The sequence below is a fragment of the Microlunatus ginsengisoli genome (assembly GCF_039537205.1).
GTDB lineage: Bacteria > Actinomycetota > Actinomycetes > Propionibacteriales > Propionibacteriaceae > Microlunatus > Microlunatus ginsengisoli.
In genome coordinates this window covers 1-57671 of sequence record NZ_BAABAB010000031.1, presented here as the reverse complement: position 1 = coordinate 57671, position 57671 = coordinate 1, and the positions used below count along the sequence as shown (strand labels likewise).

The 57671-nt window shown below is 68.1% G+C and carries 37 protein-coding genes (1 of these 37 running past the window's edge); 15 read left to right on the top strand and 22 right to left on the bottom strand.

Annotated features, from left to right (window positions below; genetic code table 11):
* Nucleotides 1–300, top strand: partial view of an ABC transporter ATP-binding protein gene (locus tag ABD747_RS19755; RefSeq protein WP_344807817.1) — the final stretch only. The gene continues 492 nt to the left of window position 1, outside the view; only the last 300 of its 792 coding nucleotides appear in the window; its start codon lies off the left edge, out of view; its stop codon occupies nt 298–300.
* A 66-nt stretch (nt 301–366) separates the two neighbouring features.
* On the opposite strand, the gene ABD747_RS19750 is transcribed toward ABD747_RS19755, so the two are convergent.
* A complete protein-coding gene (locus ABD747_RS19750; protein ID WP_344807815.1) occupies nt 367–1890 on the bottom strand; it encodes an APC family permease in 1524 nt (507 codons plus the stop codon).
* Nucleotides 1891–2236: 346 nt separating this feature from the next.
* Between ABD747_RS19750 and ABD747_RS19745 the strand changes: the two genes are divergently transcribed.
* Entirely contained in the window at nt 2237–2578 is a 342-nt protein-coding gene (locus tag ABD747_RS19745; RefSeq protein ID WP_344807813.1) for a cupin domain-containing protein, read from the top strand.
* 53 nt (nt 2579–2631) lie between these two features.
* Here ABD747_RS19745 and ABD747_RS19740 read toward each other — a convergent pair whose 3' ends face one another.
* On the bottom strand, nt 2632–3489 hold the full coding sequence (locus tag ABD747_RS19740) for a potassium channel family protein (protein ID WP_344807811.1): 858 nt from the start codon (nt 3487–3489) through the stop codon (nt 2632–2634).
* Nucleotides 3490–3656: 167 nt separating this feature from the next.
* Between ABD747_RS19740 and ABD747_RS19735 the strand changes: the two genes are divergently transcribed.
* The 5 genes from ABD747_RS19735 to ABD747_RS19715 all read left to right on the top strand — a co-directional run bounded on the left by ABD747_RS19735 (nt 3657) and on the right by ABD747_RS19715 (nt 17385).
* A complete protein-coding gene (locus tag ABD747_RS19735; protein ID WP_344807809.1) occupies nt 3657–4415 on the top strand; it encodes a CPBP family intramembrane glutamic endopeptidase in 759 nt (252 codons plus the stop codon).
* A gap of 550 nt (nt 4416–4965) precedes the next feature.
* Complete coding sequence (locus ABD747_RS19730) at nt 4966–5910, top strand: hypothetical protein (protein WP_344807807.1); 945 nt, start codon at nt 4966–4968, stop codon at nt 5908–5910.
* A 33-nt stretch (nt 5911–5943) separates the two neighbouring features.
* A complete protein-coding gene (locus tag ABD747_RS19725) occupies nt 5944–11349 on the top strand; it encodes an RHS repeat protein (protein ID WP_344807805.1) in 5406 nt (1801 codons plus the stop codon).
* A gap of 2 nt (nt 11350–11351) precedes the next feature.
* Nucleotides 11352–14477: a hypothetical protein gene (locus tag ABD747_RS19720; RefSeq protein WP_344807803.1), complete on the top strand. Its 3126-nt coding sequence runs from the start codon at nt 11352–11354 to the stop codon at nt 14475–14477.
* A 175-nt stretch (nt 14478–14652) separates the two neighbouring features.
* On the top strand, nt 14653–17385 hold the full coding sequence (locus tag ABD747_RS19715) for a LuxR C-terminal-related transcriptional regulator (protein WP_344807801.1): 2733 nt from the start codon (nt 14653–14655) through the stop codon (nt 17383–17385).
* Nucleotides 17386–17916: 531 nt separating this feature from the next.
* On the opposite strand, the gene ABD747_RS19710 is transcribed toward ABD747_RS19715, so the two are convergent.
* The 3 genes from ABD747_RS19710 to ABD747_RS19700 form a co-directional block, all read right to left on the bottom strand.
* Nucleotides 17917–18102: a hypothetical protein gene (locus ABD747_RS19710; RefSeq protein ID WP_344807799.1), complete on the bottom strand. Its 186-nt coding sequence runs from the start codon at nt 18100–18102 to the stop codon at nt 17917–17919.
* A complete protein-coding gene (locus ABD747_RS19705) occupies nt 18099–18674 on the bottom strand; it encodes a hypothetical protein (protein WP_344807797.1) in 576 nt (191 codons plus the stop codon). The genes ABD747_RS19710 and ABD747_RS19705 overlap by 4 nt, the downstream gene beginning before the upstream one ends.
* Before the next feature lie 280 nt (nt 18675–18954).
* Nucleotides 18955–20217, bottom strand: coding sequence for a cation:proton antiporter (locus ABD747_RS19700; protein WP_344807795.1), 1263 nt, complete (start codon nt 20215–20217; stop codon nt 18955–18957).
* Nucleotides 20218–20533: 316 nt separating this feature from the next.
* On the opposite strand from ABD747_RS19700, the gene ABD747_RS19695 reads away from it, so the two are divergent.
* From ABD747_RS19695 to ABD747_RS19685, 3 genes are all read left to right on the top strand, one after another.
* Complete coding sequence (locus tag ABD747_RS19695; protein WP_344807793.1) at nt 20534–23299, top strand: cation-translocating P-type ATPase; 2766 nt, start codon at nt 20534–20536, stop codon at nt 23297–23299.
* Nucleotides 23300–23345: 46 nt separating this feature from the next.
* A complete protein-coding gene (locus ABD747_RS19690; protein ID WP_344807791.1) occupies nt 23346–23834 on the top strand; it encodes a DUF1269 domain-containing protein in 489 nt (162 codons plus the stop codon).
* 105 nt (nt 23835–23939) lie between these two features.
* Nucleotides 23940–24356, top strand: a complete 417-nt coding sequence (locus tag ABD747_RS19685; protein WP_344807788.1) for a universal stress protein — start codon at nt 23940–23942, stop codon at nt 24354–24356.
* 138 nt (nt 24357–24494) lie between these two features.
* Here the strand turns inward: ABD747_RS19685 and ABD747_RS19680 are convergent, their stop codons facing one another.
* The 9 genes from ABD747_RS19680 to ABD747_RS19640 form a co-directional block, all read right to left on the bottom strand.
* Nucleotides 24495–26015, bottom strand: coding sequence for an MFS transporter (locus ABD747_RS19680; protein WP_344807893.1), 1521 nt, complete (start codon nt 26013–26015; stop codon nt 24495–24497).
* A 549-nt stretch (nt 26016–26564) separates the two neighbouring features.
* Nucleotides 26565–28319, bottom strand: coding sequence for a SulP family inorganic anion transporter (locus ABD747_RS19675; RefSeq protein WP_344807786.1), 1755 nt, complete (start codon nt 28317–28319; stop codon nt 26565–26567).
* Nucleotides 28320–28707: 388 nt separating this feature from the next.
* The gene (locus ABD747_RS19670) at nt 28708–29034 is read right to left on the bottom strand and encodes a histone-like nucleoid-structuring protein Lsr2 (protein WP_344807784.1); all 327 of its coding nucleotides are present in this window, start codon (nt 29032–29034) and stop codon (nt 28708–28710) included.
* 643 nt (nt 29035–29677) lie between these two features.
* Nucleotides 29678–30007: a hypothetical protein gene (locus tag ABD747_RS19665; RefSeq protein ID WP_344807783.1), complete on the bottom strand. Its 330-nt coding sequence runs from the start codon at nt 30005–30007 to the stop codon at nt 29678–29680.
* A 269-nt stretch (nt 30008–30276) separates the two neighbouring features.
* Entirely contained in the window at nt 30277–31542 is a 1266-nt protein-coding gene (locus ABD747_RS19660; protein ID WP_344807781.1) for a hypothetical protein, read from the bottom strand.
* Between the two features lie 44 nt (nt 31543–31586).
* The gene (locus ABD747_RS19655) at nt 31587–34706 is read right to left on the bottom strand and encodes a type I restriction endonuclease subunit R (RefSeq protein ID WP_344807779.1); all 3120 of its coding nucleotides are present in this window, start codon (nt 34704–34706) and stop codon (nt 31587–31589) included.
* A complete protein-coding gene (locus ABD747_RS19650; protein WP_344807891.1) occupies nt 34706–35209 on the bottom strand; it encodes a restriction endonuclease subunit S in 504 nt (167 codons plus the stop codon). Before ABD747_RS19650 ends, ABD747_RS19655 begins: the two co-directional genes overlap by 1 nt.
* A 16-nt stretch (nt 35210–35225) precedes the next feature.
* The gene (locus ABD747_RS19645; RefSeq protein ID WP_344807777.1) at nt 35226–35897 is read right to left on the bottom strand and encodes a restriction endonuclease subunit S; all 672 of its coding nucleotides are present in this window, start codon (nt 35895–35897) and stop codon (nt 35226–35228) included.
* Between the two features lie 11 nt (nt 35898–35908).
* Nucleotides 35909–37666 (bottom strand): type I restriction-modification system subunit M, encoded by a 1758-nt coding sequence (locus ABD747_RS19640; RefSeq protein WP_344807775.1) that lies wholly within the window; start codon nt 37664–37666, stop codon nt 35909–35911.
* Nucleotides 37667–37800: 134 nt separating this feature from the next.
* Between ABD747_RS19640 and ABD747_RS19635 the strand changes: the two genes are divergently transcribed.
* Nucleotides 37801–39288, top strand: coding sequence for a hypothetical protein (locus ABD747_RS19635; protein WP_344807773.1), 1488 nt, complete (start codon nt 37801–37803; stop codon nt 39286–39288).
* Entirely contained in the window at nt 39285–41975 is a 2691-nt protein-coding gene (locus ABD747_RS19630) for a hypothetical protein (RefSeq protein WP_344807771.1), read from the top strand. Before ABD747_RS19635 ends, ABD747_RS19630 begins: the two co-directional genes overlap by 4 nt.
* An 89-nt stretch (nt 41976–42064) precedes the next feature.
* On the opposite strand, the gene ABD747_RS19625 is transcribed toward ABD747_RS19630, so the two are convergent.
* Both ABD747_RS19625 and ABD747_RS19620 read right to left on the bottom strand, forming a co-directional pair.
* Nucleotides 42065–42766, bottom strand: coding sequence for a DUF6308 family protein (locus tag ABD747_RS19625; RefSeq protein WP_344807769.1), 702 nt, complete (start codon nt 42764–42766; stop codon nt 42065–42067).
* Between the two features lie 5 nt (nt 42767–42771).
* Nucleotides 42772–44127 (bottom strand): Fic family protein, encoded by a 1356-nt coding sequence (locus ABD747_RS19620; RefSeq protein ID WP_344807767.1) that lies wholly within the window; start codon nt 44125–44127, stop codon nt 42772–42774.
* A gap of 1136 nt (nt 44128–45263) precedes the next feature.
* On the opposite strand from ABD747_RS19620, the gene ABD747_RS19615 reads away from it, so the two are divergent.
* Nucleotides 45264–46100, top strand: a complete 837-nt coding sequence (locus ABD747_RS19615; RefSeq protein WP_344807765.1) for a hypothetical protein — start codon at nt 45264–45266, stop codon at nt 46098–46100.
* 194 nt (nt 46101–46294) lie between these two features.
* Here ABD747_RS19615 and ABD747_RS19610 read toward each other — a convergent pair whose 3' ends face one another.
* The 3 genes from ABD747_RS19610 to ABD747_RS19600 form a co-directional block, all read right to left on the bottom strand.
* Nucleotides 46295–47491 carry a GmrSD restriction endonuclease domain-containing protein gene (locus ABD747_RS19610; protein ID WP_344807763.1) on the bottom strand — a complete coding sequence of 399 codons (1197 nt, stop codon included), beginning with the start codon at nt 47489–47491 and terminating at the stop codon, nt 46295–46297.
* 499 nt (nt 47492–47990) lie between these two features.
* Nucleotides 47991–48443 (bottom strand): lamin tail domain-containing protein, encoded by a 453-nt coding sequence (locus tag ABD747_RS19605; RefSeq protein WP_344807761.1) that lies wholly within the window; start codon nt 48441–48443, stop codon nt 47991–47993.
* 319 nt (nt 48444–48762) lie between these two features.
* Nucleotides 48763–49512: a hypothetical protein gene (locus ABD747_RS19600; RefSeq protein WP_344807760.1), complete on the bottom strand. Its 750-nt coding sequence runs from the start codon at nt 49510–49512 to the stop codon at nt 48763–48765.
* A 976-nt stretch (nt 49513–50488) separates the two neighbouring features.
* Here ABD747_RS19600 and ABD747_RS19595 point away from each other — a divergent pair.
* Entirely contained in the window at nt 50489–51520 is a 1032-nt protein-coding gene (locus tag ABD747_RS19595) for an NAD-dependent epimerase/dehydratase family protein (protein WP_344807758.1), read from the top strand.
* On the opposite strand, the gene ABD747_RS19590 is transcribed toward ABD747_RS19595, so the two are convergent.
* Nucleotides 51494–52681, bottom strand: coding sequence for a helix-turn-helix domain-containing protein (locus ABD747_RS19590; protein WP_344807756.1), 1188 nt, complete (start codon nt 52679–52681; stop codon nt 51494–51496). The genes ABD747_RS19595 and ABD747_RS19590 overlap by 27 nt on opposite strands.
* Nucleotides 52682–52891: 210 nt before the next feature.
* Nucleotides 52892–54733: a hypothetical protein gene (locus tag ABD747_RS19585; protein ID WP_344807753.1), complete on the bottom strand. Its 1842-nt coding sequence runs from the start codon at nt 54731–54733 to the stop codon at nt 52892–52894.
* A gap of 466 nt (nt 54734–55199) precedes the next feature.
* Here ABD747_RS19585 and ABD747_RS19580 point away from each other — a divergent pair, with 466 nt between their 5' ends.
* Nucleotides 55200–55616, top strand: coding sequence for a PPOX class F420-dependent oxidoreductase (locus ABD747_RS19580; protein ID WP_344807752.1), 417 nt, complete (start codon nt 55200–55202; stop codon nt 55614–55616).
* A gap of 293 nt (nt 55617–55909) precedes the next feature.
* Here the strand turns inward: ABD747_RS19580 and ABD747_RS19575 are convergent.
* Nucleotides 55910–57671 (bottom strand): D-alanyl-D-alanine carboxypeptidase family protein (locus ABD747_RS19575; protein WP_344807748.1); only part of this gene is annotated, 1762 nt, incomplete at its 5' end.

The following is a 57671-nucleotide window of genomic DNA, read 5'->3' as shown; positions in this document are numbered from 1 at the left end:
CCGGAGCCGGAGGTGATCGTGCTCGACGAGGCGGTCTCGGCCCTGGACGTGTCCGTGCAGGCCCAGGTGATCAACCTGCTGAACCGGATCCAACGCGAGACCGGGACGGCGTACCTGTTCATCACCCACGACCTCGCCGTCGTCCGCCAGATCGCCGACGACGTGATGGTGCTTCGCGCCGGCCGGATCGAGGAGACCGGCTCGGTCGACTCGATCTTCGGCCGGCCCCGCAGCAGCTACACCCGGGCCCTGCTCGACGCCACGCCGCGACCGGGCTGGCAGCCCGCACAGAGCGGCTGACGCCCTCCACGCCGTCGTGATGGGCAGCGCGGCCGCGACGTCGTCACGGTGAGGTGAGCGGTCCGATCAGTCCCGTGGGATCGCTGCTTCGTCTCTGAAGCGCTGATCAAACGCGACCGGGTCTGCCAGCCGTGCGTGGCGCCGGCTGTATCCGAAGTAGATGACCAGACCGATCGCGAGCCAGATCAGGAAACGCAGCCAGGTTTCGGTCGCGAGGTTGGCCATCAGTCCGATGCAGCACAGTCCGGAGAGGACTGGCACGACCGGGCTGAAGGGCGTCCTGAAGGGTCGCTGCATCTCTGGCCGGGTGACCCGCAGCACCGGGACGGCGATCGAGACGACGAGGAACGCGAACAGCGTTCCGATGCTGACCATCTCGGCCAACGTCCCGAGTGGCACGAAGGCCGCGAGGACCATGACGACACCAATGGTCAGGGACGTCATCAGAACCGGTGTGTTCCAGGTCGGATGCACCTTCCGGAACGCCGGCGGAAGCAGGCCGTCTCTGGCCAGGGCGAACCCGATCCGGCCCATGGTCACGATGTCGACCAGGATCACGGAGGTCAGGCCGGCGATCGCTGCCAGTCCGATCAGCACGCCGGCCCAGCCGAGACCGACGTCGCGGAACACTTGCGCCACCGCGTCACCCTCGCTCAGATCGGTGTATTTGACCATGCCGGTCAGCACGAAGCAGACACCGACATAGAGCAGGGTGCAGATGCCGAGTGTTCCCAGCAGACCGAGCGGCATGTCGCGTTTCGGATTCTTCGTCTCCTCGCCGAGGTTCGCGACGGCCTCGAAGCCGCTGTAGGCGAAGAACACGACAGCGGCGGCGATGAAGACCCCGACCATGCCGTACGAGGTCGGTGCGGCGCCGGTGAGGAACTGCCACATCGGCGCCGTCAGGCCGCCGAGCTGTTCACTGGCCGGAAGCGGTTTCGACGGCGGGACGAACGGGACGAGATTCGCCTTCTGGACGAAGAACAGGCCGACGACGATGACGAAGATGCAGACGGAGACCTTGATGACGACCAGGGTGTTGGTCACCCAGGCCGACTCCTTGATTCCCTTGATGGCCACCGCTCCCAGCACCGCAACGATCAGCACGGCGCCGAGGTTGATCACCGAGTGCTCGCCGAAGAGTGCCGTCGGAAGGAAGGGGAAGACGCCGAGAAGATAGCCCGACCAGCCTCTGGCGACGACCGCGGCGCCGAGGGCGAACTCCAAGATCAAGTCCCAGGCGATGATCCAGGCAAAGATCTCGCCGATTGTCGTGTAGGCGTAGGTATACGAACTACCGGCTGCGGGCACGGCCGAGGCGAGTTCGGCATAGCACAGGGCGGCCAGCAGGCTGACCACGCCGGCTACGACGAAGGAGACGACGATCGCGGGTCCGGCATTGTTCTTGGCCTGCAGCCCCGTCAGAGTGAAGATGCCCGTGCCGATGACGATGCCGATGCCGAACCCGATCAGGTCCCATACCGTCAGCCGCCTGGCCAGCTGACCCGACGCAGCTCCAGCAGCACCGTGCTCGTCGCTGTCTCCCTGGGCCAGGACGTCCTCGACGCTCTTTCGACGAAGAATGCTCATCGGTGGACCATATTCCCTACTGGGACCATATGGATACTGAGCGGCTGAATTTCGGACGCATGGCGAGCAGGTCGCGACACCTCAGCCGAAACAGCTGCCGCGACCGGGCCGGCACCAACCGCGATGTCGCGATCACTGGACGAGCGTCCTACCCTGACCAACAGCGTCAGGATCGGCAACATGCGTTCCCGGAGGTTTGATCGTGACAACCGAGCCCATCGACTGGTTCCACCGGCAGCTTCATCACATCCCGCCGGGTCGGCTCGTTTCGGCCACAGCTCAGACGCCGGGGATGCGACGTCTGGAGGCGATCAGTGGAAAGACGGTGGGCGCCGAGAATCTGTGGATGGGTGAAACCCACGTGCCGCCGGACACGTCCTCGGCGAACCATCATCACGGGCACAGCGAGACGGCGATCTACGTGGTCAGCGGGCATCCGAGCTTCGTCTTCCTGGAGCCTGGCCGAGACGGCCTCGCGGACCGCGAGATCCGCATCGACACCGGGCCGGGCGACTACGTCTTCGTGCCGCCGTGGGTTCCGCACCGCGAGGAGAATCCCGACCCGGACGAGGCGGCAGTGGTGGTGATCGCCCGCACCACGCAGGAGGCCATCGTGGTCAACGTGCCTGACCTCACCTGGGTCGGCCCGGCCCGGACCACCGCCAGGGTGCCGGACCAATCGGGCTGACCGACCCAGCGCATGATCACCGAGCAAGATCCGCGCCCGGAGACTTCGGTGCGCTAGTCGCCGGTCTCGTCACCCCCCGGCGTCGGGGTAGCCGGAGCCGGCTGCGTACCGGCCAGCCGTGCGGCCAGGCTGTCCACCTGGTGGCGCAGAGCTGACACCTCGGTGGTGAGAGCCTCGAGAGCAGCATCGCCGGATGTGACCGCACGTGGTTCGGTGCCGGTCGGCGGTTCCGCTGGTGGGATAGCGCTGTCGAGCCGGAAGAAGCTGGCCAGGGACCCTGCGAGCAGACCGAGAACGGCGATCCCGGTCACCATGATGGTCACCGCCGCCCACCGACCGGCCGTGGTCTTCGGGACGATGTCCCCGTAGCCGACCGTGGTGAGAGTGACAAGGCCCCACCACAAGGCGTCGCCGACGGTCGCGAACTCGGGGTTGACGGAATGCTCGGCGTGGTAGGCCACCAGGGAGCCGACCACCACGACTCCGCCGGCTGTCAGGGCGACCCGGCCGAGTCGCTCGAACAGGCGCCGCGCGTCCCGCGTCGCCATCACCAGTCTCGCCAGGCGGGCCAGCCGGAGCAGGACCACGAACTGGCCGGCCTGCGCGCCGGGAATCAGGAACCACGGGGCCGTAGCGATCACCACGAAGAGGTCGAAGCGGCCGAATCCGGTGCGCGTGTAGTGGTCGCGGTAGCGCGCTTGAACCACGAAGTCGATCAGGAACACCAGCCAGGTGAGCACGCCGACCGCCACGCCGACCCAGCCGGTGGAGCCCGGGATGATCACCAACGGCAGGATGGCCGACACGACGATCGGCAGTCGCATCCTGGCGTTGAAGCGGTCCAGGAATGCGGCGTCACGGGCCGACCGGGGCCTGCCCGGCTGCGTGCTTGATTCAGCGGCGATGTCCACGGCCCCGATCGTGCCAGAGCGGGACCCCGCACGCCGTCAAACGCACATGGCCGAAATCCCGTCGCCCCGAACGTCCTCGGCACGCGGCTGGCCACGGCGCGGGTGCCGAGGCCACCGGCGCCAGGGTGCGCACCGGCCACGTGGTCGGCCTGTCAGGATGTGCGGGCATGAGAATTTCACCCCGTCCGTGGCTCGGCCTGGCGGCCTTCGTCGGCTACATCGCGGTCATCCTCGGCGTTCAAGGCACCTCCGGCATCCCGTATCCGGAGCTTGCGGACACCGCCCACAACATCTGGCGGAGCGGCGTACTTTCCATCGTGCTCGCGAGCCTGCTGATGGCCGTGCTGGCGACGTGGTGGGGCTGGTGGCGTCCGGCGCTGTTCGAACGTCCGCCGACCACTCGACGATGGACGATCATCGCACCTGTCCTGATGGCGCTGCTGGCATCCACGAACCTGCTGCTGACCGACTGGGGCGGGGTCGGATGGGGCTTCGTCCTAGCCGGAATCGCTCTCGGACTAGCGGTCGGATTCGGCGAGGAATTCACCGCTCGGGGTCTGCTACTGGTCGGCCTGCGAGGCCGCCTGCGCGAGGTGATGGTCTGGGTGCTGACGTGTTCGATGTTCGGTCTGATGCATGGCATCAACATCATCCTGGGTGCTCCCGCTGGCGACACCGTCGTTCAAATCATCAGCGCCGCGATGAGTGGATCGGTCTTCTACATCCTGCGACGGGTGACAGGCACGTTGATCTGGGCGATGGCATTACACGGTCTCTGGGACTTCTCCCTGTTCGTCCTTGCCGCGTCGGGCAGCAGCAACGCGTTCACCATCTTGCAGCTGCCCTTCGGCTTGCTCGCCGTGATCTTCGGCTTTTTCGCTACGAAGGACGCGCCGAGCGGGCTCACCGTCCAGGGCGGTCGGTAGCCCGAGTCGGCCAGCATGCGCCGCGACCAGATCCTGCTCCGGAGAGTTCCACGACGCCGGCTGGTCGCCGACCGGTGCCCCTGCTGCCTGCCGGAGTCCTGACCGAAGCCGAGCGGACTCGGTGAGCGTGTCGCCGTGGTCACCATGACGCGTTGCGGCATCTCGACTGCCCCGCTCGATAGTGGGCACGGGACCGCGCAACCGCATCAAGGGCAAGCGCACCCGCCAATCGAGCAAGCAGCGCGATCGCGGTCTCGTGCGGCTTTGCATCTCGCGCCGATACATGCCGTAAGGACTAGTGTCGCGTTAGTCAGGTCTCATGACGCTTGGCGACGCCCAGGCACGCACCTCGCTGCGTTCTCCTCGGTCAAGATTCGACCCGGCATCCCTCCCTCGTCGGCCCTGCGATGCACGCACCTGAACGCCGCCATGCGCAAAGGAACCTGACTAACGCGACACTAGGGATTTTCCCGGGCGCGGGTGAGCGGCGGGCCGCTGTTGACTGTGCGCGTGCGGCGGGCTGCCCGCTGCCAGTCAGGGAGGTACGTCAATGGCCGGGCGGGACGAGAACAACAAGATCGCGGTCGACGACCCGGCGCCTGCGCTCAACCGGCGCGGTCTGCTCCGGGGTGGCGCGATCATCGCCGGCGCCGCGGTGGGCGGGGTGGCGGCCGCCGCCCTGACCGCCCCGGCGGCCGAGGCGGCCGACGGTGATGCGGTGCTCGCGGGCCGGTCGACGGGCGCCGAGAGCAGCACGGGGATCGAGATCGGCGATGGCACCGGGTCGGCCGATCCCACCCTGAAGCTGTCCAACGCGAACGGCCCGAGTCTCTATCTGGAGCCGTTGGCGGCCGACTACGCGGGCCAGCTGGAGCTCGGCCAGATCGCCAACACCGTGATCGGTCCGGTGATCGGGGTCGACTCCCTGCTCGGCGAGACCACGACCTTCCTCGCCACCGGTATCGACCTCGCCGATCTGCCGACACCGTATGCGCTGCCGACCCCGGTCCGGGTGCTTGACACGGCCAGCGCCGCGGGACGGCGGCGAATCATCCGCATGTCTTCGGGCGCCCTGGATTCCGCCGGCCGGATGACGCCGAAGAGCTGGCTGGACCTCGAGGTCGCGGTCGAGGAGGCGGACTTCGTGGTGCCCTCGGCGTACCTGAACGTCAGTGCCGTCGCGCCAGTGACGAACGGCTATCTCGCCGCCTACCCGCCGGGAGACTTCCCCGGGACATCGACGCTGAACTTCCAGGCGAAGGTGACCATCGCGAACCTCGCCTTCGTGTCGACGGCCATCGTGCAGGGCCGCTTTGCCGTCCGGATCTACTCCAGTGCGCTGACGCGGGTCGTCGCGGATCTGACCGGCGTCACGATCAAGGGCACCGATCAGTCCGCCGGATTGGCGGCGCAACGGACCACCCGCACCGCGAAGGCGGCCCGCCGGCTCCGGTCGACGCTCACCGATCGGGTCCGCCGCAGCCTGTCTCGCTGATCGGGCGGTCGGCGGCTCGGGGAAGGCGACACGGTGAGAAGGCTGTCCGGCAGGCGGGGCCTGCGGCTGCTGGTGATCGGCGCGCTCGTCGTCTCGCTGTACGTCGTCGTGCCGGCTCTCGCGGGCCGGCTGCAACCGGCCGCCGCAGACCAGCCGGTGTCCGGCGCCTTCGCTCTGGGCGGTGGGCTCGGTGGGTCGATCGACCCGCGGACCGGACAGTTCTCCATCTCGGTGCCGTTGATCACGGTCGCCAGCGAGGGGACCAGCGGAGTCACCTACACCCTGGACTGGAACCAGGCCCGGGCCGGGGCGGGCGTGGATCGTTACGGCTTCGGGGCCGGCTGGAGCTTTGGGACGACCTTCATCGACACCTCAGGCTCCGGCACCGTCTACCCGGCCAGCGGGGGCGCGTACACGATCGACGACGACGGGTCGGTGTATTCCAACCTGGCCGGCTATCCGCTGAAGGACATGTACCTGGAGGTGCCCGCCGACAAGCCGGCGGCCAAGCGCGTGCTGCCCGCCCGCCGGGGGATTGCCGAAGCCGTCGACTACTCCTACGCGCTGCACCTCGACGACGGCCGGACCGACTACTACGACGTCAACGGCAATCTGATCGCCCGCACGGACCGCTTCGGCAACCGGACCGACCTGACGTACAACCAGATCTCGCCCACCCAGTGGCAGCCGGCCAGCATCGTCGACGACCACGGGCTGGTCACCACGTTCAGCTACGACCCGAACTCCGGCGCGCTGACCGTCTCGGCGCCGGCCCGCTCGGACGGCGTGACAGCCAGCACGGTGGTCCAGTTCCAGGACAACATGGTCTGGACCGTGACCGACCCGCTCGGCTCCGTCGCCACCTTCCAGTACACGAACGTCTCGGGCAGCAACGACAATGCGCAGTACCTGAACCAGGTCACGGGTCCGAGCGGGGCGACCAGCGTGGTCGGCTATCAGGCGGCCGACTACGGGTCCTCGCTCACGCTGGTGGTGGCCCAGACGCTGGACCTGCTGGACGGCAACGGCAACAAGCTCACCCCCACCCGCACGATCGACCTGAACCCGAACGGCGACCAGCACAACTACACCGGCTATCCGACGTACGCGGGCCAAGGCCAGGACGCACTGTTCGACTCCGGCGACCCGGACTACACCTACTCGACCCGGCTCAGCAACGGGCTGGCCTCGACGCTGTCGACGTACGACTCGGCGCACCGGCTGATCGACCGGGAGATCGACGCGACCGACGACCCGACCGTCGACCCGGTGATGGTCCAGCAGCAGACGATGACCTATCCGACGATCGAGGCGCCGACCAACCTGCCCGGCAACTACTTCCGGCCGCTGACCACCGCGGTCACCTACGCCGCGAAGAGCGGGCCGAACGGGATCACCGCGGCGGCCAGCACCAGGACCACGACGACGTCGACGCAGTACGACGACCACGGCCGGGTGACCAGCAAGACCGACGAGGCCGGCACCACCACCAAGACGACGTACGACAACGCGGCCGGCCATTACGGGCTGGTCACCTCGGTGGTCACCACCGGCAGCGACGGCACCAGACGGACCACCACCAACACGTTGTCCGCCGACGGTTCGGTGGTCGACTCGACGACCAGAACCGAGGCGGGCAAGGGAGCCAGCGTCCAACCGCGGACGGTCACCAGCTACGGCTACGACGACGGGGTGCTGACCAGCCGAACCGTCGGCTGGGCCAAGGGGATCACCCCGCCGGCCGGCAACGGCGGCGGCCCGGCGACGTCGCAGACCACGTACACGACCACTGTCGATCCGGCGGCCCGGACGAAGACGATCAAGGCCACGGTCGGTGCCGGCACCCCCGCGGCCCAGACCACGACCACGGTGCTGGACCTGGTCACCGAACTGCGGGTCAGCGTCACCGATCCGGCGGGCCGGGTCACCAGCCGCACCTACGACGCCGGCGGCCGGATCCTCAGCGTGACACCGCCGACCGGGCTGAAGACCAGCACCGCGTACACCCCGGCGACGGCGGACGACCCGGCCACCCAGACCGTGACCGAGGCCGACGGGCACCGGACGCAGACGACATTCGACCCGCTGGGCCGGGTGGTCCTGGTCACCGACAACGTCCACAACAGCGCGTTCGTCACCGACGTCGCGGCGCGGACCGTGTCCAGTACGACGTACAGTCCGGACGGCTCGACGGTGACCAGCACCGACCGGCTGGGCCGGACCTCGACGGTCACCAGTGACGCGCTCGGCCGGGCGATCCGGCGGGTCGGGGTCACCGGAGTGACCCAGGACGCGACGTATGACGACGGCGCCAACACGACCACCACCAGCCTGACCGGCGACAACGCCACGGCGCCGTACCAGATCACCCAGAGCCGGCTCGACGACCTCAACCGGGAGGTGTCGTCCCGGGCGACCTACCCGCAGGGCAGCGGACCCGGCGGCCGGCCGCTGTTCCTGGTCGACCCGGCCAACCAGACGACGTACGACGGGATCGGCCGGGCAACCGCGGTCAGCTCGGCGAACGTGACGACCGTGCCGAGCTACACCGGCGACGGCGGCCTGGCGACCTCGACCGCGATCGGCCCGGCACCGGCGAACCAGGCGCCGGGAGATCCGGTCACCTCGACCACGACGGCGATGCTCGACTCCGGCGTGACCGCACGCACCCTGCAGCAGTCCGGTGCGAGCGCGACCAGCGGCAGCAGCCGGCAGGTCGACGCCGCCGGGAACGTGACCAGCCTGACCGACCCGAACGGCAAGCAGACCAGCTACGGCTATGCCGCGGACGGCCGGCTGCTGACCCGGACCGATACGGCCGGGACAGTCACCGAGAACGTGTACGACGCGACCACCGGTCAGCTGACCTCGGCCAGCGTGACGCCGAAGGGTGGGGCGGCCGCGACCACGACGTACGCGTACGTGCCGGCCGGCAAGCCCGGCGCCGGGAAGCTGGCCAGTGTCACCGACGCGACCGGGACGATCACGTACGGCTACGACGCCGACGGACACCGGACCTCGATCGGCTATCCGGACGGCTCGGCCGCCACCCAGACGTACGCCGACAACGGCGAACTGGCCAGCGCGACCGACGTCACCGGCGCGGTGACCAGCTACGTCTACAACACCGACGGCACCCTGCAGTCCTCGAAGCAGGTCCGCGGCACGGTGACGCTGGCGAGCGTCAGCTACGGCTACGACGGGCTCGCCCGGATCACCACCGCCACTCGCGGCAACGGCCTGATCACCACGTACGCCTACACCCCCGACAATCTGCTGGCCTCGGACGTCACGACCGCGCCCGGCGCCGCGAACGGACCGCGGAAGCAGGTCGAGGCGCACAGCTACAGCTACGACCGGAACCACAATCTGACCCGGCGGACCGACACCACCGCCGACCCGGGCACGTGCACGATCGTCTGCGCGCCCGGCGCCAGCACCTACGGCACCTGGACGATCAGCTACCGCTACGACGCGTACCAGCGGCTGATCGGCTCGGCCGTCTACTCGGGCGCCAGTGTGACCGGCACTGCGCGGACCACGCTCGGCTACACCCTCGACGTGGCCGGCAACGTGGTGACCACGACCCGGGTCACCCGGACCACCGGCACCCGGCCGACCACGGCGAAGCTGGTCACCACCGACAGCTACGACGCGGCCGGGCAGCTGACCGGCCGGCAGGCCGGCAGCACCACGACCAAGCAGACCTTCGATGCGAACGGCCGGGTGCTGAGCTCGCTCTCCGGGACGACGTACGTCTACCGGCCGGACGGCCTCCTGCAGTCCAGCAGCACCAAGGCCGGCGCCGCCACGACGTACGCCTACTGGGCCGACGGCACCCGACGCCGGGCGACCACCGTCGACCCGGCCACCGGGACGAGCAGTGTGGAGCTGCACTACGCACCCGACGGCTCGTTGAGCAACGACACGACAACACTGTCCGCAGGAGCCAACAACGGCTCGGCCACCGCCTCCTACCTGGTCACCGCCGGCCGGGTGGCCCGGACGCTGCAGCCGAACACCAGCCCGGCCGGCAAGATCACCACCGCGGCCGCGCCGCTGACCACCGGCGCCGGGGTCGGTTACCTGCTGCAGGACCGGCATACCTCGGTGACCGCGCTGGTGGACAGCGCCGGCACGGTGACCAACACGTACGCATACGGCGACTACGGCACGCCGGCGCTGCTCGACGGCCGGCCTGGCCGGGTCATCGGTGCGGCGGCCGGGGTGCAGGCCGGGCGCGCCAATCCCTTCCAGTACGACGGTGCGGCGGTCCGCGCGCTCTACACCGACCCGTCGAACCAGACCATGATCACCCTGACCCGGATCTACGATCCGGCCCAGGGCCGGTTCACCTCCCGCGACACCGCCAACCAGCTCAACCGGTACGTCGGGTTCGCCACCAACCCGGTGATGAAGGTCGACCCGTCCGGGCTCAGCGTGGTCGTCGACACCATCACCGACATCGTGTTCTGCATCGCGTTCGCGATCGGCATCGTGGTCACCGGAGGTGCGGCCGCCGTCGCCGGCGGGGCGATCATCGCCGGGATGGAGGCGGGCGTCGAGGTGGCCGCGGCCGTGATCAGGACCGCGATCTGGCAGACCGTGGCGACCGCTGTCCAGGTGATCGGGATGGCCGCGCAGTCCGCCCGGCTGGCCGACGACATCAGCGTGCTGAGCGGCGGCAAGCACTTCTTCACCGACGACCAGCGCCAGGACCTGTCCGACATCGCCACCGCGGCCGGGTCGCTGGCCGGCGCCGCCGGGCTCGCCTCGGCGGGAGTGGCTGCCGCCGAAACCACCGCCGACGCGGCGCACGCGGCCGCCACCGGCGCCGAGGGCACGGTCGCCGACACCGAGGGCGTCGCCGAGCACGCGGCGTCCCAGCCGGAGACCGGCGACGCGGAGGGCATGGTGTCGACCTTCGAGCGACCGAAGGGGACTCGCGTCTCCGAGATGTTGAACAGCGACGAGTTCAACTCGCTTCCGAGCCTGCTCGACAGCAACACCGGGCAGGAGACCATTCCGCTCTCGGCGCGAGGGCTGCGGCCCGAGGTGACGAGCCAGCAGCTGTCCAGCTCACTCGACCTGAGCGATGACAGCCTGGGGAACCTGAATCTCCACGACGTGTACAAGGAGAGTCTCCTGGCTCAGGGTTTGGACCCGAACGATCCGGCGAACTGGGGCTTGTCCGACGCCGGGGAGGCGACGATCCCGGCCAACCCGGACACGACCCTGCGACCGACCGACGACGGCGTGGTCACCGCGGCGGAGAACGGGGTCAGCAAGGCGGCCACCCTGACCAATGCCTCTCAGCCGGTGCCGGGGGCCGGATCGCTGGCCGCCGACCCGGTTGAAGGGTTGGTCGGCACCGGCGGGATGAGCCTCGACCCGAGCGCCCAGCTTGCTTTCGATATCCCGAAGATGTTGGAGGAGTAGCGATGACCGAGTCCACTCGACCTGGCGCCCGCCACCCCCGTACCTGGCGGAGTGTCCGGCGCCCAGCCGCTCTCGTCGCGCTGCTGCTCTGCGCCCTGCTGGCGGGGCTGGGCGGGGCCGCCACCGCGAGCCCGCGGGTGCCGAAGCCCCCTGTCCAAAAAACCACTGTCCCGAAATCCACTGTCCCGAAATCGACTGTCCCGAAATCCACTGCGCATCGAGGAGTTCACGCGGCGGCCGCACCCGATCCACGGATCGTCCCGCTGTCCCAGCAGCTGCCGCAGGCGATCCGGGACGAGGCCAGCGTCGTCCTCGGCAACCAGGACTACGGCGGCCGTACCCGGGTCGAGGGCGACGCGAACGGGAACATCTACCTCAACACCTATGCCCCGCCGGACGCAGGCGGTACCCAGTTGTTCCATCTCCCGATCGACCTGAACGTGCCGTGGGCGACTCTCCCCGGTGATCCGTTCATCACCGATCCGCAGTACGACCTCTTCGTCGAGGACTACAGCGACGGCCTTTCCGGCGCGTGCCGGTTGTGCTTCGCATCGCTGGCGAACACCTTCCACATCAACACCATCTACACCGCCGGCAACAGTTCCCTCTATGTCTCCGGGATCAAGGGCAACTCGGCGGACACCTTCGGGAACTGGCTGTACTGGCTCGGTGGCTTCGGGCCGTGTGACGGCCAGGCCTGCGTCTTTCACCGCGCGCTGCTGTCGACGTTCGACCCCGCCACCGGCCGACCGGTGGTGACGACGGCCCTCGCCGCGCCGTTCATCGGCGAGCAATTCCTCGCCGTCGGGCTGTCCGACGGCCGGGTGCTGATCATGGACGGCGATCTGAACCAGGTCGCGACCTTCACCGTGCCGCACGGGTCGTGCTGCCAGGAGTCGATCACCTCGCTGGCCTGGGATCCGTCGGGCAGCGGAAAGCTGGCCATCGGTGCGATGGGCAAGGGTCCCGCCGGGTACGTCATCACCGTCGATGCGACGAACGGAACGATCTCGCCGACGTACGCGACCTGGGACCAGTCCGGCACCGACAACCTGACCACCGTGCCGCTGTCGGTGGCCTGGGGGAAGGACGCGAACGGCAACCCGATCCTGGGTTGGGGCGTGAACAACCAGCGGCTGATGCTGGCCTCGCCGACCACCGGTGGGACCACGGCGACGTACACGTTCTCCGACATCACCGGAGGGGTGACCAACGTCAACGCCGTGCCGCGGATCGACGGCACCTCCGGTGGCGACGACTGGGCGGTCACCGTGCAGGCCGGCAGCGACGCGCTGACCGCAGACGGAGCGCTCGTCCGGTTCACCGGCACCACGGGTGCCCAGCTGGTGCTCCGACCGCCGTCCGGCTCCGACGACGGGATGCTGCTGAAGGGCCTGGACGACTTCCGGTCCTGGTTCCCCGGCTGGGCGTTGGGCGTGGTCCAGTTCGCCGACAACGAGACGGGCGGCCCGCTGAACATCCAGTTGTACGCTCGCCCGGAGCAAGGGTACGGGTGCTGGTACACCCCGGCGCTGAGCTTCCCGGCGCCGATCCCACCCGGCGGCGTCGTGCTACCGCCGGGCAGTCCGGGCAACCAGAACGACTACGCCGTGGTCGGGGCGTACACCTCGGGCACGGTGACCTCGGGCAGCAAGGGCGGCGGCTGCAATGCCGGCGACGTGACGTCGACCAGACGGGGCTATCTGGTGGTGAGCCCGGGCGCGAACCGACCGGACGATGCGTTGATCGTCAACCTGACGATGAACGACAGCCCGCTGACGTACGACGTGACCGACACCTCGGGTGGACCGATCACCGTCACCGGAAGCGAATCCCTGCAGCCCTTCGGGCTCGGCCCGTACAGGGAGCTGGACCTGAGCTTCAGCGCTCCCGCGCAGCCCACCCCGACGGCCGCGCCGACGATCCTCAACGCCGTCCAGCTGAACAATCTGTCCGTCCGCGGCCGCACCCCGGTCTACCGGGTCGACGTCGGCCCGCAGTCCTGGACCGTGCCCGGCGCGGCGGCCGGACAGCGGCAGGCGGTGCTGCCCGCGCTCCAGGTGCAGGGCAGCCTGAACGGGACGACCTGGACCAACGTGGGCCAGTTCATGCCGGTGACGACACTGAACCAGAGCGGCAACACCGTCACGGCCGGTAACGCGGCGACCCGGGTGCCGAGCGGCTCGTTCTTCTGGGAGAACCCGGCCGGCGCCCCTGCCTACACCCAGCTACGGGTGGTCGCCGGCTCGCTCGCCTCGGCCCCGGTCGTGCTGTCCCAGCTGCCCGGGCCGGCCGTGCCGACCTCACCGGTCACCTCGATCAACGTCACCCCGGCCAAGTCCGGGGTGACCACCGCGAGCGTCGCCGCGAACGGGGTCGACCAGGCCCAGCTGCTGGTCCAGGTGTCCTCGGCCGGCAAGATCCTGGACGCCGGCGACCCGGCGTACGGGCTGGTCTACTACCGGGACGACAGCGGTGACCTGATCACCAACCTGTACGCCCCGGGCGCCTACTCCGACTTCGTCGGCGTCCAGCCGAGTGCGGGCGCGTACCCGAACAACGGCGGCGTCGGGCTGACCCGCGGCGGCACCCGGAAGAAGCTCGGCGCGAACCCTGCGTACGACTACGTGTCGAGTGCCGACTCGGGGCTGGAGAAGGTCATCGGCTACGTCGGCTCGGCCGCGCCCTCGGTGAAGAGTGAGACGGTGAACGTGCAAGGCGGCTCGTTCGCGCCGACCATGACCGGTGGCAAGGCGGTTACCGGGATCGGTTTCGACGGCTGCGCGGACTACGCGTACGGCTCGACCACGTGCCAGCTGGCGGCGGTCACGCCCGGTTCGCGACCGGCGCTCTACCAGGCCGGCGGTCCGACCGCCGGGCCGCAGATCGGCGTTCAGCTGCAACTGATCGCCCGGAACGCGCTCGGCGACCTCCCGCTGCAATGGTCCGCCGGGGTCGACCAGACCAAACTCGCCACCGCCCACGTCACGATCAGCAACAACGGCTCGCTCGCCCAGATCGCGGCCGCGGACAAGAACAACTTCGCGCCGAGCCAGAACATCGACCTGAGCGTCGTCTCCCACGGGCAGCTGATCCCGGTCACCTCTTTGAACGTGGGAGGTAACTGAGCGGCATACGTGCCCTGAGCTCGTCGAAGGGCTGCCCGGCGCACTCGTGCCCTGAGCTTGTCGAAGGGCGTACCGGCGCACACCCCCCGCAGCGAAGGGTGACACCTTCCACGAGCGGTTCGATTCTGCGAACATTTCTACCGGTCGACGCACGAACACGACTGGGAGGAAGCAGATGCTGGACCGAGTCCGTGCGCCAGGACCGGGCCGAGCGCCCGTGCCGGTGCGCCGGCTGCGGCCGCCCAGCGAGCTGGTCGACCGCGATCCCGAGCTCGAGACGCTGGGCCAAGCCTGGGCCGACGCACTCGCCGGCCGGGCCAGGGTCGTCGTCGTCGAGGCCGAAGCCGGGATGGGGAAGTCGGCGCTGCTCGAGGACTTCGTCGGCCAGCTCGACGATCGGGCGGTGCACTGGCTGCGTTGTGACGAGTTCGAACGCGACATCGCCTTCGCCGGGGCCGAACGCCTGCTCGGAGGGCGGATCAGGTTGGTCGGCTGCTCCGAGGTCGAGGTAGGACGTCGGCTGCTGGCCTGGTTCGGTGAGAGCCAGCGTCGCACCGGCGCGCTCGTGCTCGCGGTGGACGACGCCCAGTGGCTCGATCTGCCGTCCGCCCGGTCGTTGGCCTTCGCGCTGCGCCGGCTGCGGGCGGATCGTGTGCTGGCCCTCGTCGCGCGCCGGGACGGCGCCGACCGGTTGGGCCGCGTCCTGACCGAGGACCCGGCGGCGACCAGCGTCGTGCGGCTGGCTCCGTTGAACGCGGACGCCGTGACGCGGCTGGCCCGCCGGCTGCGGGACTGGGACCTGCCCGGCTCCTCGGCCGGAGAGCTCGTCGACCGCACCCACGGCGTACCGCTGCTCGTGGCTGAGGCGATCCGCGGCGCGGCGAGGCCCGACGAGCTGGTCGGGGGTCGCCGCGTGTCGTGGACCGTGACGGCGATGGCCGCTCGGATGCTCGCGCAGCTGGACCCGGCCACGCGCGCGCTGGTCGAGGCGGCAGCCGTCCTGGCCGAGCCGGCCGACGTGGTGGTACTCGGCCGGCTGGCGGAGATCGACGACCCGTCCGTGGCGCTCGCCAGTGGCCTGAGCGCCGGGCTGATCCGGATCGACGACGACGGTGCGGCGGCGTGTGCCCACGACCTGCTCCAGGACGCGATCTATCGCGCCATCCCACTGCCCCGCAGGCGGGCGCTGCATCGACGAGCCGTCGAGCTGACCCTCGGTGACCGGCGGCTGGGTCACCTGGCCGCTGCCTGCGACCAGCCCGATCCGGACCTGGTGGTGGCGTTGATCGACGCCGCGGTGCAGGCCCGCCGTCAGCGCCGGTACGCGCTCGCCGCCGCCCACCGGTTGCGGGCCAGGGCCGTCTGCGGCGATCCCGAGCTGCGGAACCAGTTGCTGCTGGAGGCGATCCTGGATCGGGTGTCCGCGCAAGATCTGGCCGGCGCGGACGAACTCGCCCCGCTGGTGGATCCGAGTGCGGGCGGTGCCCTGCGTCCGCTGGCGCTCGGCCTGCTGGCACGGGAGTCGGGCCGGGTCCAGCCGGCCCGGCACCTGCTCCGGGAGGCGTTGGACCGGGCGCTCGCCGACCAGGATGCCGAGCTGAGTGCGGCCGCCGGTGTCGCGCAGGCGGTGCTCGACGTACGCCTGAACGAGGGCCGGGCGGCGGTGGACTCGGCCGGCTGGGCGCTGGACTCTGCCGACCCGGAGCTGGCGGCGGACGCCCGGACCAACCAGGCATTGGCGTGGTGGCAGCGGGGCGAGTTCGAGCAGGCGCTGGCCGTCCTGGACGGCGCCACCTCGCCGGCCGCCGATGCTCCCTGGGATGCCGACATCATCGCCGTCCGAGGGGTGGTCGGGTTGTACGCCGGCCAATGGCCGGAGGCGCTCGCCGACTTCGACGCCGCCGTGGCCCTGGACCCGGTCTGGCGGCCGTCGACCAACCACTGCCAGTCGCGCGTTCTGCGCGCCAAGACACGACAGCTGCTCGGCGACTGGGACGGGGCGGCCGTGGACTGTGCCGTGGCGCGGACCCTCGCGAAGACCGGCGCTCAGGTCTGGAACATCCCCCTGGCGTACGGCCAATCCATCGACGTGCCGGCCTGGCGCGGTCAGTTCGAGACGGCGGCCGATTACCTCGCCGAGGTGGATGCCTCGTTGCGCGTGCTGACCCAAGCGCAGGTGCTTGACGTCGTGGTCGACCACCGGCTCACGCTGGCGATGGCTCGGGACGAGCCGGATGCGGTGATCGACCTGCTGACCCCGCTGTGGCCGACGGGCTACCTCGACCGGGTCGGGATCATCCGGGTTCACCGCTGGTCCCAGCAGTGCTGGATCGTGGCCCACCTCGAGCGGGGCGACCTCGCCGAGGCCGAGCGTGCGCTCGATCGCTATCGAGCGACCCTCGAGCGATGGCCGGGCGGGATCGTGCCGCACCGGCTCGGTTGGCTGCAGGGCCGGCTGGCCGAGGCGCGGGGCGAGCCGATCGCCGCCCGGGACCATTACGCCTCCGACCTGCTGAGCCCGGAGACTCGCCGGACGCCGTACCAGCTGGCCGAGGTGCTGCTGGCCCTCGGCCGGCTGGAACGGGTGCTCGGCAACCGGCGCGAGGCCCTCGACCACCTCGGCCAGGCCCGGGAGATCTTCGCGCGGCTTCGGGCCGCGCCGGCCGAGACCCGCTGCACCGCGGAGCTGGCGGCTTGCGGGCTGCAGGTGACGCTGAGCGATCCGCTCCGGCTCACCCCGCGCGAGGAGGACGTGGCGTCCCTGGTGGCGCGCGGTTACACCAACAAGGAGGTCGCCGCCGAGCTGTTCCTCACTCCGAAGACGGTGGAGTTCCACCTCGGCAAGATCTACGCCAAGCTCGGGATCCGCACCCGCGGGGAGCTCCGCCGGCTTCGCACCGGTCGCTGACGGATCGGCCGCGTCCGGCCAGGTGGCAGCAGGCCCGAGCGGTTCGGGGCTCGTCGCCGGCTCGGGCCGGATCTCGGCCGCCGGGATCCGTCGGCGTCCGCCGCCGGTCGGATTGCTGATCATCACGATTCTGGCGGAACCGATGCGGAAGACGGTGAAGCAGGAGTTGGGCGCTGGCTGCCAGGAGCACTCAGTCGCACGAGGCCGACGCAGGTGCGAGCGGCATGACGGGTGCGATGGCCTGAGCGCGAAAACATGAGCCTGCAGGGTCGACGAGTACTGACTCGGACGACCGATGAAGAAGAAGGGCGCTAATTGTCGACGGCGTTGGCAGCATGCGAGAAGGAGCGGCCGCACCGCCCAGTTGGTCAGGACTGCGACAAGTAGCCCTTGCGCACGACCGACGAACGGGCGGGAAAGGGTGACGGCACGTTCTCGGTGCGCGACATCGACCCCTTCAGAACCAGACGGCCGGCAGCTTCCTCAGCCGCTACCTCGATTAGGCGAGACTCTGCCGCCGGCGTGGGGCGGTCACTCTGCGAGGGACGTGAGCGTGTCCGCGTCGGAGTCCACGCTCGATCCGTTGGCCGATGCGCGGCTCGCCTGGGCGACGCGTCGCACCGAGTCCGGCACTGCCCGGCCGGCCTTCTCGGACCATTCGATGACGGTCTTGGCCGCGTCGACTTGGGCGGGGGTGACGACCACGGTCCTGGTCATTCAGACCCCTCCTCTGGTGGATCTGCGGGATGAGCCGCTGCCTCTTGTGCCAAGGCTACGTCCGCGCCGTCGGTGGCCTCAAGGTCGAGCTGGACGACGACGATGTCCTCGCCGGCCTGTTCCGCGGCCTCGATCGACTTGCGCTCGTCGGCGTACGTGCTGCCGAGCGCCGCGATGACCAGCGGTTTCATGTCGTCGTCGAGCAGGTCGCTGGTGAGAAGCGCGCGCAGTGCGTCGACTCCCAGCTGGGCGACGTTCGGGTTGTCCGAGACGGCTCGCTCCGAGGCCAGCTTGTACAGCTCCAGGGCTTTGGCGCGACGGTCCTGACGCTCGTCGGCGTCCTCGGCGCGCGCCGTACGTCCCTCCAAGGCGACCAGTTCGGTCTGCCAGCGGGTCTGTGCGGCCTTCTGGTCCCTTTCCCAGCGGTCCTCGAGCGCTCGGCGGTCGGCGTCCCACCGCGCCTGGACCGCCTTGTTGTTGCGGACATTGACCAGGTTCGTCACGAGCGCGCTGACCAGGACGCCGACCAGCGTGATGCAGGCGACGAGGATCAGCACCCAGGCCGGGGTCACGCCCGCATCTTACGGTCCGGATCCGAACCCGACCGGACACCAGGCGGTGGCCGACCGGAATGCCCCCCGGCTTCCTTGCGGGTCGTCGCCGACGTGCCACTGGCCGCCCGTGGGCCAGGGCAAACGGCGGCCAGGTACGAAGCGGGTCCGCAAGCGCCCGGCGGAACTCCCGCGGCCGTCCTACTGCGTCGGGCCTGGTCCCGAGGGTTGATATCCGAGCGGAGCAGGATGCCGGGGGGAGCGTGCTGTGCCGCGGAGTGCTGAGTACATGGAGGTGCCGTCACTCCGATTGGCGTGAGGGCTTGACCAGGTGTCGCACGGTGACTTCCGCCGTTGCTTCAGTGGGCGGCGCACTTGCCGGTTGGCCGGCGGTGAACCACCTGATGAGCGGCTGCGCTGTCAGACCGTGGAGGACCACGCTCAGCAGGACCGTCAAGCCGATGGTCGCGATGACCTCTGCGACCGGGCCTGGTATGTCGTGCAGGTCCTCTGCCGCGATCAGCGCGAAGACCACCGACGCGAGGCCGCGTGGCCCGAACCAACCGGTGAAAAGCACGAGCCGCATGCTCGCCCGTGCTCCGACGAAGGCGAGTGCCACGGACAGCATTCGAATGACGGTGATACTCAGCACCGCATAGAGCAGTATGGGCCAGCTCCAGTCGGCCGCAATGGTCGGCACCGCTACTGCCCCGAACAGCAGCCAACACAGCATCGATGCCAGGCCGCAGGTCTGCTCGACGTAGTAGACCTCGGACTCGCCCCCTCGACCAGCTGTGGAGCCGAAGGCAATACCGGCGACGAAGGCTGCCACATATCCGTTGGCGAGCACCATAGTGGCGAGGACAAACGTGAGCAGTGCGAGAGCGAGCACGGCCGGTCCGGCGATCTCCTCCGACCCCCATCCGCGACGATGAGCAATCCGCAAGGCTGTGCCGCCGGCCGCTCCGGCAACGAGCCCGAGTACCACACCGAGGGGCAGGCCGAGTACGGCGCGGCCGAGCGCGAAGTCTGTGTCCAGTCCGGAGGTGACGAGGATGGCAGCTAACGCCGTCGTCACGACCGGCGTTGCGATGCCATCGTTGAGGCCACTCTCGACGTTCAGCGTCTGACGAAGTCGGTAGGGAACGCGCTGATCGGTCATCACCGCGGCACCCAGGGCTGCGTCGGTGGGGGCGAGCGCGGCTCCGACGAGCAGGGCGTACCACGGGCTCACGTCGAGGATCGTGCTGGCCGCTACCGAGCCGAAGGCGATCGTCAGTGGCAGGCCGACGGCCAGCAGACGGACATAGCGCGCCGTGTCGTGCCGCAATGACGAGACCCGAACCCTGCTGGCGTCGGCGAACAGCACCCACACCAAGGTGACCTCGGCCAGCAGCTTGGTTGCGTGCGGATCGGGCTGCACGTCCAGCAGTTGGATGCCCTCGGCCAGCAGCAGCCCGACCGCGACGAAGAAGATCGGAGTGGAGATGATCATGAACCTGGCCGAGATGACAGCCCAGCAGAACACGGCCCCCAGGATCAGGACCAGTGCCAGCGAGTCCATGGCGAGTTGCTTCTTCCTGTGCGGGCTCCGGCCTCGGTCCGGCAGATCAGTTGTGCGTGTCCGGTTCAGAGCAGCTGACCGACCCTGCCTGCCCAGGTTCCCGCCTGCCAACGCCCCGCTCGAAGTCAAGGTCAACCACAAGATCGCCGCCTTCACCCGATCCGGGTGAACCAGACCGCGGGGGTGCGACTGTTAGCGTCTTGGTCAACTGCCGCGTGACGGCTGTCGGATCCATGAAGAGACATGGCGTCGCGCACCCTGCCAGCGTGCCGCCCTGTCCCGTTTGTCGATCAGTTGGGGAAGGTGAGGTGCCGTCATGGATTCCTCCGTAGAGACCCGGTCCATCGCCACGCAGGGCGCCGACCAGCCATGGCACACGATGTCGGCCGACGACGTCCTCGCGATCCAGCAGGTCGAGCGGGAGTCGGGGCTGAGCTCGAGCGAGGCCACGGCACGCTCCGAACGATTCGGACCGAACAGGTTCGCCGCGGCCGCGACCGAGCCGCGGTGGCGCGCATTTCTGCGCCAGTACGCGGATCCGATGCAGATTGTGCTGCTGGTGGCCGGGGCGGTCAGCTTGTATCCGCTCAAGGAGCTGGAGACGGGCATCGTGCTGATCGCGCTGACCCTGTTCAACGCCGTTCTGGGGCTACGTCAGGAGGGCAGGGCCGCGGCTGCCGTCGCGGCCCTGCAGCGGATGATGATCGTCACTGCGCGGGTCACCCGCGATGGCGAGCTGCGGCAGGTTCCGGCCGAGCAACTCGTGCCCGGCGACATCGTATCGGTCGAGGCCGGCGACATCGTGCCCGCCGACGGCAGGCTGCTCAGGGTGGCAACCCTCGAAATCGCCGAGTCTGCGCTCACCGGTGAGAGCCTTCCGGTCGGCAAGGCGCTGGGTTCGGCGTCGACGGCCGACACTCCACTCGGTGACCGGACCTGCATGGTCTATCTGAACACCAACGTAACCCGGGGGTCGGGTGAGTTCGTCGTCACCGCGATCGGGATGGAAACCGAGGTCGGGCGGATATCCGGCCTGCTGGCCGCCCAGGACGACACGCCCTCGCCACTCACCCGACAGTTGTCCAAGCTGACTCGCCAGATCCTGGTGATCGCCGGCGCAGCCCTGGTCGTGTCGATGGGTCTCAACCTCGCTCGAGGCGCGGAGTTCACGGTCGTGTTCGCGGCGGCCGTCGCGTTCGCCATCGGTGCGCTGCCGGAGAACCTACCCGCCGTGGTCACCACGATCCTGGCCTCTGGGACGCAAGCGCTGGCCAAGGCCGGAGCGATCATGAAGCGGATGCAATCGACCGAGACGCTGGGCTCGACGTCGGCAATCAACTCGGACAAGACCGGGACGCTGACGCTGAACGAGATGACCGCGGTTCAGCTGACGGTGGTGGGCCGACGATTCGCCATCGACGGTGCCGGCTACACCACGACTGGTCAGATCAATCGGGTGGCAGGACAGCCGGTGATCGATCTCGACGAGTTCATGCTGCCGATGGTGCTCGCCTCCGACGCGGTCGTCAGCGATGGAAACTTGATCGGTGACCCGACCGAGGGTGCGCTGGTAGCCCTGGCCGCCAAGGGCGGCATCGACGCCGTGACGACACGGCAGGCCTACCCGCGCCTCGCCGAGGTTCCCTTCGACGCGGACTACAAGCTGATGGCCACCTTCCACCGGATGGCAGACCCCGACGGTCGCGAGGTCGTCCGATGCTACGTCAAAGGCGCACCCGACCAGCTCCTCGCTCGAGCTGCGACGGTGCACGAGGCAGACCGCGGCCCGCTGAGTGCGACCGACGAGGTGCGGGAGCGTTACCTCGCCGAGAACCGGCGGCTCGGCGAACAGGGACTTCGCGTGATCGCAACCGCACGGAAAGACCTCGACCCGTCGACCTTCGACCCGCAGGCTGATCTGCTGCCGCTGGTGAACGATCTGCAGCTTCTCGCACTGGTAGGCATCGTCGACCCACCCCGGCCGACGGCGAAGGCCTCGATCGCCACCGCGCGGGCGGCAGGCATCAAGGTCAGGATGATCACCGGTGATCATGCAGTGACAGCCGCCGCGATCGCCGAGCAGCTCGGCATCGACGGTCGGGTGATCAGCGGGGCCGAGTTCGCGGAACTGACCGATGACGAAGCCAGGCAGATGATCGACGAGGTCGGGGTCATCGCCCGGGTCACGCCTCAAGACAAGGTTCGGCTGGTCGAGCTCCTCCAGGACGATGGCCAGATCGTCGCGATGACCGGTGACGGTGTGAACGACGCACCCGCGCTGAAGAAGGCCGACATCGGCATCGCGATGGGCGTCACGGGCACGGAGGTGACGAAGGAGGCCGCGGTGATGATCTTGACCGACGACAACTTCTCGACCATCGTCAAGGCGGTCGAGCTCGGCCGTGGTCTGTACGACAATCTCACCCGTTACATTCGATTCCAGATGGGCTGCTTGTTCGGCTTCATCGTGACCTTTCTCGGCTCCAGCATCTTCAGCATCCTGGCCGGAGTGCCGTTCCTGCCGTTGCAGACGCTGTGGATCAACTTCACCACTTTGCTGTTCCAGGCCGTGGGTTTGGGCTACGGGCAGCCATCAGAAGGACTGATGGAGCGCCGGCCGCGGCCACCCGGCGAGCCCATCCTCAACCGTGCCTTGTTCATCTGGCTGATCTCGACCGGGATCATCATGGGCATCGGCACGCTTGGCGTGATCAGCTTCTCCGAAGTCGCCTACGGCGAGGCGGTGGCTCACACCATGGGAGTCGTGACGTTCTCGCTGTTCGCGCTCTTGTTCTCGATCGCGACCAAGGACCAGCAGCGGACCGCGTTCAGCGTCGACACCGTGTCGGACGCGACCTTCACCAAGGCCACCGGGTTGTCCATCCTGACGCTGGTCGTGGCCACCGTCTTCGGACCATTGCAGGGCGTTCTCGATACGGTCGGCCTGACCGCCGGGCAGTGGCTCACCTGCCTGGCGGTCAGCGCGTCGATCCTGATCGTCTCGGAGATCGTCAAGGCCATCGGGCGCCGCTCACACCGAGACCACGCCCTCGAACCGGCGATGTCGGCTCTGACTCGTTGATCGAGGACCGGGCCGATTCGTCTCGTCATGGAAGGAAGGGGCTGAGATGGCCACACTCACCGTCTGGGCGTTCCCAGATGCCGCCGGAGCTGACCGGGCGATCGAGAGGTTGAACGCTCTGCAAGGGCAGGCGCTCATCACCATCGAGGACGCTGCGGTCGTCTCATGGGAAGTCGGCAAGAAGAAGCCCAAGACGCGGCAGTTCCGACAACAGGCGCGTGGTGGCGCGCTCGGCGGTGCCTTCTGGGGGCTGCTCTTCGGTCTGCTGTTTCTCCTCCCACTTCTGGGCGCCGCGATCGGTGCCGGAATGGGCGCACTCGCGGCTCGATTCACCGATTTCGGGATCGACGACGACTTCATCACTCAGGTCAGGGGACAGGTGACTCCCGGAACGTCGGCTCTCTTCCTGCTCTCCACCGACGTCGTGCGCGACCGCGTCCACGAGGAGTTCGCGGACACTCGTCCGACTCTGATCACGAGCAACCTCAGCTCCGAACAGGAAGCGAAGTTACGTGAGACCTTCGGCGAGGAGTGACTTCATGACGACCGAGCCGCCCCCAGCAAGCAGTACCGGCGCGACGCGGAGTCATCCGAAAGCACGCTTGTCCGCGACGCCCGGGCGACGGCACAAGGTGCTGTCATGACTGGCCCGATCGTCGTGGGAATCGACGGCTCCCCGGCCTCTGCAGCCGCCTTGACGTGGGCGTTGCGTCAGGCCGCTGCGAGCGACTCGTCGGTCGTCGCGATCTGTGCGTGGCACTACTCGACCGTTCCCGGTGGGCTGGCGCCGATGGTCGGTGTCGACCTCGAAGCCAACGCACGGGAGATTCTGCGTCGAGCCGTCGATCAGACGGCTGGCGCCGCCAGATCCGTGCTCTCCCGAACGGTGTCAGGCCAGCCGGTCCAGGTGCTGGCGGACGCGTCTGAAGGGGCTGAGCTGCTCGTCGTCGGAACTCGCGGTCACGGCAGTTTCGCCGGCGCGCTGCTTGGCTCGGTGAGCAGTCAGGTGCCGGGCCTTGCGCACTGCCCGACGGTGATCGTCCCCGCGGGTCTCTGACCCGACCTGGTGGGGGCCGTTTGACGGCAGGCTGACGATGCAATCGTCTGAGTCAGGCGTGTGGCCCGCTTCGCGCTGACGACGTCGCGGCCAGCAGCATGCCTCGTCCCGATCTCGGGTGCCGGCGTGCGGGCAGAATCAACCCAATCCGGCCTGTTCGGCTGCAGACGACGGTTTCAGATCGGGCAGGCGCATCATCCTGAAGGAGTTCGCGATCCCGGCGGCGCCGGCGAGGAGAGGAACGAGCAGAGCAAGTTGCAAGGAGCGGCTCCTGGCTTCGGCGTTGATGGCCAGCACGGCCTGCTCCACCGCCGGTGGTTGCCCCGTGATTCGCTGGTCCAGCTCCGTATTGCTCATGACCTCGGCATCGTTCTCCAGAGCTGCGGCGATCTGCTGCTTCTCGTTGGCCGGGATGACAGTGCTCTGCTCGGTGAGATGGGTGAAGCTGAAGGAGAGCGCGGCGAGCATGACACCGCCGGCCATCGCGAGGCCGAAGGACAGTCCGAAGGATCCAGCTGCCGAGTTGACTCCGGCGGCCTCGCTGATCCGTTCGTCCTCCACCGGCGCGAGGGTGTAGTTGTTGAGCTGGGACACCAGCAGCCCGAGCCCAGCCCCCGTGACGACCAGCGGGATGACCAGCCACCAGCCACTGTCTACGCGTGGCACGAGCGGGATGATTCCGGCCATTCCGACACTGGCCAGCACGAACCCGATCCGGATGATTGCCGCCGGGCGTCGCTGTCCGGCCTTCCTCCCGGCAACCATCGCAGCGGCGAACATCGTCAGCGAGAGAGGCGCAAGCGACAGACCCGCCTGCATCGCGTTGTACTCCAACGTCATCTGGAGGAACAGCGGAAGGGCGATCATGGCGCCGCCGAGCGTGATCTGTTGAAGCATCTGGCCCGAGATACCCGCGGTGAAGTTCGGGTGGCGGAAAAGCCGGGGGTCGAGGAGTGTTACCCGCTGCGCACGCTGGCGTCGGATCAGCCAGCGGGACAGCGCGATCAGTGCGACGGCGCCGACCACGAGCAGCAGGACCACGTACTGGCCGCCCTCCTGCCAGACCAGGATTCCCAGCACGACGCCACCCATACCGACCACCGACAAGAGTGCGCCGACCAGATCGATCGCGCGGGAGCCGGTATAGGGGACGTCCCGGATCAGGCGAACCTGGGTCAGGACAACCGCGATGATGACGACTTCGAGCCCGAAGCCGACCCGCCAGGACAAGAAGGTGGTGACGAATCCGCCGAGTAGCGGCCCGACCGCCGCTGCGATCGCGGCGGCGGCGCCGACCAGCGCGTACGCCTGCTTCTGCGCCGGCCCGCTGAAGTTGCCGTGGATCAGCGACTGCATGGCCGGCAGCAGCAGCGACGCACCGAGGCCGCCGATCACGGCCCAGAACACCACAATCGCGGCCAGACTCTGGGCCAGGGTCATCGCGAGCGCGCCGATGGCGTACGCGACCAGCCCGAGGACGTACGCCCGCTTGCGTCCGATCAGATCGCCGACCTTGCTGTTGATGAGGATGAACGCGGCCGAGATCAGGGCCTCCAGTGCGATCGCGGATTGCACCCCGCTGGCGGTGGTATCGAGATCGTCGATCACCGCCGAGATCGACACATTCATCAACGACGTGTCGACCACCAGCACGAACATCGCCATGGCCAGCAGCACCATCAAGCGCCGGCCGGCGGATGGCACAGTCGTCGCAGACTCGGCGCTATTCATGGCCGTGCCAAGGACGGGCTGCCGGGAGTCCGGCCACATCAGATATCACTTGCGACCCCACATCCACACATATCGGCGCTGTCAGCGCTATCCCACCACTGTTCGATCCCGATCGAAAGCACCGAATGAGAGCAAGGGCCTGTGTCGTCCCCGATAGCGAGAGAATCGACGTAGTCCCGACCGAGGTTCGCGCGTGCGCACGCGTTCTGCGGGGCCGACCCACCGTGACGGGGTGCCGGAGGTGGCCGTCAGCCGGTCGTTTTGGGCGGCCTCGGTGTCCGATGAGCGCCGGTCGATGTCGGGGCTGAGCGCGGCTATCTGATCCCTGTTTGCTCCCCGGCAGGGCCCGGGTGCGTCCGGCGCTGTCCGACTGTCTGTCGTTGCCGGATCCCGATCCGGACTCCATGGGCGCCCGGCGACCACGACGATGTTGCTTCCGGAGGCGAACGACCCTTCCCGGACCGCGCCGGGGTGTCCTCAGGCGGCGAGTGTTGGCGCGGCTTCGACGGCGGCGTGGACGGTCGGGTAGTTGTGGTCCTCGCCGACGAGATCGAGGATGCCGGCTTGTCTGAGGCGGTCTGCGACGGGGTCCTTCAGCCGGGCGAAGACGAAGCTGATCGATTGTCGTGCCAGTGATTCGATCAATTCAGTGAGTGCGTCGGTTCCGGTGGCGTCGACGTGGCTGAGGCCCTCGGCGTCGAAGACGAACCAGTGCGGGGGTTGAGGTGCACCGGCGATGGCTTCCAGGATGCGTGACTGGACGTACGTGGCATTGGCGAAGAACAGCCGGTCGTCCAGCCGATAGACCAGGACACCTGGGGTCACCTGGGCGGACGGGTGCATCCTGACGTCGGCATAGCGGTCGAGCCGTTCCACCCAGCCCAACACAGCATCGTGGGGGGTTGCGCTGCGGCGGATCGTATCGGCGACCGCCAGCGCGATGGCCAGCACCAGAGCCTGCAGGACACCGACCGCGATCACGCCGACCATGGTGATCGTGGCGATGCCGACCTCGACCTTGCTGACGCGAGCAAGTCCTCGCCAGGAAGCCGGCTCGATCAGGCCGATCGAGGCGGCGATGATGACGGCGCCGAGAGTCGCTTTGGGCAGGTACTGCATGGGTGCGGTGAGGAAGAGCAGCACCAGGGCAACGACGGCGGCGGCGAGCAGTCCGGAGACCTGCGTCCGTGCCCGCATCTGATCGTTCACCGCGGTGCGGGAGCCGCTCGCGCCGATGGGAAGTCCTTGCGTGACACTCGCGGCGAGGCTGGCCGCGCCCATCGCGGTGAGCTCGGCGGCGGGGCGGATGTGTTGACCGTGCCGCCCGGCGAACGAGCGTGCGACCAGGATCTCGTCGGAGAAGCTGACGAAGAAGATGCCGATCGCGACCGGTGCCAGGTCCAGGATCGTCTTCAGCTGGAGGTCGGGCAGCCGGATGCCGGGTAGTCCGGCCGGGATGTCGCCGACCACGGCCACTCCGTACCCGGCCAGCCCGAGAGCTGCGGAGGCGATGATCGCGAGGACGACGACGATCAACGCGGCGGGAACCTTGGGCGCCAGCCAACGGGCGAGCAGCAGCAAAGCCAGGCATGCCGCACCCACCGCCAGGGTCGGCCAGCTCACCTGGTCGATGTCGGCGATGACCTCGACCACCTGGCCCGGCGGCGTCTCGGCCGTGATGCTGAGACCGAGCAGCTTGCCGAGCTGGCCGATGATCATCACGACGGCGACGCCGTGCAGGTAGCCGATCAGAACCGGCCGCGACAGATAGTCGGCGATCCAGCCCAGTCGGGCGACCAAGGCAACGAGGTAGACCGCACCCACGAGCAAGGCCAGCAGGGCAGCCAGCGAGGCCCGCTGTTCAGGGTCGGGGGTCATCGGGATCAGCGCGGCCCCGACCATTGCCGCGATCGCCCCTTCGGGGCCGACGATCACCTGGCGCGATGAGCCGAACACCGCGTAGGCGACCGCCGGCAACAACAGGGTGTACAGGCCGATCACCGGTGACAGTCCGGCGAGCTCGCCGTACGCCATTGCCGCGGGCAGAGCCAACGCGGCTACCGTGACCCCGGCCAGAGCGTCGCGGCCCAACGCGCCACCCCGGTAGCCGGGGACGTGCTCGGCGACCGGAACGATCCGGTGCAGCCACGGCCGCTTGGCTGCTGGGCGGAACGGCGACTCGCCTGCCCCGTATCCTGCGGCAGGGCCCGTCTTCGGTAGCTCGTCGTCCATCTCTCGATCCCACGAGTTTCGGGGATGATCACCAGCCGCACGTCATCCCCCACGATCATCCCAGCCCCGCATGCCTGGCACAATCCGTCCGACGCGGGTATTCGCCGGCTTCTGTGGCCCTAAAGCGCCGCGCCCGCCGCCGTCTTCGGTCGGCCTGGTCTTCGGTCGGCGTAGGTCATCCGGTGGGTGCGGTGCAGTCCCGAGTCGGCCCGCCCGGCGGTGCGGGGTGGCGACCATCGACCGGCAGGTGTTCGCCGCCCGGATCCCACCGACCCGGGCCTCGGACGGGTCGCCCTCCGCCTCGCCGGCGGACAGCCGGCTTCCACTGACCCCGGTGGAGCCGCGCGTGCTCGCCGGCCAACCAGTGACGGCCGGGCTGCGGATTTTGTCAGCTCGCCGCGTATGCCTCTCGGATCTCGCGGCTCACGCGACCACGGTCGCTGACCTGATAGCCGTTGTTTCGCGCCCACTCGCGGATGGCGCCGTTGTCCGTCGGTTTGGCGCTCGTGCGCGAGCGCCGCGTCGTCCGGCCGCCGGTCTGCCGGGCCGCAGCGATGTATGGCGCAAGGACGCGGTCGAACTTGCCGGCGTTCTTGTCGTTGAGATCGATGGCGTACTCGGTTCCCTGGTAGGCGAACACGACCGTCTGACCGCCGGCGGCGATCTCCTTGCCGTCGAGATCGTCGATCAGAATGAGTTGTGTGCGCTGGGCCATGGCCGTTCCTCAGTCGTCCTGCACGTGGAGAGTTTGATCATAGGCTGTTCGTGCGTGCTTCGGGAAACGATTCCACGCGAGGTTGGGCACGTCGCCTGCGCGATGGATCTCTCGAGGAAGAGGAACGGTGACCGCCACAGGGGTACCTGCGCGATCGCACCATATCCGGTCGGGCGACGCCTTGACGGCAGTCGGACGGCGCCGTTTGCGCGAGACGGGCCAGATCAGGGGGCCTAACGCACGTGTCCGAGGGGGGACTTTTCGGTTAACCCCCCTGGCGGTTGACTGGTCGCTGGGAGCGGCAACTACGGCGTGACCAGGGAAGATGTCGGTCGCCGACGTCACGCCGGGAGACCGGACCGTTATCCTGGCCCTCTGCGACCGAGTCTGCCGTGGGTCGCGGCCCAGGTCTGGCCACCGAGCCGGGCGCGTAGTTGATGTTCGATGCGCAGCCCTGACCCGACTGGATCGGCCAGCAGCCGGCCGCTGTCGCAACGGTGACCCGTTCGGGTGACAGGCGGAACGGCCAACTGCGTCGCACCTGCGGCGCCCGTGAACGTGTGCCCACCCACCCCCGTCGCGCACGGCCGCACTAGGCGACGGGCTGACCGGTCGTCGTCGACCTGATCAGGATGGAACGCGGTCAGCAGTGGATCCGGCCGTCCTCGCCTATGTACAGGTCGACGCCGCCGTAGGCATGGGCGGCCTCGGTGAGCGTGTCGCCGTCCTCACCGTAACCCCGGTCCCAGAAGCCGGCGCCGTGCCGGTTGCGGGTCAGCCAGAAGTCGTGGGCGACCTGGGCGGGCGTGCAGTCGGGATGTTCGGCGCGGATGCGGGCGATCGTCGCGCCGTTCGCCCCGACGAAGTCGTCGAGATCGGCACGCAGCTCCGCCGCGGTGGGGGATCGATGTCGTCGGCCGTGTAGCCCGCCCGGTCCAAGGGCACCTCGGCGTCGGGGTCGCAGCTGGACCACAGCGCCGTCGCGGCCTGGCTCTCGTAGGCGTCGAGCATCTCCCGCCCGCGGAAGACGGGCTCGTCCATGGTGTTTGGGTCATCCAGGTCCAGGTCCAGGTCGGACTCGGAGCGGCTTGCGGGCGCGAACTGGCCGCCGGCGGGCGAGCCTGCAGCGTGACGGTTCGGGTCTGCGTGGGTCATACCTCCGGGTGTGCGGCGATGCCCCGAACGTAGCTGTCAGGCATCCCCGCCGCCCGGTGGCGACCGGTGGAAGGGGCGGTGACGCGGCTATTGGTCTTCGTCGTCCTGCTTCGCGGAATCGCTTCGATGCAGCCGGCTCAGGCGCTGGCCGATCCCACTGGACAGCTTGCTGGTTGTCAACTTGGCACTGTCGAGGGTCTTGTTTCCTAGACGCTTGGCGGCATCGACACCGTCGGTACCCGTCTCGAGGACTTTGTCTCGCACCTCGCCGGCAGCAGCGGTCCACTGTTTCGCCTCCACGGACTGGCGGTCTGCTTCGATGCCGAGTCGCTGGTTGAACACGACGACGTCGTCCGCCACCCGATTACTCGACCGAACGACCGCGCCAGCCTGCACAGGGTGTAGGAGGACCTGCGCGTTGGCGACTCCGGCCGCCGCATCGATCCGGGCCGCCAGCCGCTCGGTCGTCCGCGAGATCTGCTCCCTCCGCTTGCGTCGCGCGGTATGCAGGGCGATGCGGTGGCGGTCCACCTCCTCAGGGGCGGCGTCGAGTACCCGATCGATCTCGAGCACAGCGAGGGCATCCTGCAGCTGGAAGCAGCGGGCCAGGACGGCCAGCCACTCTTCGGTCTTTGATTCGGCCTCCCTAGACGTCTTGGCGAGTTCTCCGATCCTGCTCTTCTTTTCCAGCTTCTCGGCCAAGGCATCCAATTGGAGCAGCGAGTACGCCTGGGCCTGAGCAATCGTTTGCGACGTCGCCTGCACTTTCGACCAGGTGACTTCTGACACCCGGCCGACCTCTTCGCGGATGGACATGGCTTCGTCGATCACGTAACCAACCCCGATCACCTGAGCCAGTGCTGCGTCCTTCTGGGCGCGGAGCACGTCGTCGACCTTCTCGTCAATCGTCGCCAGGTAATCGGTGATCTCCTCCATCGTCTGCTGCATCGCGAACTGTGCCATGATCCCGGCCGCACCTGCTAGCACCGCCGGATTCGCGAGCATCCCTGTGGGCGTGGTCTTCACGATCTCGAGCAGACCGGTGATCTTGCCCTTGTCCGTCGTGAGCACCGCGCGGTTCACTCCCGCGGATGAGCCTTTCATCAACTGGCTGGCCTTCATGGCCTTCGCGGACTGCTCGGTCAACTGCACCCACCTGCCGGAGTTGGCCGCGACCTGGGAACCGGCCTGCGCGGCGCCGGCCCCCGTGCTGAAGGCGGAGCCAAGGCGCCGTTGAAGCTCGAGGTCTTTCGACGCGAGACCTGCCGAGGACAGGAGTCGGTCCACCGCGGTCGGGTCCCCGATGACAGCCAGCCCGTCACCGTCGCTGATCAGGTCAATCTCGTCGTTCACAGATGCGGCTCCTTGGTTGAGCGGTTCGTGGGCTGGTGCCGTGCTTATCCGGCTGCCTGAACGTTCTCGTGGACGAGTTCGCCCAGCAGTCTCACCAGCTGGGTCTTCACCTGCTCGTCGGTGAAGTAATGCTCGGTCATCCTGTTGTGGCTGTCCTGCGTGCTCAGGACCGCATCGGTGACGGCGTCGGACAGATCGGGTGACTCGACGAACTGCTTCCGGGTATTCGCCTCCGCCTGGGCGCGGATGGTGTCGTTGTCTTCCAGCACGGTGACGAGGCCCTGGACCCATGACTGTTGTTCGGCGGGGGTGAAGTCCTCGTCGGAAAAGAGGTCGTTGATCTTGGCCAGGATCTCTTCGAGCCGGACCAGATGCGGGTCGCGCGCCTGACCCGTGCCGGTATCGCCGACCGGTTTGAGGAGTCTGGTCCCGCCGGTGGCGAGATCCAGGTCGCGTTCCCCGCTTCGGGCGTGCTTGATGTGGGTCAGTTCGACGGTGGACAGGTCGATGACGTCGGTGCCGGCTCGGCCGGTGAGCCTGGGGGACAGGTAACGCAGGAACATCGCCCGTTTCTCCAGGTCGGTGTCGGCGTAGTTGACGATCTGGGACAGGAAGTCGTACAGCCGGACGAAGGAGCCGACGTCTTTGCGGAACAGGTCGAGTTCCTCGGCGGTCGTTTTGTCGCCGGCGTCGACGGCGTCCGCGTATCGGTCGTTGAACCGATCCGCTGCGGACTTCAAGGGCGCGGTGATGGCGCCGTGCTTGCTACCGACCGTGAGGTAGGAGTGGGTGAAGGCTTCGACCTCGGCGTCGGTGAAAATGGATGCGGCATCCAGTTTGGCCTGCAGGTCGTGGACGATGTCGGGATCGGTGGTGGATTCGATCTGGGCGTCGCGGAAGTACGGCTGGAAGGACTCGAGGATCTCGTCGGGATCGTTGACGAAGTCGAGGACGAAGGTGGCGTCCTTGCCGCCGGCCGGGTAGGTCCGGTTCAGCCGGGACAGCGTCTGGACCGCGGCGACCCCGGAGAGCCGCTTGTCGACGTACATGGCGCACAGCAGCGGCTGGTCGAAACCGGTCTGGTACTTGTTGGCGACGATCAGGATGCTGAACTGGTCAGTGCCGAGTCCGACGGGCAAGCTCCGGCCGCGCAGGCCCGGGTTGAGGTTGGTCTCGCTGTACGGCGGCTCGCTGTTGGCGAAGCTCACGCCGTCGACGGTGATGGTGCCGGAGAAGGCGACGAGAGTCCCGATCTTGTAGCCGCATTTGGCGATGTAGGCGTCGATGGCTGCCTTGTAGCGGACGGCGTGCTCGCGGGACGAGGTGACGACCATGGCCTTGGCGTGGCCGTCGAGCAGCTGGCGGACGTTGGCCCGGTAGTGCTCGACGATGATCTGGACTTTCTGGGCGATGTTGGTCGGGTGCAGCGACACCCACCGCATCAGGCCCTTTGTCGCCTCGGACTCGTCGACCAGCTTCACCTCGGCCAGGTGGCCGTTCTTCGACGTCTGGGCGATCTTGAACGCCACGTCGTAGGTGGTGTAGTTCCGCAGCACGTCGAGGATGTAGCCCTCCTCGATGGCCTGCTGCATCGAGTACACGTGGAACGGCCGGGGCAGCCCGTCGGCGTCGGGCCGGCCGAACAGTTCCAGGGTTTTCGCCTTGGGGGTGGCGGTGAATGCGAAGAACGACAGGTTCGGCGACTCGGCGCGGGCCTCCATCTCGGCGGCCAGGACCGCTTCGGTGTCGATCTCGCCGCCGTCGTCGAGGTCGGCGAGCTCCTCGGACGTGAGGACTTGGCGGAGTTTGCGGCTGGCCTCCCCAGTCTGGGATGAGTGGGCTTCGTCGGCGATGATCGCGAACCGCTTCTCCGCCAGGCTCTTGTTCTTGCGGATCGTCTCCAGCGCGAACGGGAAGGTCTGCATGGTGACGATGACGATCAGCCGACCCGTGGTCAGTTCCCTCGCCAGCAGCCCGGATTTGGAGGTGATGTCGGCGGTTCCGCCTGCCTTGCGGACCTCGTCAGCGTTGATCAACGCGACGGTGCCGTCGCGACCCTCGATCTGTTTGATCGCCTTCTGCAACTGGTCATCGAGCACGGTCCGGTCGGTGACGACGATGACGGTGTCGAACACCTTAGCGTTGTTCGCGTTGTGCAAGGTGGCGAGGCCGTGGGCGGTCCACGCGATCGAGTTGGTCTTGCCTGAGCCAGCGGAGTGCATCGCCAGATACTTGTGTCCGGGACCCTCCGCGCGGACCGTGCTGAGCAACTTGGTGACCAGCTCCCACTGGTGGAACCGGGGGAACAGCAGGGTCGTCGACTTGGTGGTTTCCCCGGTGATCGGGTCGATGCGGGTGCGGGTCTCGATGTGCAGCAGCTTGCCGATGATGTGCAGCCACGAGTCCCGCTGCAGCACCTGTTCCCACAGGTAGGAGGTCGCCGCACCGTGCGGGTTGACCGGGTTGCCGGCGGCACCGTCATTGCCTCGGTTGAACGGCAGGAAATTGGTCTGTTTGCCCTGTAGGCGGGTCGTCATCCAGACCTCGTCGTTCGACACTGCGAAGTGGACCAGGCACCGGTTCGCGAACCCGAGCAGTGGCTCAGCCCGCGGGTCGCGATCGTTCCGGTACTGCGCGATCGCGTCGCCGATCGACTGGACGTTGTCGGTCTTCAGCTCCAGCGTCGCGACCGGCAAACCGTTCACGAACAAGACCAGATCGATCGAGTTGGTGTTCCGGTTCGAGTAGTAAATCTGCCGCATCACCCGGAGCCGCACCGCGCCGTAGCGGGCCATCGCTGCCACGTTCAAAGTCGTGTTGGGGCGGAACTCGCTCATCTGGAACGACGCCGGCGTCTTCTTGAACCCGTTCCGCAGCACATTCAGCGTCCCGCCGCCGGCGTCCAACGGAAGATCCAGCACCTTCACCAACCGATCCAGCAGATGGTCCTTCGCCCTCGCCTGCTCGGTGGCGGACATCGACGGCTTGACGACCTTCGCCCACTCCTCCGGCTGAGTCTCCTCCAGCCACGCGAACAGGTCATCTGGGAACAGGGCGCGGCTCTTGTCGTAGCCGGCTCCGGTCGCTGAGTACAGCCAGCCGTTCGCGGCCAGGTGGTCGCAGATCTCGTCCTCGAACGCCTTTTCGTGGATCAGCTCGGCCATCAGGCAGCCTTCGTGACGTCGATCTGACCGGTCACCGCGGCTGTGATCAGGGCCGATCGTCGCTCCTTCGCCAGCGCGATGAACTCTCCCGCCTTGCCGATCAATGCGTCAATCTTCACCGTCTCTTGAGCGATATACCTGACGATCGCGTCCATCTCGGATTCTGATGGGACGGCGAGACGCATGCCACGAAGAGCATCCGCGGTCAGCTTCGGCTGTGCTGAACCTGTGACGATTGGGCTGATGTCGATCGCCTCAATTCGAGCCGCCCAGAAATCCACAGGACCGAACCTAGGTCGAAGGACGTGCGCGTGGTTGTTTACCCAGTACTCGCCCCTTGCTACAAATGCGATTGGAGTCGAACGCGCCAATAGGTTGGCTCCGTCCTCGGATACCAAAATGAGCGGCTCGTCAAAAAGGTAGCCGTCGACGGTGTCGATCACGCCCGATGCACCGTAGTACGGATATTCGCCGCAACGGTCGCCCCTCTCATCTGCGCTCAGCGGAACTCGTACGGAGTCAAGGGACTCGGTGGCTCGACCAACCGAGACCGATTGACCAGTCTACTGGCACCATCCCGAGCATGGAGTCGCCGCTATCTCTCATCGGGCGCTTATGTAGCCCAGTAGTGACAGCCGAGTTGACAAGAGACGTTCTACGCTCGCGCAGCGTCTCGATCAGTTGCTGCTGCTTCGCGATGAGCGTGTCGATCCGGGCGGTTTCGCGATCGAGGAAGTCGGCGATCGCGACCTGCTCTGCAAGTGACGGTAGATCGACTGTGAGCTGACCGAGTTCGGAAACGTTCAGACGAGGTGTTCGGACGTTGCCACTCTCGGTCCCCCCGATTCCACGCACTACACTCGCCATCTCACTTACAAATTCACCGGACCGCATCACATATGCCAGCCAAGATCGATTGACCATGTTGACCGGACGCAGAACTGAATAGTCAGGACTGACGAGGCCCGCCTCAGGCGCGATACCGAGCGCACCCTGAAATGCCCTCATTCGATTGATCACCAAGTCGCCGGGCTCACATGTCTTGTAGTTTGAAAGGTCAAGCGCCTTGGGAATATCTGACGTCACCGCGTCGCGACGGCGAACGCCCCACGTGATCGAGACTGAGAGTAGCGGACGTTCCTCCCAGCGGTTACCTGCTCGACTATCGCGTTCGACTAGCAACCACTTCAAGCGCGTGATTGTCACGACTCGACCTCGCGCAGCAACGCCATGATCTCGCCGATGATCTTGTTCAGGTCCGCGTCGATCTCTTCGAGCGGGCGCGGCGGGACATACCTATAGAACTGGCGGGTGAACGGGATCTCGTATCCGGTCTTGGTCTTCGACTCGTCGACCCAGGCATCGGGTACGTGGGGGAGCACCTCGGCCTCCAGGTACTCCTTGACCACCGCGTCCCTGGCGTCGGCTCCGCGGCTGTTGCCGCCGTAGGTGAAGGGCACGTTCTCGGTGTCACGGTGCTTCGTGTCTGGCTTGGCGCTACCTTTGCGGTCGCGGATGACCTTGCCCGACTCGTCGACGAGGGGTCGTTCGACCGTGACGGTCCAGTAGCCGAACGTGTCGGTGGTGAAGATCCTGGAGTGTTCGGTTTCGGCGAAGTCGTCGTACAGCTTCAGGATCGTCGCCCGATCCTGGGCGGAGACTTCGCGGTTCTTGGCCCCGAGGTTGCGGCGCATCTTGGTGAAGAACGAGGTGCCGTCGATCAGCTGAATCTTGCCGATCCGGTCGGCGTGCTTGGTGTTGTCCAGGATCCACACGTAGGTGGCGATGCCGGTGTTGTAGAACATGTTGGTCGGCAGCGCCACGATCGCGTCGACCAGATCATGCTCGAGCAGCCAGCGGCGGATCTGGGACGGCCCGGACTCGGCCCCGCCGGTGAACAGGGGAGAGCCGTTCAGGACGATCGCGGCCCGGCCGCCGCCCTCGTGCACGGGTCGCATCTTGGTGGCCAGGTGCTGCAGGAACAGCATCTGGCCGTCGCTGATCGGCGGCAGTCCACCAGGGAACCGGGACCGTTCGCCGTCCCGCTGCACCTCCGCTTTCACCTTGGGCTGGGAGGCTTTCCAGTCGACCCCGTAGGGCGGATTCGACAGGCAGTAGTCGAAGGTGGTGCCGGCGAACAGGTCGTCGGAGAGTGTGTCGCCGAGCCGGATGTTGGTGGCGTCCTGGCCTTTGACGATCATGTCGGACTTGCAGATGGCGTAGGACTGGTCGTTGATCTCCTGCCCGTACAGCCGCAGCCGGGCGTCCGGGTTGAGGCCGGGCTTCTCCGGGCTGCCGATCAGATACTCCTCGGCGACCGAGAGCATGCCACCGGTGCCGGCGGTCGGGTCGTAGACGGTGCGGATCACCTGCGTGGACTGCAGGGCGTCGTTGTCCTCGGCGAACAGCAGGTCCACCATCAGCCGGATCGCGTCCCGCGGGGTGAAATGCTCGCCGGCGGTCTCGTTGGAGGCTTCGGCGAACTTCCGGATGAGCTCCTCGAAGAGGTCACCCATCTCAGCGTTGGACACGAGCTTCGGGTGCAGGTTCACCTCGGAGAATGCCTGTGCCACGATCAGCAGCCGATTCTTCTCCGCCATCATTGCGATCTGATTCTCGAACCGGAAGCGGTCGAAGACGTCGATGTTCTTCGAAAAGCCGGCGATGTAGTCGGTCAGGTTCGCCGCGAGCCCGTCCGGGTCACCGGTCAGCCTCCCGAAGTCCCAGGGGGACGTGTTGTAGAAGTTCAGGCCGGTCGCCCGACGGATCTTGACGTTCCGCAGTTCCTCCCGTGGCTCGGCGGCGGCGATCTCCCAGACCTTGTCCCGGGTCGCGGCGAGCACGCAGTCCAACCGTCGCAGGATGGTCATCGGCAGGATCACGTCGCCGTACTGGTGGGGCTTGTAGACGCCGCGGAGCTGGTCCGCGATCGACCACACGAAGTTCCCCAGGTTGCTCACGTCATTGTCTCCCTCGTGCGGGTCGGGCGGGCGTGGTCACACGTTGCCACATCTGACGAACGAAATGCGTCAGGGGCTGGACCGGCCAGTGCCGCGGGCGATGAGGTTGCGACGACTTCCGTACGATGTCGTTCGTGAGCATCTCCGACATTGTCGTCGGACCGGCATGGACGTCACGGGAGTCCGGACGTTATTCGGGCCGGTACCCGCTGGCCGTGGAACGGCACGCCCTGGCGCAAGTAGGCCGCCTGCTGCCGGGGGTGACGACGGTGACGCCCCATGCCCGGTACTACTCGCTACACGGCCTGGTGGCGGCGGAGACCGCCGGCCGCAGTATCGGTGCAGCGGCGGCGCAGCGCCTGGTCCGACGGTGCGAGGTGGTGATGGGGGCGATCTCGACCCTGCACCACGACCCGCACCCCGGGATGTCCCGCGCCCACGGTTCGGACCGGATCGGGCCGGCTCTGAGCGGCGGTGCCGCGCTGAATGTCGCCGAGGTCGCCAGCTCGAACGTATACGCGCAGGCGGATTGGGGATTCTGGGGCCCGTATCTCGCGTCCGAGGGTTTGCTCGGCCTGGTGGAGTGGTCCGGCGGGCTGCCCGGTCCCGGCCCGGAGCTCGACGTCGCCGCCGTACGCGCAGGCCTGGGACCGCTGCTGGACCTGGCCGAACAGGATCGGATCGACCAGGCGGTCCTACGGGACCACAAGTCCCTGTGCCTGTGCGGAGCGACGCACGCCCCGGACGGGAGGATGCTCCAGCGCCGGCTCCTTCCGTCGGATGCGCGGCCGATGGAACTAGGCGGCAGGCGCAGCCAAACCATCCGAATGGTTCTGCGGCTGCTCGAGTTGAGCGGCGGCGTCCGCAACCCTCAGCGTGACCTCGTCCCGTTTCTGCTCTACGATCCGTCGACCGACGACGACCCGGTGCTCCAAGATCTCGAGATCACGCCCGCTTGGCGGGGTGTCGCGCTCAGGACCCTGTCGGTGGAGGCGTGGCGGAACCTGTGGGCCTGGCTGGTGGGCCAGATCGCCGGGTGCATCTCGCTGGCCGAACTCGGCGACCTGCTGGCTGGCGCCCTGCCGGACGGGACCCTCCAGTCGCACCTCGACGACCTTCCCGCCCGGTCGGCTCGCGGTGGCGATGCCGGGCGCGTGCTCGCCGCCGAGCCGGCGGTCAACGATCGTGGGGATCCCGAGCGCTGGCTCGACGTTCTGCTGCTCGGTGCGCTGCGCAGCGACGAGCTCCCGGAACGAGTCCGGTCGTACTTCGAGGGACCGATGGACCATCGCGAACGGCTGACACCCTCCTGGTTACGGGGGCGGGTCGAGGAGTGGCGGGGCCGTCCGCTCCGCGACTTCGCTGGGTTCCTGGCCCAACAGATGGTGCACCGATCCCAGCAGATCGCCCTGTCGAAGTCCTGGTTCGACCGACGTCAGGGCCAGTTGCGCATACCGACGCGGGTCTATGTCCGTGACGGACAGGTTTTCCGGGACGGCGGCGAGCCGGGCAGTGGTATCTCGCTGCGCTGGGACACGCTGACCACGGTCCTCGCCGGCGTGGGTTGGGTGGAACGTGCGGAAGGTCTGTGGCGCGTCACTGACGAGTGCCGCGCGCTATGACCGCACCGTTCGAGGACGCCGCTCAGCTGGCCGTGACCGGTCCGCAGCACGTTATCGCGCCGCTCGCGCATGTGGCCGCGGAGGAGGCGCAGCGCGACCGCCAGGCGACGGACGCACTCTTTCTCACCTTCAACGTCGACCTCGCCTACCTGGAGACCCGGCTGCTCGGCCTGTGCAGGGCCGCAGGGGCCGCAGTCACCGTAATCGCCGACGCTGACGCCTGGTCGCCGGATGTGCGCTCTGTACGGTTCGCGGGCCGCCATTATCATGCCGGCCTTGTCGCCACCACCCATGCCTTCCACCCGAAGTTGACACTCATCGCCGGACCGGAACGAGCTGTGGCGATCGTCGGCTCGGGCAATCTGACGCTGGGCGGCTGGCAGTACAATGCCGAACTGGCCACCGTCCTGCTGGCCAACCGAACATCCGCTCCTCGCGCCATGGCAGATCTGCGAGATCTGCTCGGCTCGCTGAGCGCCGTCGCGCGGCTCGACCCGCTGTCGGAGCAGGCACTGAGCCGCTGCTCTCGGCACCTCGACGAGTTGCTCCACGCGGCCGACGTCATCGATACCGGTCATCGCCTCGCCGCAAGTTGGGGTGGGCGGCTGATCGACCAGTTGCCCGTGGGCCCGGTCGACGAACTCCTCCTGAGCGCACCCTTCCACGATCCTGCCGCCGGTGCGGTCCGGGCCGTGCTCGGCCGCCTCCAGCCCCGGACGGTGTGGCTTGCCGTGCAACCTGGCTGGACCGCGTTCGAGCCGGCAAGCATCGCCTCCGTCCTCGATGCGTACAACAGCGCCACCGATGCCGACGTGCGCGTGGTACGAGACGAGGAGGACCCGGCTGGGGGTCGATATCGGCACGGCAAGCTGATCGAGTGGACCAGTGGCGGTAGCCGTCGCGCGCTCACTGGAAGTCCGAACCTGTCTGTCGCGGCACTGTTGCGGACGGCGGGAGCCCAAGGCAACTTCGAGCTCGCAGTCGTTGGTCCGGTCGCAGGATCTCTGTTCCCGCCGGGCGTCCCGGTCAATCTCAGGGAGATTCTGGGACGGGTCGTGCAGTCGGAAGGCGCAAGCACTGATCTGGGTACTCCGATCATCACGGCAGTCATCGACCGCGACGGCGGAGTGACCATCCATCTGGCACGCGTTCGCTGGAGCGTTGAGATCGAGATGTCCCACCTCACCGACCAGCCGGACCGGTGGCACGTCGTCGGCGGAGTGGTTGCAGGTTCCGAGACGGCCGACATCGATCTGGACGCCGCCGGTGGAAGTCGCATCCGCCTCGCGTGGACAAACGTGGACGGGGTCCGCGGGTGGTCCGCGGTGCAGTTCATCACCGACCGACGAGCGGCGCTGACCCGGCTAGGACCCTCGGAGAGGCGCTCGCGAACCCAGCGCTCCCTACCCAGCGATCTCTGGGGTGACGACCCGTCGTTCCTCAGCGCCGTGATGGGGGACCTGTCGGCGATCGCGAGCGAACTCGCTGCCAGGAGATCGGGCGCGGCACTGGCCTCGCGATCGGGGAGTGCTCAGGACGAGCACGTGGTCGGATCGAACGATGATCACCATCTCGAGCCGTGGCTATGGATCCAGTCCGAGACCTTGGCGAGGCTCGGACCGGGACTCGCCTCCTACGCATTGGCCCTGCCATCGCTGGGTGCGATCGACAGCTGGGTGCCGGAATGGATTGACACCGTCGTGCCGGACGACGTGCCCGGCCTCGATGAGGACACCGCCGACAATCTCGCCGAAACGATCTCGGACGGACCAGCAGACGCCACCGACCCGATCGACCAGCGCAGCGACGACGAGTACCTCCGCACCCGTCGCCGTACGTGGTGCCAGAATGCGGCTCGGGTCGCGCCGACCCTTCCCGTCGAACTGCGGCTCTTCGTCCTGCGTGTGACGCTACGGTTCTGGCAGGCCGGCAACTGGCAGGACGATGATCTTCAACCACTTCGACTGGTGGCCGATCTGGTGCGGGGTCTGACGCCGGAAGACGTCCCGCGGCAACTCGCGGCACGGGTCGGCAGCTTGAGCGCTGTCGCCGTTGCACTCGTCCGCGGGTCGGTAGATCTCGGCGCGTACAACGAACGCACACTTCTCTACAACGAGCTGGCCCGGTCGGCCGGCCGGCTGCTGGCCGACGCGGAGCCCGACGTGACCGCCCTCTACCTCGACACGCTCGTCCCAGGCACCAAGATCGACTACTGGCTCGGTGAGATCGACGACTGCCGCGATGCCGCGTTGTCGGATGACCCGTTCGGCGACGTCGACGATATCCTCGCCCTCGACTACACGGTCGCCCGACCGGGCGTGCGGATGCTTCAACTCGAGGGCAACCTGACCAACCCGGCGCAACGTGCCCTTGAGGTGATTGGCCAGGTGGAGGACCGCACAGGAGTCGCGGTGTGGGCCAGTAACCCCAAGGGCGACTGGGCGCTCGTGGTGTGGCGCAAGCCGGACCTGGTCACTGTCAGTCGGACCGGCAGCACCCGGATCCGATGGCGGCACCAGCGGCTTACCGGCATTGTCGGACCCGCTTCGCTCGCCCGCCAGACCAGACTCGGCGACTCCCAATCGATCTACGACATTGTCACTCGACCGAAATTCTGGCGGACCGATGACGCGGCAGCCGTCCTCGAATCTGTCGGAATCACCGACCCGGCGCCGCCTGTCATCTGAACGCCGCGCGATTTAGCCGCCCCCGTCTCCGTCAAGGCGATCGGGCAAGGATGGGTCTGCGCGGCATACAAGCTGGATGTGATGGCTCGTCATGTCGCCGGTCGCCCCTTGACCAAGGGCTGCTGGCCTGGACGGATCGCCCTTTCCGCGTTGCCGGAACCGTCCATCCACGCCAGGACGTCGAAGACCCGCAGTGGGGAGATGTGTTCTCCGAGTCCGGCGGCAGCCCTGAGCTCGAGCAGGTGCCGCTGCAGCCAACGGTGGTCGGCGCGCAGAGCTCGCCGAAGCGGCTCCCACAGCGTGCGGCGTCCGCCCAGTACGTGCTCGTTAATCACTGAGTCGTAGATCGGGATGAGCCGGGGACGCTTACGGGCCAGCAGTTTGCTTGCGGTCGTCGGCCCAACATTGGGCAGATCGCGCAGGGCTCGGTACAGCGCACGCGCCGGGAACCGGTCAGGTTCGGTGGACTCGACCTCGACGAGGTCGAGATCCGGTCCGACCTCGGCGAGAAGGGCGGAGAATCGTGGCCGCTGCCGGTCCAGAAGCTCGATCGCTGACCGGCCGTCGACATCGACTGAGAGCAGGCTCACCGACACCACATCGTCCGCAGTGAAGACATTGACGGAGGCATCCCTGGTGCCAGAAGGGTCGAAGTCGTCGAACCTGCCTCCGGTGTAGCCGCTGTTGACTCCTGAGAGGGGAGCGAAGTACGCATTCAGCGCGGCGATAGCTCGATTCTCGGAGCCCGGCTCGAGCGATGCGGTGAGGGTGATGCCCGGGTACTCCTGCACGGGTCTCATCCTCGCCGCAGCGCGGCCGCGTACGCGTCCAGCACGCCCAGGATGCCCGCGTGCTGCCAGATCCTGGATCGCTTCAGTCCGGTCCGCTCAGCGAGCACCCCCGCCTCGCTGAGCTGGGCCAGCGCCCGCTGGGCGGTCTGGTCGCTCATGGCGAACCGTTCCACCAGGTAGCGGGCATTAACGACCGGCTGGGCCACCAGGTGCGGCAGCACGCGCCATCCGGCGGCCTGTGGTCGCAGCTTGACGGCGTGCAGGGCCTCGGCGCCCGCCTCCACCTGCGTGGCCAGGTCGTCGACGAGGCGGACCCCCGAGTGTGCGGCGAAGCGGGAGGCGGCCGCGAACCGTTCGATGATGGGTCGGGCGTCGCCGGCCCGGTAGGCGTCGAGGGCGTCGAAGTACCCGGTTGTGTCGATGAGCAGCCCCGCTGACACCGGCGGCGTGGTGGTGATGGAGAGACCCTTGCCGCGGATGATTGCCTGGACGAGCGCCCGTCCGGTGCGGCCGTTGCCGTCGGCGAACGGGTGGATGGTCTCAAACTGGGCGTGGGCGACCGCGGCCTGGACCAGGATCGGCACATCTTCGCGTCGGAGGTACGTAGCCAGGTCGGCCATCGCCTCGGGCACCAGTTCCGCCTGCGGTCCGACGTGGGACGCGCCGAGGGGGGTGATGCCGCTAGAACCCGCCCAGACAAGCTGCTCGCGGTAGCGGCCGGCGTGGTCAGCCCATCCGGGAACGCTCTGCATCAGCTCGCGGTGCATCGCCAGGATCGCTTGTTCGTCGAGATGGTCGGCCAGCCGCAGCGCCGCCTCCATCGTCCGCACGTTCGCGGTCACCTGTGCGGCGTGGCCGGAGGTTGAGTGCCCGATCTCGGCGAGGGCGAGCTGTCGCGCGCCGACGGTCAGGTTCTCGATTTGCGACGACGACGCCGACTCCGTCCGCAGCAGGATCGCACTCATCGGCCCGAGCGCGGGGCTGTCCCGGCCGAGCCTGCCCCGGGCATGGCTGTCGAACCGGGCGAGGGCCGCGGCGGCCTCCTCGGCGTCGGCGGCCAGCTCACCCGGCAGGTCGATCACCAGGCCGACGATCCGCGGAGGCACGGTCGAGGCATACTCGCCCGACGATGCGGCCATCGTCTTGCGCGAGGCGGTCCCGTCGTTGTCGGCAACCCAGTAGTGCTGCTCGTGGCCCACAGCAGGCACCGGACAGGGCGACGGCCCGCGGTCCGGCCCGGCTGCCGGCGTCGAGGCGTCGGCCAGGTCGAGCTCGGACTCTCGGCGCGCGGTGGCGGCATACTGGCCACCGCCTGGTGCGCCGGCCGGGCGATGGCTGTGGCCGTTGCGATCTGTGAGCACACCACTATGTTACTAACAGTTTTGAGAAAAGTATGAGTAACGAACGCCAGGGTGTCGTGTTGCCAGCACTTTGGGACACGGGCTCTTCGTCCGGTCGGCGCCGGAGAACGACCAGCAGCAGCGGCAGCGGTCAGCCGACGCAGGGAGTGGCACACGCCTAGCTACCACAGATGGATCGTGGACTCGGAACGCTCCCGAAGCTGATCACTCCGCGTCGAGGTAGAAGGACCGGCTCCGCGACGGAAGCCGTGTTAGTCAACAGAGGAAATTCGGCGGGCACGGATTCAGCCGCGCAATGTCACGACGTGGCGGTCGGATGCTCCGCAGACTACGCGAACGGCCCCTGTCGAAACCTGGAGATCGGCGCAGAAGGTGTTACCAGGACCGGGTGGTGAATGTCGGAGTCCGCCTCTACGACAAGGTCGCGGAGAAGCGCGTCAACGTTGCCAGCATCCACTGGCCGACCAGTACGCACAGCGGCCCGGCGTGTGCCGACGAGAACCGGAATGAAGCCGAATCGGCCCTGACCAATCTCGGTGGTGCTTCACTGCGAATTACGGCTGGAGACATGAATACCGAGGCTCCGACGAAAAGCTGGTGGCAGCATGCCAAGGACCACGGCTATCGCGACCCGGATGGCCGAGGCGTGTGGAGGCCGAGGCCGCTCGAGCAGCTGGGACACCAATGGAGCACGCCGCATCGACTTCTTGCTGACGCGACATGCGTCCCGGTTCACCACCGTGGACACGATCTCAACCGCCGAAACCGGCGGAAAGTATTCCGATCATCTGGCCCTGCGGTCGTACGTCTATTACTGAGTCGGCGTCCTACCGATTTGCGAACGAGTTCAGCGTAGTCTCAGCGGGCGGGACCGCAGTAACATACGATGTCCGTAATTATCGGTCGGCGTCGCCATGCGTCCAACGAGCGGAACCTCCATGACCGTGGGTCAACACCGCACGCCCGGTGACCGCCGGACAGCGCGGAACAGCGTTTCACGGGGCCTGGCGGTAACGCGGTCCGTTCCGACGAGCCGGGAGCCGTCGATCGGGCCGGCGAGGTTCAGCGCGAGTGACGTGGTGAGGCTCCAGCAGTCCGCCGGAAATCGGGCTCTGGGTCGACTCCTGGCCCGATCGGTGGTCCAGAGGGCCGACGTCCGCGACGCCACGGTCGTCGATGCCGGGGCTACCATACCGGCCATCGGAAACGCCGCCAGCCTGCACCTGAACGCGATGGCGGGGACCTGGGGCGGTGGCGGTAGTGCCGCCGAGTACGCAGCCAAGCTGGCCTACCTGGTCGCTTTGCCGTCGATCGCGACCATCGCGACGGACCTTCGCCGCACAGCCGCCGAAACTGGTGCAGCCGCCGACGATCTGCAGATCAGCTACAACGCGGCTCTCGGCGATCACGGCGTGGCGCTCACCAACTACCACGCTCCCGCGCAGTGGACAGAGATCAACATCGAGATCGGCCCCAGCGCGTTCGCGAGCGGCCCCTTGCTCTACAGCACGATCCGGCACGAATTGATCCACGCGGCCCAACATCGACGAACCGATGCCAAGGAGCAGCATTGGGGTGGCAACGTCGATGTCATCAGCAACAGCACCAACGTGGAATTCAATCTCGGCAGCTATCAGCCCTACTCGGCACCGGCCAACGTAACGCAGACGAATCGCAATGATTACTACCGGGCCCTCGATCTCGCGATCTCGGAGATGGAGACCCACCGCTGGGAATACCAGAATGCGGCAGCGACAGGGCACAACAGCAATGCCGATCGGAAAGACCGCGGTGAATGGTGGATCCACTACGCCGATGACTGGCTCGACCTCACCACCAGGCCCGACACCGTGAAAAAGACACCCGATCCGACCACCGGCGTGCTCAGCATGACTCGCTATCTCGAGTACGTCGCGCACGCGACCAACCTGCTTCCGACGCCGGGGGACCGGCACACGATCGCCCTGCTGTAGATCGACGTCGCCCCTAGACGCGAAGCGATCCCGATCGCGCCCAAGGCAGGCATCATGCAGTCTCTGGCTGCGGCTGAGACACGGTGCTGAGGATCTGAGCGAGGTGGCGCTGCGTGCTCCTTGAGGATTCGGACGCGTGCCGCGCGAGGCTCAGTGCTCAGGCCTTGCACCGTGCCGGTATGACGATGCCGGGGTCATCGTTCGCAGACAACGCCGTCGTGGTCGTTGTCGCGGTACCACCCGTACTCGGGGTCCCGACCGCTGTAGTAGGGCCCGTAGCCGGCGGCGTTCGCCGCCTTGCAGGTCGGAAACCTCGGATCGGTCCTGGCTGCCTTCTTGCGGTCGGTGTTCGGCTTAGTGGGTGTGACCACGGTCGGATGTTTGTCGACGGCCTTCCGTGCGGCGGCCCGGGATGGTGTCCGTTGCTGCGGGCACTTGGCGAGGACCCGTCGCATGGCCGCCTTCTCCGACTGCGTGACGGACAGCCGGTACGCGTCCTTGACGGCGATCTGGCGAGCGACGTAGCTGCAGCGGTATCGGGTGTTGGGTGGGAGCCAGGTGGCGGCGTCGCCGTCGCCCTTGCTCGCGTTGACCCGGCTCTGAGTGGTCTGCAGGTTGAGCAGGTCGTTGGCGAACGCCTCGCGCTCGGCACGGCTCCACCGCCGGGCGCCTTTCTGCCAGGCGTCGGACAGGGCGACGACATGATCGACGGCCAGATCGTCGAAGCCGGTTGTCTTCGCGGTGAACGTGGTGCCCGTGTACGGATCATCGAGCTTCCCGCCGAGAACGATGCATTCGTCGGCCGCGAGGATCCTGACATCGGCGAGGTCGCGGCGCAGCACGGCCTGACGGGTCGTGCAGCCGTCCGGGCGGGTTGCCCAGCCGTCGCCGAACCTGTCCCGGTCGTATCCGGTTTTCGGCGCGCGGCCTTTCACCGGGAGATGGTTCAAGGTGGCGAGCGCCGTTCCGGGCGCCGGCGGTGGCGTGCTGGGTGCCGGCCGGGACGGTACGGCGGTGGCAGACCGACTCGGGGTGGTCGGGCCGGTCGGTGCCTGCGTTGCCGTGGCGTGCTCGGGTGTCGGAGGGGGAGCCGACGTGCGTGTGCTGGTCGCTGCCGGTGGCGGCACGGCGACGGGAACGGCGGGCGCCACGACTGTGCCGCCCAGGAGTCCGGCCATGCCGGCGGTGACGAGAGCTCCGGCCATCCTTCTGGACCCTGTCCCCGTCCACGATGGCCGGACCAGGCCTATCGTCCCGACCAGGGCGGCGGCCAGGCCGCCGAGCAGCAGCGCGCCGGACACGCCGGCGACCAGGCCGAGCAGCGCGAAGATCGAGATGAGGCCCACCGAGGCCCACGTGCGCCACCCCGCGCGCTGCAGCAGGGTCGCCACACGGCAGCGCTTCTGGCCCGCTGCCTGTTGCGTTGTGGCAGCCGGCGCCTCGTCGTCGATCCAGAACCGCCATCCGTGCGGCGGGGTCGGCAGGCCCGGCGGCGGCTGCCACCCGGCCGGAGGCGTCCACCCGGCCGGCGGTTGGGGCCACCCCGGCGGCGGATTGAACCGGCGGGTCATCGCGAGCGGCCCGGCCGGGCCGAGACCCTGGTCGGGGTGACCCGTCGATCTTGCTGGGGGCCGGCCCCGAGCCCGGCGGTGTGGGGCGCCTCGGCGTGTGCCGTCATGTGCGCTGCCTCGGTGGGACGACGACGATGTCGCGTCGAGCTGTCGGCTCCGACCGCCGGGTCGGCGTTTCGCGCGGCCCTTGGTGGCGGGGGAGCGCGGCGGGCGGGCGACGGATCGACATGGGGTTTCGGGACTCGTCTCCTGATCTGGATGGTGGCGGGTCGATTCTCGGGGGAGGCCCGAACACAACCCGTCCGGCTGGGCCTCCCCGTCAGCAGGTCTTGTACGACCTGACCGTCTTCCAACTGCACGAGTCGACCTTGCCGCCGCCCGCGTTCTTGAGAGTGGCGGAGTCGCCGCCGCTGTTGTTCCAGATGTGCCAGCCGCGGCCCATGTACAAAGTGCCGGAGGTGTTCTTGCCTTTCCCGGTGTGCACGGTGACCGTCTTGCCGGGCTTCAGGGTGAAGGTACCGAAGGTGTAGACGTGATGCTGCCGGTCGCGCAGCGTGTACCCCTTCAGCGAAACCGACTTCTTGCCCTTGTTCTTGATCCGGACGTACTCGCCGTTGACGCTCTTGTTGGTGTGCCCGTCGGGGCCTGGCGCGTTGACGTACACGCGGGTGATCTGCACCTTCGGTGAGGCCGCCTCCGCCGGTGTGGCGAGTGCTCCCGCCGCGAGCACCGATGCCGCGGCCATGCTGGCGACCAGTCGAGCAACCTTCATCGGACAGCCTCCTGTGTATTCGTACGAACTGGGTGAGAACGTGACGCTATCCGCGGGGATCTCCGGCGGTGGACAGCGTCGGGAATCGTTACCTCACGGTGACGAGGAGCCGATGGACCGCGAAGGAGAGGTCGCAGTTGCGGCCTGACGGGTGGATCGCACGCAGATCCCGCGCCGGACCGGAGCCGGCCGCCGATCTCGCCGAGCCCCGGGGGGGCGATCGCGCGGCGACGCGACCGAGCCGCACGCCTCGGTGTCCTCGTCCACCGGTCGGGCAGGCGGAGGTGCAGGGCGTCGGCCGCCGGATCGGCAGGTCCGGCTACGTGGTGATCCGGGGCGGTTCGGGGCTCGTCGCCCAATCGGGACGGAGGTCGGCCGCCAGGATCCGTCGCGGTCCGCGCGTGGCGGAGCTGATCATGGTCAGGCCGAGCCGCTGGTAGAGCGCAGCGAGATCGTCGGTGACCGCACCCGCCACGACCACGTCCCAGTGCGGATCGCGACGCAGATCCGCTGCGCAGGCAGTGATCAGCTGGCGCCCGTGACCCTGGTGGCGGGGCCAGGCGCCGAACGTCCCGAGCAGCACCACCGACCGGGTCGGGTAGCGTACGGCGAGCAGTGCGGACAGGCCGAACGCTTCCCGGGCACCGGCGAACATCCCGATCCCGTCGACGAGGCCGACGAGCGCCACCATCAGCAGAACCGTCCAGTAGATGGTGCTCAACGGGCCGTCGTCGAGAACGAGGATGTCGACAACGAGCACGGGGATCGAGATCGCGGTGACGATCACCATGATCGAGATTGTCATCACCAGGCCCAGCAGCCGGTGCGCGAACCGCGCTCGCACCGGCCGGACGGGCACGGCCAGCAGGGCGGCGTGCGGCGACACCGCCGCAAGCGTCCGGCTCGCCCTCGCCGCGAGCACGAACGGTAGGTTCAGCAGAGCCAGGGGAGCGGCGACGATTCCGCCGATCGGGCCGGGCAGCCGGCTGCTCAGCAGGCCCCACGTGTGGGCGAGGGTCCAGGAGATCCGCAGGACCCAGCGCCAGCGTGGAGACCAGACCGTTTTCATCGGCACCAGTCTGCTGCAAGGAGGTGGCGCACTCCGATTCGATGTTGGCCGTGCCCCCGCCCTTTGCTCAAGGAAACCTTATGGGTCAGCCCCCACGAGCCAAGGGCGGTTCAGCGGTCGTAGGGCTCAGCGCACGGCCGACTCTGACTCGCTGTCGCACGAGGTGGACCATGATCGAATCGGTCAGCGGATGCCCGGCGGCGGTCGCAGCGGCCCACGCCTCGCGGAAAGCATCGTCCAGCGCATCACTGGGTGGCACGCAAAGCTCGCGCGCGAGAAGGTAGGAGATCCGCCGCAGCCATCCGGTGGGAGGTCCCACGCTGGTCAGCGATCGTCTGGGCCCGCCGGTGCGGTCGATGCCGGTCGTGCCGAGATTCGATAATCCGTCTGGGAGCATCGATGGTCCTCTGCTCGGTCGACGAGTCGTCGACGATGGCTTTCTGGAGGCGTGCGACCAGGGCGCGGCTGGACTCATGCCTCGTACGTGCCGCGCCAGCCGAGAACAAGTGGCGGGAGTGGGTGGTCGGCCGGCTCCCGCATCCGACCCGTGTCGCCGTCGGCTGATCGAGGACAGGCGCGGGGGACTCCTGCCGATCCCGGCCGTGTCATGTACCCACGACGCCTGCAGCGGGCGAGGCGTCCCGGCCGTTTCGTTCGCGACGGCGATGTCATGCGACCAGTTCATCGGCACGGCGGCACTGACACCAGGAACTGACCCGGCCCCTGCACTGCACCAGCACCGCCCCGAGGGGTGAAGACGCGGTCCCGATGCAGCCGCTCAGGAGATGACCTGCGTGTGTCAACGGCGCCTGCGACTCCGATCAGGGTCCCGCCCGCGCCCGTGCGCATCGGGTGCCGTCGACCGGCGAGACCTCGCAGCGCCCGTGGCTCAAGCTTCGCAGTGCAGCGCCGCGGACCTGGGCGCAACGTGTGATCGGGTCGCGGCCGATCCGCGTGATACGTCCACAATGATCCCGTGAAGATCTTGGTGCTCGGTGGCACTGGATTTGTCGGACGCGCGTTGGTCGAAGAGGCGGTCGGCCGTCGATGGAGCGTGACGACCTTCAACCGCGGTCAGTCCGGACGGGACGTGCCCGGAGTGGACGTCATTCGTGGTGACCGCTACCGCGACACAGATCTCATCACGCTCGCCGGAACCGGGCAGTGGGACACGGTGTTCGATTGCTCGGGCTACGTTCCCGGCAATGTGCTGGATGTATCCCGAGCCCTGTCGGCCTGCACAGCGGGCTACGTCTTTGTCTCCACCGTTAGCGTGTATGCGGGCTGGCCCGCGGAACCGCTGACAGAGGATTCCCGGCTTCTTGAAGCACCACCCGACGCTGGGCCCGACTTCGGTGTGGACGTCGAAGACGGACCGACTCGGTACGGCTACCAGAAGGCTGGGTGCGAGGCTGCCGTTCGCGACGTGTTCGGTCCAGAACGCTGCACGATCCTTCGGCCGGGGGTGGTGCTCGGTCCGAGGGAGTACGTGGGACGGCTCGTCTGGTGGCTGGCGCGGATCAGCAAGGGCGGCCGTGTCGTCGCGCCCGGCCCAGCGGATCGGGCCATCCAGCCGGTCGACGTTCGCGACCTGGCAACGTTCGCCCTGCAATGCGCGACCGCGAACCATGTCGGTGACTTCAACGTCACGGCACCTATCCGTTCTTCGACATTCGGCGACCTGCTTGCGCACTGCATGCGAGTCACCTCGGGTGACGCGACTCTGGTCTGGACCGACGACGAGGTCCTCCTCCGCTGCGGGGTCAGGCAGTGGTCGGAGCTGCCCCTCTGGCGGGTGTCTCGTGGGGTGTGGGAGGTCAGCTCCTCACGCGCGGAGGCCGTCGGACTCAGCACCCGACCGCTCGCAGAGACCGTTGCTGACACGTGGGCCTGGATGGAGGGTGGAGGTCGAATCGACGGTCGAGATCGAGCCGGAGAGGTTGGCCTGAGCGCAGAACGCGAGCTGCAGCTGCTTCGCTGTCTAGACGTTCGCGCAGGAGAGCCATGATCTGACGTCGGTGCCGAGGGCGCTCGCCGCCGCGCCCGGCGTGTGCTCGAGAAGCTCGGCGACACTGTCCAGCCGCCCACCCAAAGAGCAGTTGATCGGGTCCGAATCCAGCTCCAGTACGGGTCGCAGGAAGCATTCCGCACTTGTCACGTCTCCTTGGAGCAGGAATGCGGCGGCGGTGTCGACGCCCGCCCCGTGAACCACTCCGGGACTGGTGGGCGCGGCCCCCGAGAAATGGAATGCCAGCGCCCGCTGGGTGTCCGCAAGGGCCTCACGGCCGCGGCCGAGTCTCAGCCACGCGGCGCCAGCACAGGCGGCCGCGCGAGCGTCGCCGAAGGCGAACTCGCCCCCGATGACGTCGTGAAGCTCGTCCCTGGATGTGTCGGCGGTGTCGCGATCGTCGCATGCCTGTTCGAGTACCCGTCGGGTGGCATGCGCGTCGCCCAAAACGCCGTGCGCTCGTGCGGCGATGTGGCGGAGTCGAAACCTCGGCGCCCCTGCGGGAGCAATCGCGAGTGCGGCGTTGGCGAGATCCAAGGCGCGGTGCCCGTCACCGGACCAGAAGGCGAGGGTGGCTTCCAGCCCAAGGGTCCACGCATGCAGAGACGTGTGGCCAGCAAGATCGGCGTAACGAGTGGAGGCCCGTGCGAGCTGTGCGGCGGCTTCCCAGCTTCCGAGGTCGAATGCCAGGGACGCCATCAGGGCGTCGAGCTGGCCGAGTGCCAGATAGATATCGGCGAGTTCGCTGGGCCTGCTCGTGGTGTCGGCGAGGTGCGCAGCCAACTGGCGCATCGCTTGGGCGTGTCGAAACGCTGCCGTTCGGGATGCGCTGTCGTAGCCGCGAGCGATCTGCATCACGTGCTGGATCAGGTCCGGGAGTACCTCCGGCCCGACCTGGCTCGACCTCGACAGCGCATCCAACGATGCATCGGCCGCTGCCGCCAAGAGCCAGTCGCTTTCGTCCAGTCGAGCGAGCGCTGTGATGCTGACACCCGCCATCGCTAGCGAGAACCGTCGACGCGCGCCCGGGTCAAGGTTCTCGACGAACGTGTCGAGCATGGCGGCTGTGACGGGTCGGAGTTCGGAGTCAGGATGCTGATGCCACTTGCTCACGGTCCGGACGCCCACCCCGACCTTTTCAGCGAACGTCTCCTGTGACATGCGCGCCGCGCTCCGCAGCGCGCAGGCGGACCGGCCGTCCCAAACCGCTACTGCAACGCGATCAGCCGACGTGTCGATGGGCGGGCGCAAGGGCCCTACCAGATCCGTACCGGCTCGAACGGAAGGCATGTGAGCCAGTGTGCAACGCGGCACGGACAGATCGGGGTTCACGCGCTGGGTATGGCTCCGGCGCTTTGCCGCGTTCACGAATCAGGCGGACCCGCGGGCGACTTGAGCGGACACGTGCCTTGCCTTGTTGGCCCTGGCCTGCCCGGTGAGGCGGCCACCCGTTCCCGGGTCGATGTCCCAGTTGTCGCCCATCTCGGTGCGGATGGCCGCGGACGACCGCCCGGACGGCGCCCTGCCGCCGCGGCGCGGCGCGTCGTCGCCCGGGCATCGCGGTTCGCCGTCCGCGGAAGCGAAGGTCGGTACATGTCTCGCCATCTGCTCGGGCGTCGGGGCGGGGTCGTCGCAGACTGGCATGCGCAGGGAGCGGAGCCAGCCGGCGAGCTCGGCCGGCGGGCTGTAGAACGCTTTGAACACGCCGGTGGAGCGGCCCTGGAACTCGAACACCCCGACTCCGCGGGCGGCGCCGCCGGGGTCGTCGGCGATGTGGCCGGGGATGGTCGGCACCAGGTCGTGGTTGGCGAGGGCCAGTCGGCGGTTGTTCTCGGTCGGCTTCGGGCCGAGGAGGATCTTCGCGGGCAGGTTGGCGCGCAGTTCGGTCGGGATGCCGACGGTCGAGGAGGCGACCTGCGAAGCCAGCACAAGGATGACGCCGGCGAACCGGAGCTCACGGGGGATCTTGCTCAACAGGTTCAGTGTGGTGGCCCGCAGCATGTTCCGTTCGCCGACCTCGGCCAGCAGGGGAGAGTCCTTCGGCAGGCCCTTCGGCACCGGCTCGGCCTGCAGCAGGGATGTCGCCTCGTCGACGACGACGAGCAGCGGCCGGACGGCCGCGCTGGTCGGCAGCTGGGCGAATTTCTGCACCTGACGCTTCTTGATCAGCTTGCGGCGTCGCTGGCCCTCGTCGTAGGCCATCTGCAGCACGCAGACGGCCTGCTCGAGGTTCTCCGCGCAGAACCCGGGCTTCAGGAACGGTTTGAAGTCGACGTAGTCGACGCAGGCCTTCACGGCGTCCACCAGCCCGACCTCGAGGCCGTGGGCGAGCGCCCCGGTGATCAGCGAGTTGATCAGGACGCCTTTGCCACTGCCCATCACCCCCGAGATCTGCATCGACGGGTTCGCCTCGAAGTCGGTCCGCAGCAACTCGCCATCCGGTTCCCCGGGCCCGGCGAGCAGCACGCCGATCGGGATACGGCCCCAGTCGCCGGCTTCGGCATTCCATCGCGTCCGGACATCGGGCCTTATCACGCGTCCCAACGGATGCGGCACCGATGGCGGGAAGCTGGGCAACCGGCCGGGTATGACCGCGCCCCGGCGGGCCCGGCCGTCGAATCTCGCATACCAGCCCGGCTCACCGATCACCGACCGGGCGACCTCGTTCAGCTTCTCGTCGTGCCGGCTGGGCAGGTAGCCGGACGGCAGCACCATGTCGAAGCCGCCGCCGATTCGCGCCGAAACCTGGACCTGCCAGGGCTTGACCCGCATCAGCTCGGCGACCGCGGCCCGAGCGTGGACTTCCGCCGGCGACATCATGGTCAGCTCGGCCCGGCCGATGTGCGGCTCGAACCCGGTCATCTGGAAGCCGGGGAACTGCGCGGCGAACTGGGCCGCGAGACGTTCCCCGTCCGCCGGCTTGACGTCGGTCTGCAACGCGACCACCTTCATCGACTTGGTCACCGCCTGCACCTGCGTGAGCGTCAGGGTGCGGGAGGCGAACGCCACCCGCCGGTTCATGTCGATCAGGTCGAGCCTCCAGCCGGCCCCGCGCCGCTCCGCGAGCCTCCGCAGCAAGACGCCCTGGTGCTTTGCCGGGTCGAAGCCGTCCGGGAGCGGGATCTTGATCTCCTCCCGGTGTGATCTCTCCTCGCCGGTACCGGAGCCGCTCGCATCCCCGGTGGGCGCGTCCGTGGTCACACTCTGCGCCATGCGGCGACGGGCGGCGCGCACCGCGGAGCGACGGCGGTCCGGCTGGGCCTTGGCCAGAGCTTCCGATCAACACGTCGGGCGGCCCGGGAAGGCTTCGGCTGAAGATCGTCGTTTGACCTCCGTTCACCGGGCAACTTCACGGGCGGGTCTTGCGGGATCGAGGTGCGGTCGCTAGCCGATGGCGCGGAGGCTGCTCACACGACCGCTCTCGGGTGAGTGCTCGACCGACCGACGTCCGATGAGCTTCGGTCGCCTGCCGCGAACGGTGCGCGGCCGTCACACCGTCGGCTTCCGAACGGCCTGTCCGAGCGTCCGGCAGTCGGCACCCCTCACCGCGAGGGGTACTGAAGTCGGGCGGGGTCGCCCTGCTGAATCCGCACGTAGGATGTTGATCTCCGAGATCGAGGTGCACGCGGTTGCGCGGAAGAAGCACCGCGAGGAGGGAGACCGAGCAGTGCCAGCACCCATGAACGATCAGCAGGTCTTGGCCTTCCTTGCCGCTGGCGCGCCGACGGCGCATCTGGCGACGGTGCGGTCTGACGGACGCCCGCACGTGGTGCCCATCTGGTTCGTTGTCGACGGCGAGGATCTGGTCTTCGTTACCCACTCGTCGTCGGTGAAGGCACGCAACCTACGTCGGGCCGCGTACGCCGCAGTCTCGGTCGACGACCCGCACCCTCCGTTCTCCTTCGCGCAGGTGGAGGGTCCGGTGACTCTCATCGACGACATCGAGCAGGTCCGGCACTGGGGAGAGATCGGCGCCGCGCGGTACATAGGAGCGGAGGCGGCAGCGGCGTACGCGACCGGCGAGGGCTTCCCGGACGACCTGCTCGGCCGACTCACGCCCGCTCGGATGACCGGGATAGCGAGGCTGGCGGACTAAAAGCGGTCAGGCCCGACAACCACCGGGGCGACCGGCTTCGAAAAGGTCACTCCGGCGGTCTCGATTGACGGACGACCACCGGGAGCATCCCGCGCGACCGACGGCTTGCGGCGCAGCTAGGGCTGCCGAGGTGGTTTCCGGCGGCTCGAGGACGCGAGTCAGCTTTCCCGCCGCGTGAGCCTGGTGGTGAGCAGCTCGAGGTGCTCGGGGGGGTCGGCTTCTGTGAACCACAGCCACAGCTCGGCCGCGTGAAGACTAACGAGACCCCTCAGCACCGCGGGTCGAAGCGGGCGTCAGAACCGGCCTCGTTCGTTCACGTTGAACATGAAATTGCGCCACTGGGTGCGGATGTGGCTGAACTCCGGAGCAGCGCCCCACTCGGCCACCAGCCGGGCCTCGACGTCGGCCTGGTGCGTGCGGGCGAACTCCAGCAGCGCCTGGGCCGCCGGGTAGTACGACCAGTGCCAGCGCTCCTCGATGTAGCCGGCGGTCATGAAGGTCGACGTCGCGGTGAACGACTGGATGAAGCCGTACGTCGAGGCGTTGCGCATCATCCAGCTGTACTCGTCGGCGAACGCGCCGCCGGCCTCCCACTCGGACGGGTTCATGTCCGGGTCGAAGAGGTCGAAGTCGGTGCCCCAGTGGTGCCGTGAGATGCCGGGCGCGCTGGAGGCGCCGAGAATCTCCTGCTGGCGCTCGTCAGCGGTGAGGGTGCTCAGCCAGCAGGTCCGGTGGTCGGGGTTGTCGGGGTCCCACCGGGTGGCGCTGCCGACCAGCGGGCCGCAGCGCGCCCTGGCCCGGTCGGAGACCTTGTCGAAGGGCCGGCCGCCGTGGGCGCGGTCCAGGAACTCGAACTTGCGCTGCCAGATCGCCCGCTGCTGGGCGAAGTCGCGCCGGCCGGAGCGTGTGGGTGGACCGGACGACAGCCGCAGCGGCGAGCCGGGTCGACGGGCGGCTATCCGGATCGCGGCCAGCATGCAGTCCCGCTGCGACTCAGCCTCCCGGGTGACGCTGGCCGGCGGCGCCGCCAGGCCGACGATCCAGCTGATCACGTCCCGCTCCGGCATCCGGGCGAGCACGCCGCTGCTGATCCGGACCTTCGCGGCGTCCAGCTCGGCTTGGTCGGCGAACGTCCGGCAGCCCGCCGGCAGACCGCGCGGTGGCGGAGCCTCGCGCGGCATCGGCTCGGGCATCGTGCCGAGCTGCTGGAGGACCCGGACGATCTCGTCGTACAGGTGCCCGAGCCAGCGCAGCACAGCAGCCAGACTCCCGGGCTGCTCGACACCCTCCGGTGCGTCCGTGCCCGGCTCCGGCTGGCGCTGCACCGGGATCGGCCGGCGCTGCACCGGCGCGCCGCCGCCGCCCGGTGAACCACCGGAGCCAGGTAGCCGACAGGCGGCGCCGAGCTGGGTGATGGCCTGCTCACCCATCGCCTCGTTGCGCGTCGCCGGACCGCCGAGCTGTGCCTCGACGTTGGCGTACCGGCCGAAGGCGAAGCGGACCGACAGCGACCCGTCGTCGCGCACACTCGGGGACTGCAGCACGACGTTGCGGTGCTGGGCCACCAGGGCGTCGAAGTCGGCGCGCCGGGTAACGAGGAAGAAGTCGTCCTTATCCTCGGCCGGCTCGATGTGCGGATTGCCGGGGACCGACGTGTCCGTCGCGCCGGCGCGGGCCTCCCGACCGGCCGACGACCCACAGCCCGCCGGCCCGCTGCCGCCCGGGCAATAGGACAGGATGTCGATGCTAGAACTGGCGTCGTTGTTGTGGAACGCGGCCACCGGCGCGCCTTCTCGACAGACGCCCTCCGCCATCTCCTCCGCGAGTGTCCCCGGCACTCCCATGCCGCGGCGAATGGCGGGCCAGAGCTGCTGGTCGCGGAAGTCGGCGACCTGCCGGATGGCCGCGGTCTTCGCCGGGTCGGTGGCGCACGCGCCGCGGTTCCAGGTCGGCCACAGCCGGGCGAGTGCGGCGTCGTTGAAGATGCGGTTCGGGTCGGCCTCGCAGACGTGCGAGCCGACCGACACGTGGATGTGCCGCGTCGTGTTGTCCAGG

Excerpts from the sequence above, each read along its gene's own strand:
- ABD747_RS19750 (WP_344807815.1), bottom strand. The coding sequence starts at position 1,890 with ATGAGCATTCTTCGTCGAAAGAGCGTCGAGGACGTCCTGGCCCAGGGA.
- ABD747_RS19745 (WP_344807813.1), top strand. The coding sequence starts at position 2,237 with ATGGGTGAAACCCACGTGCCGCCGGACACGTCCTCGGCGAACCATCAT.
- ABD747_RS19735 (WP_344807809.1), top strand. The coding sequence starts at position 3,657 with ATGAGAATTTCACCCCGTCCGTGGCTCGGCCTGGCGGCCTTCGTCGGC.
- ABD747_RS19730 (WP_344807807.1), top strand. The coding sequence starts at position 4,966 with ATGGCCGGGCGGGACGAGAACAACAAGATCGCGGTCGACGACCCGGCG.
- ABD747_RS19720 (WP_344807803.1), top strand. The coding sequence starts at position 11,352 with ATGACCGAGTCCACTCGACCTGGCGCCCGCCACCCCCGTACCTGGCGG.
- ABD747_RS19715 (WP_344807801.1), top strand. The coding sequence starts at position 14,653 with ATGCTGGACCGAGTCCGTGCGCCAGGACCGGGCCGAGCGCCCGTGCCG.
- ABD747_RS19710 (WP_344807799.1), bottom strand. The coding sequence starts at position 18,102 with ATGACCAGGACCGTGGTCGTCACCCCCGCCCAAGTCGACGCGGCCAAG.
- ABD747_RS19700 (WP_344807795.1), bottom strand. The coding sequence starts at position 20,217 with ATGGACTCGCTGGCACTGGTCCTGATCCTGGGGGCCGTGTTCTGCTGG.
- ABD747_RS19695 (WP_344807793.1), top strand. The coding sequence starts at position 20,534 with ATGGATTCCTCCGTAGAGACCCGGTCCATCGCCACGCAGGGCGCCGAC.
- ABD747_RS19690 (WP_344807791.1), top strand. The coding sequence starts at position 23,346 with ATGGCCACACTCACCGTCTGGGCGTTCCCAGATGCCGCCGGAGCTGAC.
- ABD747_RS19685 (WP_344807788.1), top strand. The coding sequence starts at position 23,940 with ATGACTGGCCCGATCGTCGTGGGAATCGACGGCTCCCCGGCCTCTGCA.
- ABD747_RS19680 (WP_344807893.1), bottom strand. The coding sequence starts at position 26,015 with ATGTTCGTGCTGGTGGTCGACACGTCGTTGATGAATGTGTCGATCTCG.
- ABD747_RS19675 (WP_344807786.1), bottom strand. The coding sequence starts at position 28,319 with ATGGACGACGAGCTACCGAAGACGGGCCCTGCCGCAGGATACGGGGCA.
- ABD747_RS19670 (WP_344807784.1), bottom strand. The coding sequence starts at position 29,034 with ATGGCCCAGCGCACACAACTCATTCTGATCGACGATCTCGACGGCAAG.
- ABD747_RS19655 (WP_344807779.1), bottom strand. The coding sequence starts at position 34,706 with ATGGCCGAGCTGATCCACGAAAAGGCGTTCGAGGACGAGATCTGCGAC.
- ABD747_RS19630 (WP_344807771.1), top strand. The coding sequence starts at position 39,285 with ATGACCGCACCGTTCGAGGACGCCGCTCAGCTGGCCGTGACCGGTCCG.
- ABD747_RS19605 (WP_344807761.1), bottom strand. The coding sequence starts at position 48,443 with ATGAAGGTTGCTCGACTGGTCGCCAGCATGGCCGCGGCATCGGTGCTC.
- ABD747_RS19600 (WP_344807760.1), bottom strand. The coding sequence starts at position 49,512 with ATGAAAACGGTCTGGTCTCCACGCTGGCGCTGGGTCCTGCGGATCTCC.
- ABD747_RS19590 (WP_344807756.1), bottom strand. The coding sequence starts at position 52,681 with ATGTCACAGGAGACGTTCGCTGAAAAGGTCGGGGTGGGCGTCCGGACC.
- ABD747_RS19585 (WP_344807753.1), bottom strand. The coding sequence starts at position 54,733 with ATGGCGCAGAGTGTGACCACGGACGCGCCCACCGGGGATGCGAGCGGC.
- ABD747_RS19580 (WP_344807752.1), top strand. The coding sequence starts at position 55,200 with ATGAACGATCAGCAGGTCTTGGCCTTCCTTGCCGCTGGCGCGCCGACG.